General features: G+C 70.7%; 53 protein-coding genes, 1 tRNA gene and 1 pseudogene (2 of these 55 running past the window's edge). 22 read left to right on the plus strand and 33 right to left on the minus strand.

What is annotated here, in order from left to right:
- Positions 1-3,264: the 5' portion of an FxSxx-COOH system tetratricopeptide repeat protein gene (fxsT, locus tag ACFVTC_RS28860; protein ID WP_390131424.1), read on the minus strand. The gene continues 633 nt to the left of window position 1, outside the view; the window shows 3,264 of its 3,897 coding nt (coding positions 1-3,264); its start codon is at positions 3,262-3,264; its stop codon lies beyond the left edge, outside the window.
- Positions 3,265-3,661: 397 nt separating this feature from the next.
- Entirely contained in the window at positions 3,662-5,083 is a 1,422-nt protein-coding gene (locus ACFVTC_RS28865) for a hypothetical protein (RefSeq protein ID WP_390131425.1), read from the minus strand.
- A 216-nt stretch (positions 5,084-5,299) separates the two neighbouring features.
- Between ACFVTC_RS28865 and ACFVTC_RS28870 the strand changes: the two genes are divergently transcribed.
- Positions 5,300-6,136, plus strand: a complete 837-nt coding sequence (locus ACFVTC_RS28870) for a DUF4253 domain-containing protein (protein ID WP_390131426.1) — start codon at positions 5,300-5,302, stop codon at positions 6,134-6,136.
- Positions 6,137-6,245: 109 nt separating this feature from the next.
- Here the strand turns inward: ACFVTC_RS28870 and ACFVTC_RS28875 are convergent.
- A tRNA-Thr gene (locus tag ACFVTC_RS28875) sits at positions 6,246-6,319 on the minus strand.
- 248 nt (positions 6,320-6,567) lie between these two features.
- On the opposite strand from ACFVTC_RS28875, the gene ACFVTC_RS28880 reads away from it, so the two are divergent.
- The 3 genes from ACFVTC_RS28880 (at position 6,568) to ACFVTC_RS28890 (ending at position 9,230) form a co-directional block, all read left to right on the plus strand.
- Positions 6,568-7,704 carry an ABC transporter ATP-binding protein gene (locus tag ACFVTC_RS28880; RefSeq protein ID WP_168528749.1) on the plus strand — a complete coding sequence of 379 codons (1,137 nt, stop codon included), beginning with the start codon at positions 6,568-6,570 and terminating at the stop codon, positions 7,702-7,704.
- A 228-nt stretch (positions 7,705-7,932) separates the two neighbouring features.
- Entirely contained in the window at positions 7,933-8,382 is a 450-nt protein-coding gene (locus tag ACFVTC_RS28885; protein WP_266699987.1) for a hypothetical protein, read from the plus strand.
- A 116-nt stretch (positions 8,383-8,498) separates the two neighbouring features.
- A complete protein-coding gene (locus ACFVTC_RS28890) occupies positions 8,499-9,230 on the plus strand; it encodes an NDP-sugar synthase (RefSeq protein WP_390131427.1) in 732 nt (243 codons plus the stop codon).
- A gap of 76 nt (positions 9,231-9,306) precedes the next feature.
- On the opposite strand, the gene ACFVTC_RS28895 is transcribed toward ACFVTC_RS28890, so the two are convergent.
- The 6 genes from ACFVTC_RS28895 to ACFVTC_RS28920 all read right to left on the minus strand — a co-directional run bounded on the left by ACFVTC_RS28895 (position 9,307) and on the right by ACFVTC_RS28920 (position 16,119).
- A complete protein-coding gene (locus ACFVTC_RS28895) occupies positions 9,307-11,052 on the minus strand; it encodes a DoxX family membrane protein (protein ID WP_390131517.1) in 1,746 nt (581 codons plus the stop codon).
- Positions 11,053-11,175: 123 nt separating this feature from the next.
- On the minus strand, positions 11,176-12,117 hold the full coding sequence (gene rlmB, locus ACFVTC_RS28900; RefSeq protein WP_390131428.1) for a 23S rRNA (guanosine(2251)-2'-O)-methyltransferase RlmB: 942 nt from the start codon (positions 12,115-12,117) through the stop codon (positions 11,176-11,178).
- A gap of 102 nt (positions 12,118-12,219) precedes the next feature.
- Complete coding sequence (cysS, locus tag ACFVTC_RS28905) at positions 12,220-13,620, minus strand: cysteine--tRNA ligase (protein WP_390131429.1); 1,401 nt, start codon at positions 13,618-13,620, stop codon at positions 12,220-12,222.
- 329 nt (positions 13,621-13,949) lie between these two features.
- Positions 13,950-14,489 carry a 2-C-methyl-D-erythritol 2,4-cyclodiphosphate synthase gene (gene ispF / locus ACFVTC_RS28910; RefSeq protein WP_390131430.1) on the minus strand — a complete coding sequence of 180 codons (540 nt, stop codon included), beginning with the start codon at positions 14,487-14,489 and terminating at the stop codon, positions 13,950-13,952.
- Positions 14,479-15,231, minus strand: coding sequence for a 2-C-methyl-D-erythritol 4-phosphate cytidylyltransferase (gene ispD, locus ACFVTC_RS28915; protein ID WP_329288630.1), 753 nt, complete (start codon positions 15,229-15,231; stop codon positions 14,479-14,481). Before ispD ends, ispF begins: the two co-directional genes overlap by 11 nt.
- A gap of 405 nt (positions 15,232-15,636) precedes the next feature.
- Positions 15,637-16,119, minus strand: a complete 483-nt coding sequence (locus tag ACFVTC_RS28920; RefSeq protein ID WP_003953493.1) for a CarD family transcriptional regulator — start codon at positions 16,117-16,119, stop codon at positions 15,637-15,639.
- A gap of 621 nt (positions 16,120-16,740) precedes the next feature.
- On the opposite strand from ACFVTC_RS28920, the gene ACFVTC_RS28925 reads away from it, so the two are divergent.
- Positions 16,741-17,397 (plus strand): DUF461 domain-containing protein, encoded by a 657-nt coding sequence (locus tag ACFVTC_RS28925; RefSeq protein ID WP_390131431.1) that lies wholly within the window; start codon positions 16,741-16,743, stop codon positions 17,395-17,397.
- Between the two features lie 267 nt (positions 17,398-17,664).
- On the opposite strand, the gene ACFVTC_RS28930 is transcribed toward ACFVTC_RS28925, so the two are convergent.
- Entirely contained in the window at positions 17,665-18,345 is a 681-nt protein-coding gene (locus ACFVTC_RS28930) for a response regulator transcription factor (protein ID WP_009340348.1), read from the minus strand.
- The gene (locus ACFVTC_RS28935) at positions 18,342-19,619 is read right to left on the minus strand and encodes a cell wall metabolism sensor histidine kinase WalK (protein ID WP_153289890.1); all 1,278 of its coding nucleotides are present in this window, start codon (positions 19,617-19,619) and stop codon (positions 18,342-18,344) included. The genes ACFVTC_RS28930 and ACFVTC_RS28935 overlap by 4 nt, the downstream gene beginning before the upstream one ends.
- A gap of 236 nt (positions 19,620-19,855) precedes the next feature.
- Between ACFVTC_RS28935 and phoU the strand changes: the two genes are divergently transcribed.
- The 4 genes from phoU (at position 19,856) to ACFVTC_RS28955 (ending at position 22,391) form a co-directional block, all read left to right on the plus strand.
- A complete protein-coding gene (gene phoU, locus ACFVTC_RS28940; protein WP_390131432.1) occupies positions 19,856-20,545 on the plus strand; it encodes a phosphate signaling complex protein PhoU in 690 nt (229 codons plus the stop codon).
- 206 nt (positions 20,546-20,751) lie between these two features.
- A complete protein-coding gene (locus ACFVTC_RS28945) occupies positions 20,752-20,904 on the plus strand; it encodes a hypothetical protein (RefSeq protein WP_168528760.1) in 153 nt (50 codons plus the stop codon).
- 174 nt (positions 20,905-21,078) lie between these two features.
- Positions 21,079-21,624: a hypothetical protein gene (locus tag ACFVTC_RS28950; RefSeq protein ID WP_390131433.1), complete on the plus strand. Its 546-nt coding sequence runs from the start codon at positions 21,079-21,081 to the stop codon at positions 21,622-21,624.
- A 5-nt stretch (positions 21,625-21,629) separates the two neighbouring features.
- Positions 21,630-22,391 carry an SDR family oxidoreductase gene (locus ACFVTC_RS28955; RefSeq protein WP_390131434.1) on the plus strand — a complete coding sequence of 254 codons (762 nt, stop codon included), beginning with the start codon at positions 21,630-21,632 and terminating at the stop codon, positions 22,389-22,391.
- A 259-nt stretch (positions 22,392-22,650) separates the two neighbouring features.
- Here the strand turns inward: ACFVTC_RS28955 and ACFVTC_RS28960 are convergent, their stop codons facing one another.
- Positions 22,651-23,370 carry an SDR family oxidoreductase gene (locus ACFVTC_RS28960; protein WP_390131435.1) on the minus strand — a complete coding sequence of 240 codons (720 nt, stop codon included), beginning with the start codon at positions 23,368-23,370 and terminating at the stop codon, positions 22,651-22,653.
- Between the two features lie 200 nt (positions 23,371-23,570).
- On the opposite strand from ACFVTC_RS28960, the gene ACFVTC_RS28965 reads away from it, so the two are divergent.
- Positions 23,571-24,167, plus strand: a complete 597-nt coding sequence (locus ACFVTC_RS28965) for a hypothetical protein (RefSeq protein ID WP_390131436.1) — start codon at positions 23,571-23,573, stop codon at positions 24,165-24,167.
- 16 nt (positions 24,168-24,183) lie between these two features.
- On the opposite strand, the gene ACFVTC_RS28970 is transcribed toward ACFVTC_RS28965, so the two are convergent.
- The 3 genes from ACFVTC_RS28970 to ACFVTC_RS28980 all read right to left on the minus strand — a co-directional run bounded on the left by ACFVTC_RS28970 (position 24,184) and on the right by ACFVTC_RS28980 (position 26,450).
- On the minus strand, positions 24,184-24,960 hold the full coding sequence (locus ACFVTC_RS28970) for a hypothetical protein (RefSeq protein ID WP_390131437.1): 777 nt from the start codon (positions 24,958-24,960) through the stop codon (positions 24,184-24,186).
- Positions 24,961-25,311: 351 nt separating this feature from the next.
- Positions 25,312-26,079: an SDR family oxidoreductase gene (locus ACFVTC_RS28975; protein WP_390131438.1), complete on the minus strand. Its 768-nt coding sequence runs from the start codon at positions 26,077-26,079 to the stop codon at positions 25,312-25,314.
- Positions 26,080-26,144: 65 nt separating this feature from the next.
- Positions 26,145-26,450, minus strand: a complete 306-nt coding sequence (locus ACFVTC_RS28980; RefSeq protein ID WP_390131439.1) for a putative quinol monooxygenase — start codon at positions 26,448-26,450, stop codon at positions 26,145-26,147.
- A 114-nt stretch (positions 26,451-26,564) separates the two neighbouring features.
- Here ACFVTC_RS28980 and ACFVTC_RS28985 point away from each other — a divergent pair, with 114 nt between their 5' ends.
- The gene (locus tag ACFVTC_RS28985) at positions 26,565-27,101 is read left to right on the plus strand and encodes a winged helix-turn-helix transcriptional regulator (protein WP_390131440.1); all 537 of its coding nucleotides are present in this window, start codon (positions 26,565-26,567) and stop codon (positions 27,099-27,101) included.
- 50 nt (positions 27,102-27,151) lie between these two features.
- On the opposite strand, the gene ACFVTC_RS28990 is transcribed toward ACFVTC_RS28985, so the two are convergent.
- Positions 27,152-27,334, minus strand: a complete 183-nt coding sequence (locus tag ACFVTC_RS28990) for a hypothetical protein (RefSeq protein WP_390131441.1) — start codon at positions 27,332-27,334, stop codon at positions 27,152-27,154.
- Positions 27,335-27,967: 633 nt separating this feature from the next.
- Here ACFVTC_RS28990 and ACFVTC_RS28995 point away from each other — a divergent pair.
- Together ACFVTC_RS28995 and ACFVTC_RS29000 are read left to right on the plus strand one after the other, a co-directional pair.
- Entirely contained in the window at positions 27,968-28,261 is a 294-nt protein-coding gene (locus tag ACFVTC_RS28995; protein ID WP_390131442.1) for a ribosomal protein L7/L12, read from the plus strand.
- 254 nt (positions 28,262-28,515) lie between these two features.
- Positions 28,516-28,704 (plus strand): annotated as a pseudogene (locus tag ACFVTC_RS29000) (site-specific integrase); the annotation flags it as partial.
- A gap of 101 nt (positions 28,705-28,805) precedes the next feature.
- Here ACFVTC_RS29000 and ACFVTC_RS29005 read toward each other — a convergent pair.
- A complete protein-coding gene (locus tag ACFVTC_RS29005) occupies positions 28,806-29,567 on the minus strand; it encodes a phosphoglyceromutase (protein ID WP_390131443.1) in 762 nt (253 codons plus the stop codon).
- A gap of 184 nt (positions 29,568-29,751) precedes the next feature.
- Here ACFVTC_RS29005 and ACFVTC_RS29010 point away from each other — a divergent pair, with 184 nt between their 5' ends.
- Complete coding sequence (locus ACFVTC_RS29010; protein WP_390131444.1) at positions 29,752-31,131, plus strand: MDR family MFS transporter; 1,380 nt, start codon at positions 29,752-29,754, stop codon at positions 31,129-31,131.
- Positions 31,132-31,361: 230 nt separating this feature from the next.
- On the opposite strand, the gene ACFVTC_RS29015 is transcribed toward ACFVTC_RS29010, so the two are convergent.
- Positions 31,362-31,847: a DUF2000 family protein gene (locus ACFVTC_RS29015; RefSeq protein ID WP_390131445.1), complete on the minus strand. Its 486-nt coding sequence runs from the start codon at positions 31,845-31,847 to the stop codon at positions 31,362-31,364.
- On the opposite strand from ACFVTC_RS29015, the gene ACFVTC_RS29020 reads away from it, so the two are divergent.
- The gene (locus ACFVTC_RS29020; protein ID WP_390131446.1) at positions 31,846-32,757 is read left to right on the plus strand and encodes a helix-turn-helix domain-containing protein; all 912 of its coding nucleotides are present in this window, start codon (positions 31,846-31,848) and stop codon (positions 32,755-32,757) included. The genes ACFVTC_RS29015 and ACFVTC_RS29020 overlap by 2 nt on opposite strands.
- A 10-nt stretch (positions 32,758-32,767) precedes the next feature.
- Here the strand turns inward: ACFVTC_RS29020 and ACFVTC_RS29025 are convergent, their stop codons facing one another.
- The 3 genes from ACFVTC_RS29025 to mshA all read right to left on the minus strand — a co-directional run bounded on the left by ACFVTC_RS29025 (position 32,768) and on the right by mshA (position 36,553).
- Entirely contained in the window at positions 32,768-34,561 is a 1,794-nt protein-coding gene (locus ACFVTC_RS29025; protein WP_390131447.1) for a glycosyl hydrolase family 28-related protein, read from the minus strand.
- A 126-nt stretch (positions 34,562-34,687) separates the two neighbouring features.
- A complete protein-coding gene (locus ACFVTC_RS29030; protein WP_168528778.1) occupies positions 34,688-35,179 on the minus strand; it encodes a YbjN domain-containing protein in 492 nt (163 codons plus the stop codon).
- Positions 35,180-35,215: 36 nt separating this feature from the next.
- Positions 35,216-36,553 carry a D-inositol-3-phosphate glycosyltransferase gene (gene mshA, locus ACFVTC_RS29035; RefSeq protein ID WP_390131448.1) on the minus strand — a complete coding sequence of 446 codons (1,338 nt, stop codon included), beginning with the start codon at positions 36,551-36,553 and terminating at the stop codon, positions 35,216-35,218.
- A gap of 233 nt (positions 36,554-36,786) precedes the next feature.
- On the opposite strand from mshA, the gene ACFVTC_RS29040 reads away from it, so the two are divergent.
- The 3 genes from ACFVTC_RS29040 (at position 36,787) to ACFVTC_RS29050 (ending at position 40,723) form a co-directional block, all read left to right on the plus strand.
- Positions 36,787-37,599 carry a class I SAM-dependent methyltransferase gene (locus ACFVTC_RS29040; RefSeq protein ID WP_390131449.1) on the plus strand — a complete coding sequence of 271 codons (813 nt, stop codon included), beginning with the start codon at positions 36,787-36,789 and terminating at the stop codon, positions 37,597-37,599.
- Between the two features lie 285 nt (positions 37,600-37,884).
- Positions 37,885-38,982 (plus strand): NlpC/P60 family protein, encoded by a 1,098-nt coding sequence (locus tag ACFVTC_RS29045; RefSeq protein ID WP_390131450.1) that lies wholly within the window; start codon positions 37,885-37,887, stop codon positions 38,980-38,982.
- Between the two features lie 388 nt (positions 38,983-39,370).
- Positions 39,371-40,723, plus strand: coding sequence for a PP2C family protein-serine/threonine phosphatase (locus ACFVTC_RS29050; RefSeq protein WP_390131451.1), 1,353 nt, complete (start codon positions 39,371-39,373; stop codon positions 40,721-40,723).
- Positions 40,724-40,763: 40 nt separating this feature from the next.
- Here ACFVTC_RS29050 and ACFVTC_RS29055 read toward each other — a convergent pair whose 3' ends face one another.
- The 4 genes from ACFVTC_RS29055 to ACFVTC_RS29070 all read right to left on the minus strand — a co-directional run bounded on the left by ACFVTC_RS29055 (position 40,764) and on the right by ACFVTC_RS29070 (position 43,442).
- On the minus strand, positions 40,764-41,099 hold the full coding sequence (locus ACFVTC_RS29055) for a DUF2516 family protein (protein WP_390131518.1): 336 nt from the start codon (positions 41,097-41,099) through the stop codon (positions 40,764-40,766).
- A gap of 140 nt (positions 41,100-41,239) precedes the next feature.
- On the minus strand, positions 41,240-41,833 hold the full coding sequence (locus tag ACFVTC_RS29060) for a hypothetical protein (protein WP_390131452.1): 594 nt from the start codon (positions 41,831-41,833) through the stop codon (positions 41,240-41,242).
- A gap of 105 nt (positions 41,834-41,938) precedes the next feature.
- The gene (locus ACFVTC_RS29065; protein WP_390131453.1) at positions 41,939-42,466 is read right to left on the minus strand and encodes a helix-turn-helix domain-containing protein; all 528 of its coding nucleotides are present in this window, start codon (positions 42,464-42,466) and stop codon (positions 41,939-41,941) included.
- A 505-nt stretch (positions 42,467-42,971) separates the two neighbouring features.
- A complete protein-coding gene (locus tag ACFVTC_RS29070; RefSeq protein ID WP_390131454.1) occupies positions 42,972-43,442 on the minus strand; it encodes a hypothetical protein in 471 nt (156 codons plus the stop codon).
- 635 nt (positions 43,443-44,077) lie between these two features.
- Between ACFVTC_RS29070 and ACFVTC_RS29075 the strand changes: the two genes are divergently transcribed.
- The gene (locus ACFVTC_RS29075) at positions 44,078-44,926 is read left to right on the plus strand and encodes a nitroreductase/quinone reductase family protein (protein WP_390131455.1); all 849 of its coding nucleotides are present in this window, start codon (positions 44,078-44,080) and stop codon (positions 44,924-44,926) included.
- A gap of 118 nt (positions 44,927-45,044) precedes the next feature.
- On the opposite strand, the gene ACFVTC_RS29080 is transcribed toward ACFVTC_RS29075, so the two are convergent.
- Positions 45,045-47,264, minus strand: coding sequence for a phosphotransferase family protein (locus ACFVTC_RS29080; RefSeq protein ID WP_390131519.1), 2,220 nt, complete (start codon positions 47,262-47,264; stop codon positions 45,045-45,047).
- Positions 47,265-47,451: 187 nt separating this feature from the next.
- Positions 47,452-48,390: a GntR family transcriptional regulator gene (locus tag ACFVTC_RS29085; protein WP_390131456.1), complete on the minus strand. Its 939-nt coding sequence runs from the start codon at positions 48,388-48,390 to the stop codon at positions 47,452-47,454.
- A 169-nt stretch (positions 48,391-48,559) separates the two neighbouring features.
- On the opposite strand from ACFVTC_RS29085, the gene ACFVTC_RS29090 reads away from it, so the two are divergent.
- Positions 48,560-48,748, plus strand: a complete 189-nt coding sequence (locus ACFVTC_RS29090; protein ID WP_329288683.1) for a hypothetical protein — start codon at positions 48,560-48,562, stop codon at positions 48,746-48,748.
- Positions 48,749-48,807: 59 nt separating this feature from the next.
- On the opposite strand, the gene ACFVTC_RS29095 is transcribed toward ACFVTC_RS29090, so the two are convergent.
- Positions 48,808-49,545 (minus strand): HAD family hydrolase, encoded by a 738-nt coding sequence (locus tag ACFVTC_RS29095; RefSeq protein WP_390131457.1) that lies wholly within the window; start codon positions 49,543-49,545, stop codon positions 48,808-48,810.
- Positions 49,545-50,423: a GntR family transcriptional regulator gene (locus tag ACFVTC_RS29100; RefSeq protein ID WP_390131458.1), complete on the minus strand. Its 879-nt coding sequence runs from the start codon at positions 50,421-50,423 to the stop codon at positions 49,545-49,547. The genes ACFVTC_RS29095 and ACFVTC_RS29100 overlap by 1 nt, the downstream gene beginning before the upstream one ends.
- A gap of 215 nt (positions 50,424-50,638) precedes the next feature.
- Here ACFVTC_RS29100 and ACFVTC_RS29105 point away from each other — a divergent pair, with 215 nt between their 5' ends.
- Positions 50,639-50,827 carry a hypothetical protein gene (locus ACFVTC_RS29105; protein WP_168528794.1) on the plus strand — a complete coding sequence of 63 codons (189 nt, stop codon included), beginning with the start codon at positions 50,639-50,641 and terminating at the stop codon, positions 50,825-50,827.
- Between the two features lie 18 nt (positions 50,828-50,845).
- Here ACFVTC_RS29105 and ACFVTC_RS29110 read toward each other — a convergent pair whose 3' ends face one another.
- The gene (locus ACFVTC_RS29110) at positions 50,846-51,748 is read right to left on the minus strand and encodes a winged helix-turn-helix domain-containing protein (RefSeq protein ID WP_390131459.1); all 903 of its coding nucleotides are present in this window, start codon (positions 51,746-51,748) and stop codon (positions 50,846-50,848) included.
- A 222-nt stretch (positions 51,749-51,970) separates the two neighbouring features.
- On the opposite strand from ACFVTC_RS29110, the gene ACFVTC_RS29115 reads away from it, so the two are divergent.
- The gene (locus ACFVTC_RS29115; RefSeq protein ID WP_390131460.1) at positions 51,971-52,156 is read left to right on the plus strand and encodes a hypothetical protein; all 186 of its coding nucleotides are present in this window, start codon (positions 51,971-51,973) and stop codon (positions 52,154-52,156) included.
- A 304-nt stretch (positions 52,157-52,460) separates the two neighbouring features.
- On the opposite strand, the gene ACFVTC_RS29120 is transcribed toward ACFVTC_RS29115, so the two are convergent.
- The 3 genes from ACFVTC_RS29120 to ACFVTC_RS29130 all read right to left on the minus strand — a co-directional run.
- Complete coding sequence (locus tag ACFVTC_RS29120; RefSeq protein WP_390131461.1) at positions 52,461-53,717, minus strand: GNAT family N-acetyltransferase; 1,257 nt, start codon at positions 53,715-53,717, stop codon at positions 52,461-52,463.
- A gap of 346 nt (positions 53,718-54,063) precedes the next feature.
- Positions 54,064-55,149 (minus strand): asparaginase, encoded by a 1,086-nt coding sequence (locus ACFVTC_RS29125; RefSeq protein WP_390131462.1) that lies wholly within the window; start codon positions 55,147-55,149, stop codon positions 54,064-54,066.
- A gap of 166 nt (positions 55,150-55,315) precedes the next feature.
- Positions 55,316-55,584: the end of an AmfC protein gene (locus tag ACFVTC_RS29130; protein ID WP_390131463.1), read on the minus strand. 502 nt of this gene lie beyond the right edge of the window; 269 of the gene's 771 nt are visible here — the last part of the coding sequence; its start codon lies beyond the right edge, outside the window; it ends in the stop codon at positions 55,316-55,318.

Here is a 55,584-nt window from a genome sequence, read left to right on the forward strand (position 1 = left end):
CGTCTCACGCGCCAGTTCCAGCGCGGCGACGTGGTCGCCCTCCTTGCGGCACGCCTCGCTCAGTTGGCGCATGGACCGCAAGGTCGTGGGGTTCCCGGCCCCGAAGGTCGCCCGGTAGCCGTCGACGACCGCCTGCTGGAGCGACCGCGCACCGACGTAGTCACCCGTCTCACGCACGTCGACCGCGACGCTCGCCTCGGTCACCAGTGCCTGCTGGTGATCGCGCCCGAACAGCCGCGTCTTCATGGCGTGCGTGTGCCGGTCCAGCTCCAGGGCACGCCGGTACTCGCCCACCACCCGCAGGCTCACCCCGAGATTGTGGGCGGTGACCAGCGTGGTCGGGTCGTCCTCGCCGAAGGCGCGCCGAGCCCGCTCGTACGCCATCTCGTCGAGTTCCGCACCGGCGAGGAAGTCGCCCTGATGGCGCCGTACCGCGGCTTCGAGGTTCAGTGCCACCAACGCGTCCTCGCGGGTGTCCTCCTGGTCCGCCGGCGCGGTGCGGGCGTAGACCGCCTGGAACGAGGCAACGACCCGGGAGGCGTCCTCGTGCCGTCCGACCATCAGGTAGAGGAAACCGAGCCACCAGCCCATGAGGAGCGCCTGCTGGTCCTCCTCCCCGAACAGCCTCTGCCAGGTCCCCCATGCCTGTTCCGAGAACTCGAGGGCGACCCGGTGATCGCCCCAGTACCACAGGTACTTGGCGACGTTCATCACCAGTTCACGCACCCACGGCTGGTCGGACTCGACGGCGTCGGACGCGATGACATGGCCGTACAGCTCGGCGTAGCGAGGCCAGTTGGCCGCCTGATTGGGACCCTTCGGGTCGGCGGCGGCAAGCAGTGTGTGGGCCCCGTTGCGCATGCGTTTCTGTTCCTCTGGGGTCATACGGTGGATCAGCACGGCCTGGACGAGGCGATGCATCTCGATCGAGTTGGTCCGGTGGTCGACACGGGCGAGCGAGTAACGGTTGATCTCCCGTATGGCGCGGGCCAGGCGCATCGGGTCGTTGAGGGCCCGGTCCAGCTCGGGATCGATCGTGGAACCGCCGAGGCCGGAGAAGATCGAGCGCGAGATGGGGTCGGGCGCGAAGTAGGAGCACAGCTGGAGCAGGCGCAGCGCCGCGGGGCTGCGGGTCTCCAGGTGGTCGAGGGAGACGTTCCACGCGGCCGCGACCGGAAGCTGGTAGTCCGGCGGCGGGGACACCTCCAGGAGCTCACTGCGCTTGTGCTCGAACAGCCGCAGATACTCCGAGACGGGCATCCCGGTCTCCGCCCGCCACGCGGCGGCCTGTTCCAGCGCGAGCGGGAGGTCACCGAGGGCGTCGGCGAGCCGGTCCGCCTCCGCGTCGGCGAGATCCTCCCCGTAGGCGCTGGAACGGCGCAACAGTTCCTTGCTCTCCTCCCGGGTGAAGACGTCGACCTCCAGGGAGGGGCCGACGACGCTCCAGCGCCGGTTGCGGGAGGTGACGAGGATGGTGCCGCTGCCGCCCGTGGGGAAGTAGTCGCGGACGCGTTCCGGACTGTCGGCGTTGTCGAAGATCAGCAGCCAGCGGGAGTACGGCCGGCCCTCGCGCAGCGCCTCGCGCACGGCGGGGCCCGCGATGTTGGCCTCGGCGCTGGTGCCCAGACCGAGCCGCTGGGCGAGTTCCACCAGGGCCTGGCCGATCTGGCCGGGGCGCTCGGCGGGGATCCACCAGACGATGTCGTACTCGGACTGATGCCTGTACGCGTATTCGATCGCCATCTGTGTCTTGCCGACACCACCCATGCCGTGGATGGCCTCGGGGAGCACGGTGGTCGTGCCCTCACGAAGACGCTCGCTCAGTCGTTCCAGAAGGTCCACACGGCCGGTGAAGTTGGGATTGCGCGGAGGGATGTTCCCCCAGATGCGCGGCTGCGCCGAACGCGCGTTCTCCACCGCGGGCGGCTGCTGTGTGGTCGCCATGGTCGTGGCTCCTTCTGATGTTGCCTCGGGCCCCCTCGGGGCGTGTGCGGCATCCCGGTGGGCCCGGGCGGCGGGGCCCTGGTGCCGCGTGCGGGTACGTGCGTCCTTGCCCAGATCGACGGTGTTGCGCCGGTCGTACTCGCGCAGCACCCGCGCGAGACGCTCGGCCCGGGGCAGGAATCGTCCGGACAGGGCGCGCAGCGCCGTCAGTTCGACGCGCAGGAACGCCACGTTGCGTGCGGTCACGGGTGGCACACCGGTCGCCTCGACGGGTTCGTCCGGGGCGGGCAGGACCGGCTCGGAGTCCTCCGGGGCGGCCGCCATCAGCACCCGTACGTCGTGCAGTACCCGCACGGTGTCCCGGCGGCGGGCCAACGCCAATAACTCCTGGCGGATGTTCGGACCGAAGGCGAAGACCATCTCGGCCGCGCGCTCGGCCTCCGCACCCGCGGGCCGCACCAGGCCGCTCATCAGCAGCTCGGTGAGGTGGGCCGGTCCCGCGCCGGGCACCGAGGCCGTCAGGGCGCTCATCACGGACAGCGTCAGCGGAGCAGCGGCGAGGCGGGTGGCCAGGGCGAACGCGGTGGGCGACGCGGCCGCCCGGAACTCCGAGACCCGCTCCCACGGCGGCACCGCGCTGGCGGGGTCGGGAACGTCGTCGACCCACGGGACGGCTCGGGCGGCGTCCGGCCGCCGCTTCCAGTCCCGGGCCCGGACGCCCGACATCTCCACCCAGTCCCCGGCGCGGGCCGCCACCAGGTCGGCCCAGTCGGAGAGCGAGTGATCGGTGCGCTCCAGGACGGGGACCGGCACCACGCCGGAGCGCGCCGCCGGATCGTCGTCCACGGGTTCGAGGGGGGAGGTGCGCAGCTCCCACCGCAGGGAGTCGTTCGGCGCCCAGGGGCGCCCGGACTTCAGCCGCATGCGGTGCACGTCGAGGCCGGTGCGGAACCAGAGCCGTTGCGGCAGCAGGTGGAGCACCGCGAGGGGGTCGGAACGGCCGAGTTCCCTCAGCAGCGGCAGCACCGCGTCGGACCGCCAGCCCGCCGCCAGACCATCGGTCAGGACCAGCACCACCCGGTGTTCACCCATGGGCGGGGGAAGGTGCTCGAGCCGGATCCGGCCCGGCTCGGTGTCGTCGGAGCCCAGCAGCCGTAAGCGCGTGACGGGGCCGGACGGCTCCTGGGCGGCGAGCTCCTCCGCCAGGCGGTCGACCGTCTCGGCCCAGATCCGCATGCTCACATAGTCGTCGACGACGAGCAGGACGGACGGACGGTCCGCGGACCCGGCCCGCTCCAGGCCCCGCAGAGCATGCGCCACCGCGCACGGTGACACGTCGCCAGAAGCCCTCGCCGATGGTGGTCGTGGGCCGTCGTCACGCTGCATAAGCGCCCTCAGAGCGTCCGGTCATGCCCGACGACGGAGGGAGCACCGAGGAGGAGTCCCGCAGTCCGCGGGCATGCGTGACATCCACGTGCCAAGCCTGGCAGTGGTCTGCGTGCGGTGCAAGACGGCAGGCCACAGGGGGCGGCAGGACTGATGAAAACTCAAAAACCGGGCGGTACGCACCCGTTCGGCGGTACCCGCCCCCTGTGGACAGCCGGTGAGTCTGTCTCGGCACCAGCGTGGCACCCGGCGATGGTCCGTGCAAGACCACGGGGTGACCGCCTCCGCGTGCCGGCCGCGGGCCCCTTCCGGGCGGCGGGGACATGACGCCCTACACCGGTCCGGGCGGGCTCGGCTTGCGCTCGGGATCGTCGAGCAGAATGGCCAGATGGCGACCGACGTGCCCGTCCCAGGCCGCGGGGCCGAGGGCCAGCGCCTCCCTGCGCCACTCCCCGACCCGTTCCGCCAGACTGCCCAGCCCCCGGTCCTGCAGGATCTCGCCGATGGCGTCCTTGAACTTGGGGTCCGCGCAGTCGCTGCGGTGCCAGATCATCGCGGGCACCCCGGCCCGCAGCCCCGCCAGGACCTCGCGGCGGCCGGTGCCCGACTCGTCGCCCGGCGGCTGGCTGAGCACCAGGCACACCGCGTGCTGGTCCTCCTTCAGCTCGCGCTCCAGGTGGAAGAAGTACGCCCCGTCCCGCTCCGGACTGCTCCAGTACGGATGGCTGTCCGCCGGGCGCTCGCGCAGCTGCCGCCACTTGTTGTGCCAGGGCCGGTGCCAGGCGGCACGCTGTAACCGCTCGATGCTGCGCACCACCACCGGATAGTCCAGGACCAGCGGGGTCGGGGACCCGGAACCGGACTCCTTCGACCACCACTCCACCGGCTCGTTGAGCAGCTCCCACGGGAGTATGAACTCGAGGATCACCGGCTGCCGCAGATCGGCCCACTTCTCCTCGGCCTCCTCGATCAGCCGCTCCACCGCGCCCGGGAGCTCCTCCCGGCTCAGATGGGCGGTCTCGCCGCGCACGGGGTGCCAGCCCTCGGAGTCGGACTGGCGCCAGTGCGACAGGTAGTAGTGGTCCGCCTCGATCCGGTCGGGTTCGAACTGGATCATGAGATAGGCGGGGACGAGGGACGGCGCGGGATGCGGGAAGTCCGCCTGCTGCCGTTCCGCCAGCACGCTCTCCACGCCCAGGGCCGCGGCCTGGCCGCGGTTGAAACGGCGCAGCACCTCGGCGCCCTCCGCCTGGCCGTCCTCCATCAGCCGGTCGGCCGACAGCGCGAGGAAGGCCATGCTGGGCGGGAGTTCACCGGCCGGGGAGTTCTCACCCGCCAGCCGCAGGAAGACCTGCCATCCCGTCCGGCACCACGCGGGCAGCTCCTGCACCCGGGACCGGCTGGAGCGGCGTGCCATGACGGCCAGGTCCGAGGACCCCATCGCCAGCAGTACGGGCCGCAGATGGCCGAGATCCGCGTTGTTGAAGAAGTCGACGGCCTCCCACTCGTCCACGAGCGGCCACAGCTCCACGACCGTCGCCGACTGCTGCTCCACGTACTCCAGCGACCGCACCAGGCAGGCCAGGCCGTCACCGACATCGGTGCACGCCCTCACCACCTGCAGCAGCCAGGGCCGCAGCCGGTCACCGCCGAAGGGTTCCACGGGCGAGGCCAGCTCACCGGCCAGCATCTCCCGCCAGATCTCACGGCTGCCGGCCTGGCTCACCGTGGCGGAGTTCTGCAGTGCGTCCACGATGGAGACGATGAGCTCGTTGCGGACCCGATCCGGACTGCGCCCTTTCACCCCGTATACCTCCACACAGCTGGCGCGGCTCCCTGATGGTGCCCAACAGGGTAAGGCCGCACCACGGGGCGTGGCAGCGAAAAGCACGGGCAACGGCGCCGGATGCCCCTTCCCGGGGCCGGTATCGTCAACTCGCTGTCACACCCGGGCAATAGCCTCCGCTTCGTGACTGCCGCGGACGTTCCCGAAGCCTTGCGCCGACTGCCCGCGGGACTGCCCGCCGGACGGCTCCTCTCGCCGCGCCGGGACGGACTTCCGCGCGTCGGCCCTGCGCGGTCCCCGGTGCTGTGGATCAGTGACGAACCGTTGGACGACGCGGACGTGTGGTGGGAGAGCCTCTACCGGGACCGGCTGACGACGGGCCTGCATCCCGTCCTGTTCGAGTACCCCGACGACGCACTGCGCCCGGGGGACGCCCGGGACGGATCCGGGACGGAGGCCGGACACCACCTCCTGGAGGAGTGGCGCGCCTACCGTCGGCGCACAGCGGCACGGGAGGCCCTGCCGCCCGTGCCCTCGTCCCCCGAGGAGGACGACGAGGAGTGCGACTGGCCCGACGGCAGCCCGACCTTCGACGCCTGGCCCGGCCTGGCGTCGGCACCCGCCGGAGAAGCCGGACCCGACGGCAGTGCCGCCGCGGCGGCGGCACATCTCGTACGCAAGGAGTCGCTTCGCCATCTCGCCCTGGTACCGGTGGCGCGCAGTGCCGACATACCGGCCGCGATCGGCTGGACCGGCATGGCCGACCGCCTGTCCGCCGGCGACCTGTCCGCGGTACTGCGCTCCTGGGAGGACCGGTTCGGAGCCCGGCTCGTCGGCCTCGGCCACGCGACCGCCTTCGTCTCGGTCGCGGCCAGGCCGGCCGGCCTCGATCAGGCGCACGTGCTCGCCCTGGAGCACTACCTCACCTGCCCCGACAACGTCGAGCAGGGAATGTGCACGTTCCCCGAATACGCCGGCGATCTGCTGGAGCGGTCGGTCTGGCGCTTCTGGTGGGACTGACGGCGGCGCCGTCGACCGAGACCGCCGCCGACCGAGACCGCCGTCACATCCAGCCGTCGACGCCCCCACGGTCCAAGATCGCGGGGGCGTCGGCGCCGGTGAGCGGCGGAGCCCCCTGTCGGATTCGAACCGACGACCTTCGCTTTACAAGAGCGGCGCTCTGACCAGCTGAGCTAAGGAGGCCTGCACGCGCGCCTGCGGCGTACCTGCCGCGTGCGTGCCCGTGCAGTGTACCCACGCCGCCGTGGGCCCCTGTCGAAAATTTCCGCGAAGTTCACAGGGCTGCGGGTACTGACAGAGCACGTGAACGGGAGGTACCGTCCAGACTCAGTTCACTCTTGTGGACTACACCACCGTGAAGCTTCACGGTGGACACCACCTTTACAACGGATCGTCCGGCACGTTCCTGCCGGTGAAGGGGGCCCCTCACCATGGCCACTGTCTCGTTCAACAAGGCGACCCGCATCTACCCGGGTGGCGACAAGCCCGCCGTCGACCAGCTCGAGCTCGATGTCGCGGACGGCGAGTTCCTCGTCCTCGTCGGCCCCTCCGGCTGCGGCAAGTCCACCTCGCTCCGCATGCTCGCGGGGCTCGAGGACGTGAACGCCGGCTCCATCCACATCGGTGACCGCGACGTCACGCACCTGCCGCCCAAGGACCGGGACATCGCCATGGTGTTCCAGAACTACGCGCTGTACCCGCACATGACCGTCGCCGACAACATGGGCTTCGCGCTCAAGATCGCCGGCGTCAACAAGGCCGAGATCCGCCAGAAGGTCGAGGACGCGGCGAAGATCCTCGACCTCACCGAGTACCTCGGCCGCAAGCCGAAGGCCCTCTCCGGCGGTCAGCGCCAGCGTGTCGCGATGGGCCGTGCCATCGTGCGCGAGCCCCAGGTCTTCCTCATGGACGAGCCTCTGTCGAACCTCGACGCCAAGCTCCGCGTCTCCACCCGTACGCAGATCGCCTCGCTGCAGCGCCGCCTCGGCATCACCACGGTGTACGTCACCCACGACCAGGTCGAGGCCATGACCATGGGTGACCGGGTCGCCGTGCTCAAGGACGGTCTGCTCCAGCAGGTCGACTCGCCGCGCAACATGTACGACCGCCCCGCGAACCTCTTCGTCGCCGGGTTCATCGGCTCCCCGGCCATGAACCTCGTCGAGGTCCCGATCACCGACGGCGGCGTGAAGTTCGGCAACTCCGTCGTGCCGGTCAACCGCGAGGCCCTGAAGGCCGCCACGGACAAGGGCGACCGCACCGTCACGGTCGGTGTCCGCCCCGAGCACTTCGACATCGTCGAGCACAACGGCGAAGCCGCCAAGTCGCTGACGAAGGACACCGAGGACGCCCCGGCGGGCCTCGCCGTCTCGGTGAACGTCGTCGAGGAGCTCGGCGCCGACGGTTACGTCTACGGCAGCGCCAAGGTCGACGACACCGTCACCGACCTGGTCGTCCGTGTCAACGGCCGCGCCGTCCCGGACAAGGGCGCCACGCTGCACGTCGTGCCGCGTCCGGGCGAGACCCACGTGTTCTCGACCTCCACGGGCGAGCGCCTCTCCGACTGAGGCAACGCGCACGGCTCCGACACCCCCGGAGCGGGTGAATTCACCCAAGTTGACGAGGAGGGCCCCGCAGCCTGCTGCGGGGCCCTCCTCGTTGTCGACAAATACCCCGGCAAGCCGGTCATTTCGATACGTGTACGTCAACGCGCCACCAGGAAACCATCACTTCCCCGTCCCCCGAACCGGTGACTAAATGTCGCCAAATCATCACCCCGCGCTACCCTCACTCGCGTGAAGCACTCCACCACTAACCAACGGACCCGGCGTGGCCGTGGCCCCGCCCGCCGGATCGGCCGCACCCTCGCCCTCGTTCTGCCTGTCGTCCTGGTGCTCTCCGGGACCCTCGCGGTCACCCGAGTCAACTGGTCGGGGAACTCCTCGGAGTCGGTGCTCACCGCCTCCTCCTCGGACGTCTCCTCGCGTGCCGTCTCCCGCGCCCCGCAGGACGTCCTGCGCGACCGGCTCCTGCTCGAACTCCAGGAGAAGGACCCGGGCACCGCCCTCACCCACCTCCAGGAGGCGGTGAACGGCCGCCCGTCGCTCGCGAAGCACTGCGTGTCCATCGCCCGCGCCCTCGGCCGCGCCGCCGTCCGCGCGTACGGCCCGACACGCGCCCAGGCGTTCGCGCGCCCGGTCTGCGACACGTCCTTCGCATCGGGGGTCGCGGCCACGCACCTCTGAACCCACGGGCCTCGTCCGAGGCACGGAACGGCCCCTTCCCGCCCGCCGGATAACAGCTGCTCGAGGGAACGGTTGCCGACAGAAACCACCAGCGGGGCGCCACGTACAGTTCGGGCATGACCGATCCGAACGCCGCGTCGCGCCCCGTTCAAGCCGTTGTCCTGGCCGGTGGTCAGGGCTCCCGACTGCGTCCCTACACCGACGACCGGCCCAAGCCGATGGTCGAGATCCCCGGCACGGGGACACCGATCATCGGCCACCAGCTGACCTGGCTCGCCGAAGAGGGCGTGACCGACGTCGTCGTCTCCTGCGGCCACCTCGCCGAAGTCCTCCAGGACTGGCTGGACTCGGCGCACCTTCCGGTCAACGTCATAACGGTCGTGGAGAAGGAGCCCCTGGGCCGGGGCGGCGGCCTCAAGTACGCCGCCGCGCACCTCCCGCACCCCGGCCGGCCCTGGTACGCGACCAACGGCGACATCTGGACCCGCTTCTCGCTGCGCGACATGGCGGACTTCCACACCGAGCGCGACGCCGTCGCCACCCTCGCCCTCGCCCGCCCCCGCATCCCGTGGGGCGCCGTCGAGACGGACGACTTCGGCCGTGTGACGGACTTCATCGAGTCACCGCCGACCACCTACGAGATCAACGCGGGCGTCTACGTCTTCTCCGCCGAGTTCGCCGGTCTGCTCCCCGAGCGCGGCGACCACGAGCGCACCACGTTCCCGCACCTGGCCCGTGAACGCCGTCTGGCCGGATTCTCCCTCCCCCAGGGCGCCTACTGGCGCGCGATCGACACGGCGAAGGACCTCACGGAGGCCGCCAAGGAACTCGCCGCACTCGGGCGCTGAGCGACTTCACGGCACGCATGACGACGGGGCCCCGCACATCGGATGCGCGGGGCCCCGTCGTCGTACCGCCGCGGCCCTAGCCGAGCAGGCCGCCGACCAGCTTGTCCGAGCCGCCGGTCGTCCCGCCGCCGGAGCTCGAACCGCCGGACGTGCCGCCCGTACCGGCGCCCGTGGAGCCACCGCTGCCGGTGCCACCGCCGCCGCCACCACCGGTGGACGTCGGCCCCGCGCTCGTACTGGGTGCCTGGTGGACCGGCGCGGAGTGCTGCGGGGGCGCCTGACCGCCGCCCTGCGTCCGGCTGGGTCCGCTGCTGACCGCGCCACCCGTCTCGTGGGTCGCGCCCGGGGTCGCGGCCGGGCCCGACGGCGACGAGGAACCGTCGTGGGTGGGCTCCTTCACGGAGGCCGACGGGGTGCTGGTCTTCCGCTGGGGCGTGCCGGGCTCCTGGGGAAGCGGGGAGCCGGGCAGTTCGTTGCGCGGAGCCTCGCCCGGTCCCGGCACGACCACCCGGTCGGCGTCACGGACGGCGCCGCCCAGCAGCGAGCCGACCAGCAGCGTGAGCCCGATGACGACGGCCGAGACCACCGCGCCGCGGCGCAGCACCCGCCCGCGCAGCTCCCAGATCTCGGCGCGCGGACCGAGAGTGCGCCAGGCCTCGCCCGCCAGACGTGCGTCCACCGAGTAGACGGGGGCGCCCGCGATGATCAACGGGGACCATGCGGCGAGGTAGATGATGTCCGGCGCGTCGTACGCGGGGACGGTCTTCCAGCTGACGGTCACGATGAGCGCGGCGGACAGCATCGCGCCGACCACCGCGGCGACCCGCTGCCACAGGCCGAGCACCGTGAGCACGCCCACGATGACCTGGAGGAAGGCGATGACGAGTCCGGAGCCGACCGGGTGCTGGAGCGCGAACTGCCGCAGCGGCTCGGCGACTTCCCACGGGTGCAGCGTGTTCAGCCACTTCACCATGGAGCCGCGCTTGCCGCCGTCGAAGTAGACGGGATCGCACAGCTTGCCCATGCCGGCGTAGATGGAGATGAACCCGAGGAAGACGCGGAGCGGAAGCAGCACCACGCCGAGGTTCATACGGCGGCCCGGGTAGTACCCCTGCCGCAGCGAGTCCGTGGACTGCCGTCTGACCGGCAGTTCGGCCGCCTCGTCCTCGTAGCCGTAGGCGTAGGCGTCGTCACCCTCGTCGGCGGCGAACTCCCCGCCACCGTAGCGCGGTTCGTCGTACGCGCTGTCGACGCTGCGCATGTTCGGCAGCAGCCGGCCCTCACCGCCGAGGGAGGGCCCCCCGGTCCGGCCGGAGTCGAGGCCGGACGAGCCGGTCCGCTGGCTGCCGACGAGCGGCGTCTCGACCGTCTCGACGGTCATGTCGCCCTCGTAGCCGTGGTGTTCGTCGTAACGCGGGATGACCTGGGTCGCGCCGGCGTCGCCCACCGGGGCCGACCCGCCGTGACCGACGCTCGTGCTCCGCACGGCCTGCAGCAGACGGTGCGCGCCGGTGTCGTCGGGCGCGGACTTCCCGCTCCAGACGACGGGCGCGCGCCGACGGGTACCGGCGGCGCCCTGGCCGCCCGCTCTGCCCGCCGTACCGCCGACGGGCATCCGCGCGGGGGCGCCACCGGCGCTCAAGTGCCGTGCGACGCGCGAGGATTGGGGTCGCGACGCAGCGCCCAGCTGCACGCGGAAGCTCGCATGATTGACGATGACCTGCGCCGGATCGCTCGGCACCTTCACCATGCTCAGCGCGGGAGCGTCGTCGAATCCCGACGAGCGGTCCCCCGTGGGTGTGCGGGGTGTTCTGGTGTCCACACTCATCTAACCGAGTGACGTGTGTTTAGGACACTGCTTTGACCCCGCCGATCTGTCCGGACCGCGTCAAGGCCGTCCGGACCGACCCGATCACCCCACGGGGGTGACGGCACGCACGCCTGTTCAGGCGCGTCGCCGCGCCGCCTCGTACAGCACGACGCCCGCCGCGACACCGGCGTTCAGCGACTCCGCGCCGCCCGGCATCGGGATCCGCACCCGGTAGTCGCAGGTCTCCCCGACGAGCCGGGACAGCCCCTTGCCCTCGCTGCCGACGACGATGACGACGGGGCCGCCGAGGGCCTCCAGGTCACCGACCTCCACCTCGCCGTCCGCGGCGAGCCCGACGACGACCAGCCCGGCCTTCTTGTACGACTCCAGGGCCCGCGTCAGGTTGGCGGCACGCGCGACGGGCGTACGGGCGGCGGCACCGGCCGAGGTCTTCCAGGCACCGGCGGTCATCCCGGCCGCGCGCCGCTCGGGCACGACGACACCGTGGCCGCCGAACGCGGAGGCGGACCGGACGATCGCGCCGAGGTTGCGCGGGTCGGTCACCCCGTCGAGGGCGACGATCAGCGGGTCCTGGCCCTCGTCGTAGGCGGCCGCGGCAAGGTCCTCGGGGTGCGCGTACTCGTACGGCGGGACCTGGAGGACGAGACCCTGGTGGTTGAGCCCGTTGGTCATACGGTCGAGCTCGGGGCGCGGGGCCTCCATCAGGTGGATGCCGCCGCGCTCGGCGACGAGCTGGAGCGCCTCGCGGACACGCTCGTCGTTGTCGATGAACTGCTGCACGTACAGCGTCGTGGCGGGTACGCCCTCGCGCAGCGCCTCGACCACGGGGTTGCGCCCGACGACCATCTCGGACGTGCCCTTGCCGCCACGCCCGCGGGGCACGGGACGGCGGGCGGTCTGCTTCGCCTTGACGTTGGCGATGCGGTTCTTCTTGTGTCCCTTGCGCATCTCGGCGGGCGGGGTCGGGCCCTTGCCCTCCAGGCCCCGGCGTCGCTGGCCGCCACTGCCGACCTGCGCGCCCTTCTTGCCGGACATGCGGCGGTTGTTAGCGGCCATGACCTACCTGTTCTCTGTGGGGTGTGCAGACGCTTCGCGTGCACGTTCGTCTATGCAGTGTGCCGCCCGGAGAGCCGGGCGGCACACTCGATCAAGGAACACTCAGCGCGGGCCGAGTGTCCACCGGGGTCCCTGCGGCCCGTCCTCGATGGCGAGACCCGACTGGTTGAGCTGGTCGCGGATGGCGTCCGCGGTGGCCCAGTCCTTCCGGCCCCGCGCCGCCTCGCGCTGCTGGAGCACCAGGCGTACGAGGGTGTCGACGACTCCGTGCAGGTCCTCGCCGCGGTCGCCCTCGCCGGCCCACGCCGGGTCGAGCGGATCGAGACCGAGGACGCCGAGCATGGCCCGGACCTCGGCGAGCCGTGCCACGGCGGCTTCCTTGTCGTCGGCGGCCAGGGCGGAGTTGCCCTGCCGCACGGTGGTGTGCACGACGGCGAGCGCCTGCGGCACGCCCAGATCGTCGTCCATGGCCTCCGCGAACGCGGGCGGCACCTCGGCGACGGGCTCGACGACGCCCCCCGCCATCTCCGTCACCCGCTGGACGAAGCCCTCGATCCGCGCGAACGCCGACTCGGCCTCGCGCAGGGCCTCTTCGCTGTACTCGATCATCGAGCGGTAGTGCGGGGTGCCGAGGTAGTAGCGCAGCACGATGGGGCGCCACTGCTTGACCATCTCGCTCACCAGCACGGAGTTGCCCAGGGACTTGGACATCTTCTCGCCGCTCATGGTGACCCACGCGTTGTGCACCCAGTACTTGGCGAACTCGTCCCCGAAGGCCTTGGCCTGCGCGATCTCGTTCTCGTGGTGCGGGAAGATCAGGTCGAGCCCGCCGCCGTGGATGTCGAACGCGCTGCCGAGGTACTTGTGCGCCATGGCACTGCACTCCAGGTGCCAGCCGGGCCGGCCGCGCCCCCACGGGGTCTCCCAGGTGGGCTCACCGGGCTTGGCGGCCTTCCACATGGCGAAGTCGCGCGGGTCCCGCTTGCCGGTCTCGCCGACACCGGACGGCTGCTGGAGGTTGTCCAGCTCCTGGTTGGACAGCTGCAGGTAGCCCGGGAAGGACCGCACGTCGAAGTAGACGTTGCCGTCGGACTCGTAGGCGTGACCCCGCTCGATGAGCCCGCGCATCATCTCGACCATCTCGGTCACGTGTCCGGTCGCCCGCGGCTCGTAGCTCGGCGGGAGGCAGCCCAGCACGTCGTAGCCGTCGTTGAAGGCGCGCTCGTTCTCGTACCCGATCTCCCACCAAGGCCGGTCCTGCTCCGCCGACTTGGTGATGATCTTGTCGTCGATGTCGGTCACGTTCCGGATGAACGTGACGTCGTATCCGCGGTACTCGAACCAGCGGCGCATGATGTCGAAGTTGAGGCCCGAGCGGATGTGCCCGATGTGCGGGGCGGCCTGCACGGTGGCGCCACACAGGTAGATCGAGACACAACCCGGCTTGAGCGGGGAGAAGTCACGGATCTGCCGGGCGCTGGTGTCGTACAGGCGAATGGTCACGCCTCCAGGGTAGTGGCCAGTGGGTAGTGCCCCGCGACCCTTCCCGCGCAAGGGGCACGTATTCGTGACATACGCCCCTCACGGGCGGCTCCTGCGTCCCGGGCTCCTCATCGGTCCCGGCCCGTTCCTGGGGGCTGCCCGCGTCGGCCTGGACGGCCTCGCGTCTCCGGGCCCGTCCGGAACCATCCGGCACACGCCCGCGTCTCCGGCCCGCCCGGAACCATCCGGCACAGGCCCGCGTCTCCGGCCCGTCCGGCGATCGAGGACGAGGTCCTTGACGCCGGAGCGGGGGTCCAGGGGGCGGCGGCCCCCTGGTCGGGGCACGCGCCTCAGACCGCGCGGGCCACCAGCGCCGTCGCCACCGCCATCAAGCCCTCGTCCCGGCCCGGGAACCCCAGCCCGTCCGTGGTGGCCCCGGACACCGACACCGGCGCCCCCACCGCCTCGGACAGGACCTTCTGCGCCTCGTCCCGCCGCTTCCCGATCTTCGGCCGGGGTCCGACGACCTGGACGGCGACGTTGCCGATGACGAAACCGGCCGCCCGCACGATCCGCGCGGCCTCGGTCAGCAGGGTCACCCCGGACGCACCGGACCACTCGGGCCGCCCGGTGCCGAAGTGCGCGCCGAGGTCGCCGAGCCCGGCCGCGGAGAAGAGGGCGTTGCAGGCGGCGTGCGCGACGACGTCCGCGTCGGAGTGCCCGGCCAGCCCGGTCCCCTCCCCCTCCCACAGCAGCCCGGCACACCACAGCTCCCGGCCGTCCTCGAAGGCGTGGATGTCCGTACCGACACCGACCTGCGGCAACAAGGGCGCACCGGCGGCCGGCGGCCCCCCGGCAGCGGTACCGGTACCGGAAACCTCAGAACCCATCGTTCGCCCTCCTGCGCGCGAGGACCGCCTCCGCGAGGACGAGGTCCAGGGGACGCGTCACCTTGAACGCCTCCTCGTGCCCCGGCACCACCACGACCCGCTCCCCGAGCCGCTCGACCATGCTCGCGTCGTCGGTCACGTCGTCGGTGACGGTGTCGTGGGCCCGCACGAGGGTGGCCCGGTCGAAGCCCTGCGGGGTCTGCACCGCGCGCAGCCGCGCCCGCTCGGGTGTGCCGACGACGGGCTCCGGCGTCCCCGGCACGCTCGCCGGCTCGACCTGCTTGACGGTGTCAGCGAGCGGCAGGGCCGGCACGACGGCCGGCGCGCCGTCCCGTACCGCCTCGATGACCGCGTCCACCGTGTCCACCGGCACCAGCGGCCGGGCCGCGTCGTGCACGAGGACGATGTCGATCCCGGGCGGCAGCGCGTCGAGGCCGTACTTCACGGACTCCTGGCGGCTGTCCCCGCCGGCGACGACGAGGAAGTCGGTGCGCTCGGGCAGCGCGTGCGCGTCGAGCAGGGTCTTGACCTCGGCCGTCCCGTCGGGCGGCGCCACGACGACGACCAGTGAGACGGCACGGGAGGCGGCCATGGCCCGCACCGCGTGGATGAGCATGGGCGTGCCGTTCAGCGCCCGGAGCGCCTTGGGGGCGCCCGGACCGAGGCGCACGCCCCGGCCGGCGGCCGGAATCACGGCCGCGACGGGGTTCCCGGACGGCGAAGGGCGCGAATCGTCAGACATCGGTTCCTGTCAGGTTTGTGTACTCGGCCTGCTTGGGTATGGCCCTGGCGTGCCTCCCGCTCGCCGTGCGTGGGGGAGTGCCCGGCGCGACGTCCTGACCGGACCCTTCCGTGACATCCGGTCGAGTCGGCCGCCCCGGGTGGCACATCAAGTATCCCGGCGCATTCACTGTGCCGGGGCTGAGGTTTCGGGGCGGAGACTTCGGGGAGACCCGGGTTTCCGAGGAGATGCGGGTACGAACATGCCGCAGCGCCCGGCGACAGCAATTCCCATTGCGTCATCGGGCACCGCGGCATTTCATTGCACAGTCGCGCGGCCTTGTGCTTTACGTCAGAACGACTATCGTCCGAACGACAGATGAACCAATCCACCGTCCGAACGACCATCGTCCAGGCGCGGCATGCGTCAGGACGCGAGAACCTCGTCGAGCAGAGCCTCGGCCTTGTCCTCGTTCGTGTTCTCCGCGAGGGCGAGTTCGCTCACCAGGATCTGCCGGGCCTTGGCAAGCATCCGCTTCTCACCGGCGGAGAGTCCGCGCTCGCGCTCACGACGCCACAGGTCACGCACGACTTCCGCGACCTTGATGACATCGCCGGAGGCGAGCTTCTCCAGATTTGCCTTGTAACGACGCGACCAGTTCGTGGGCTCCTCGGCGTACGGCGCGCGCAGCACCTCGAAGACCCGGTCCAGCCCGTCCTGACCGACCACATCACGCACGCCGACGAACTCCGCATTGTCCGCTGGCACACGTACCGTCAGGTCGCCCTGGGCGACCTTCAGCACCAAGTAGGTCTTGTCCACGCCTTTGATCTGGCGAGTTTCGATGGCCTCGATCAGCGCGGCCCCGTGATGGGGATAGACCACGGTGTCGCCAACCTTGAACGTCATGTGACAGGTACCCCTTCCGTGGCTATCCAGGGTAACACGGAAACTGCGTCTTCTGAATGGCGTTTTCGCAGGTCAGGGCATATCTCGGGGCTTGACAACCGCGACAGGAACGTGCTGCGAGGGGCGAGCGGAAGAGGGTATTCGCAGGTGGGAGCGGCTGTCCAGGGCAAGTGAAACGCGTACGGTACACACACCTGTAGACCCTGACCAGGGTCCGAACATCCCGTTTTGTCCTGCTCCAGGAGCTCGACTTCCGCTACTCCGTTCGGTTGCCGGAGTCGGGTACGAGACGAATCCGGAATTGATCACGCCTCTCACCGAACTGTCGATGATCAATTTTCTGGTCCGCCACGGATTCCCTACCGGAAAACCCCAAGCGGATCTCATGGCTACTTATGTGAATGGCAGACGAGCTGTGCCCGAGGAGTCGTCGAGGCGCGCTCCCGACGGCGCACGGACCGGCGTGCGCGGACGGCGCGACGGGGCTCGAGGGGGCGAAGGGGCGGGTCGGGTGCGGTGGTGCGGGAACGGCTCGGTAACCTAAGGCCGCTGACAGACCCTTAGGGCGGCTTTACACAGGAGTCGCCCTGCTTCGCCCACGTTCAAGGAGTTGCCGCCGCCGTGAGCAGCAGCCTTCGACGCGGCGCCCTCGCCGCCGCCGCCATTGCGTTCTCGATCGCCTCGCTCGCCGCGTGCGCTGCCGGCAACGACGCACAGACGCTGGAGGTCAAGCCGGACAACGCGGCGACCAGCGTCGGCGACATCAAGATCCAGAACGCCCTCGTCATCACCCAGCCCGACACCACCTCCACGGGCCCGGCGGTGATCTCCGCGACCCTGTTCAACAACGGCCGCACCGCGCAGACCCTGGACTCGGTCAGCGTCGCCGGCGACGGCAACGCCCAGCTCACGCCCGCCACGGGCAAGGGCAAGCTGACCATCCCGCCCGGCGGTTCCGTGATCCTCGGCGGCAAGGGCAACGCCTCCGCGGCCCTGTCCTCCCCCGGGTCGACCGTCAAGGACGGCAACGCGCAGAAGATCACCTTCACCTTCAGCAAGACCGGAGACGTGAACCTGCGCGCGTTCGTCGTCCCGGCCTCGAGCTACTTCACGAAGTGGGGTCCGAGCGACATCCCGGCGGCGCCCGGCGCGACGGCGACCGGCTCCGCGTCCGCCTCGCCGGACGCGTCCACCTCGCCGTCCGACTCGGTCTCGGGCGAACCGTCCGACTCGACGTCGTCCGGCGCTTCGGCCACGGAGTCCGCTTCCGGCCAGTGACCCCGGACTCCCGGCGTACATCTGCGACGCCGGGAGGCCACCGTACGAAGCCGTACGAAGCCGTACGAAGCCCGCACGAGGCCCGTACCACGCCCGTACCACGCCCGTACCACGTCCGTACCACGCCGAAGGGCGGTACCCCTGGCAGGGGTACCGCCCTTCGGCGTCGTCGTGCCGCCACGCGTGCGGTGGCAGGCCGTTTCCGGGCGCCGGATTCCCGGGCGCCCGTCCTAAGTCGGGCCGGTTTACGGCCTAAGTCGGGCCGGTTTACGGCTCGAACTTGTAGCCGAGCCCGCGCACCGTCACCAGGTATCGCGGCGCACCCGGGTCCGGCTCGATCTTCGCGCGCAGGCGCTTGACGTGGACGTCGAGGGTCTTGGTGTCGCCCACGTAGTCGGCGCCCCACACCCGGTCGATGAGCTGCATACGGGTCAGCACGCGGCCCGCGTTGCGCAGCAGCATCTCCAGCAGGTCGAACTCCTTCAGCGGGAGGTCGACCTTGGAGCCGGAGACGGTGACCACGTGGCGGTCGACGTCCATCCGGACCGGACCGGCCTCCAGGGCGGCCGGAGTGACCTCCTCGGGCTCGCCCCGGCGGCGCAGGACGGCCCGGATACGGGCGACCAGCTCGCGGGACGAGAAGGGCTTGGTGACGTAGTCGTCGGCTCCTATTTCCAGCCCGACGACCTTGTCGATCTCGCTGTCCTTGGCGGTGACCATGATCACCGGAACGTTGGAGCGGCCGCGCAGCTGACGGCACACCTCCGTGCCGGGCAGCCCCGGCAGCATCAGGTCGAGGAGGACGAGGTCGGCGCCGTTGCGCTCGAACTCGTCGAGTCCGTCGGGCCCGGTGGTCGCGATGGCGACCTCGAAGCCCTCCTTGCGGAGCATGTACGACAGGGCGTCGGAGAAGGACTCCTCGTCCTCGACGACGAGCACTCGGGTCACGGAAGGACCTCCGGGGCAGGAAGCGGTTCATACGGGGATGAGACGGTGGTCGTCCCGTCGGGCTGCTCGGTCTCGTCGTCTTCGTCGAGTCCGGGCATGTGGTGATCGGTCACGCGGTCGCGGGCCGCACCCGCCTCCGGCAGCCGCAGGGTGAACGTGGAGCCCTGACCCTCGGAGCTCCACACCGTGACCTCCCCGCCGTGCGAGGCGGCCACGTGCTTGACGATCGCGAGCCCCAGGCCCGTACCGCCGGTCTGGCGGGAACGAGCCGGGTCGACGCGGTAGAAGCGCTCGAAGACGCGCTCCCGGTCCTTCTCGGAGATCCCGATGCCCTGATCGGTCACGGCGATCTCGATGAGGTCTCCGCCGGGCGCGGTCACCCGGCGCGCGGCTATGCCCACCCGGGTGCGGGCGGGCGAGTAGTTGACGGCGTTCTCGACGAGGTTGCCGAGGGCCGCGGCCAGCTGGCCGCGGTTCCCCCAGATGCTCAGCTCGGCGGTGCCGCCGGCGGCCATGGTGATCTGCTTGGTGCCGGCCTGGTGGCGGCACCGGTCGACGGCCTCGGCGACGAGTTCGCCGACCCGCACGGGCTCGGCGTCCTCCAGAGGGTCGTCGTTCTGCACCCTCGACAGGTCGATGAGTTCCTGTACGAGATTGGTGAGCCGGGTGGCCTCGATCTGCATGCGCCCGGCGAAGCGCTCCACGGCCTCCGGGTCGTCCGAGGCGTCCATCACGGCCTCGGAGAGCAGGGAGAGCGCGCCGACGGGCGTCTTCAGCTCATGGCTCACGTTGGCGACGAAGTCACGCCGTACGGCCTCGATGCGCCGCGCCTCGGTGAGGTCCTCGACCAGCAGCAGTACCAGCCGGGAGCCGAGCGGCGCGACGCGCGCGGAGACGGCCAGGGCCTCACCGCGTCCCGTTCCCCTTCTCGGCAGATCCAGTTCGACCTGGCGTATCTCGCCGTCCCGGCGGGTGTCACGCGCCATCTGCAGCATGGGTTCGACGGCGAGCTTGCCGCCGCGGACCAGCCCGAGGGCGTACGCGGCGGAGCTGGCCTTGACGACGGCATCGGCCTCGTCGAGTACGACAGCGGAGGAGCGGAGCACGGAGAGCACCGTGTCGACACCTGGTGGAAGCACCGGGTCCGTGTGGAGCGAGGTGCGGGTGGGGCGTTTCTGGTCGCGCTCGCTCCAGCGGAACGCCAGCATGGCGATGACACCGGTGAGTACTCCGGCGATCGCTGCCGCTGCGGCGACCGCCGCGTTCACGTCCATGCCCCCAGGTTAGGCATGTCGACACGCAAGCCCACAGCCATCCGAGTGCGACCTCGAACACTCGTCGCCCAGAGTTCACCCAGGAGCCAGGGGTGGTTCATTTGGGGTGCCGGAAACGGACGCGTACGAGCCGGAACGTGGGAGCGTGGGGTTCACGGGGCCCGTCCGGCGGTCAGTAGACGCCTTGGGGGTCCGGCCCCCAGCCCCCAAAGGTGACGTAAGAGAGGGACAACACGATGCGTGACGCGTACCACGAGGAACTTGACTCGATCGGCGAGGGCCTGGTCGAGATGGCCCGGCTCGTCGGGTCGGCGATCGGACGCGCCACGACGGCCATCCTCGACGCCGACCTGAAGCTCGCCGAGAGCGTGATCGCGGCCGACCAGAAGGTCGACGATCTCCAGCACGAGCTGGAGGCCCGCGCGATAGCCCTGCTGGCCCGCCAGCAGCCGGTGGCGACGGACCTGCGCATCGTGGTCACGTCGCTGCGGATGTCGGCGGACCTGGAGCGGGCCGGCGACCTGGCCCAGCACGTCGCGAAGCTGGCCCGGCTGCGCTTCCCCGAGCGCGGGGTCCCGCACGACCTGCACGCCACGATCCTGGAGATGGGCCAGCTCGCCCAGCGCCTGATGGCCAAGGCGGCCGAGGTCGTCATCACCAAGGACGTCGACCTCGCGCTCCAGCTGGAGCAGGACGACGACGACATGGACCTCCTGCACCGCACCCTCTTCCAGCACCTTCTCGACGACCGCTGGAAGCACGGCATCGAGACGGCCGTCGACGTCACCCTGCTCGGCCGCTACTACGAGCGCTTCGCCGACCACGCGGTGTCGGTGGCCAAGCGCGTGGTGTACCTGGTGACGGGCGAGCACGCCGACGAGCTCCAGGCCGACATCCACCCCGCCACGGGGGCGGAAGGCGTCTGATACCGGGGCGGGGGGCTGAAATCGGGGGCGGGGGGCTGAAATCGGGGCCGCGGAGACCGCGGGCGGGCGGAAAATGCCTGTTCCCGGGCTCCGGGGGCGCTCGCGAGCCTCAGTGCGCCGTTGATGCGCCCAGCGGAGCGGGCATGGAATAGGCGTAGGCACCCATGCCTCGATGCCTCACTGAGGCCTCATTGAGGGAGAACCCCATGGCCGAATCCCCCGCCACGCCCGACCCGACCCTGGACCGGGACACCGAACAGCCCGCCGACATCAAGAGCCTGCCCCTGTTCGGCGCCTGCGGCTGCGGCTCCGGCTGCGGGTGCGGCTGCCAGTCCGGCAACCCCTGCCAGTGCGGCTGACCGGACACCCCGGCGCACAAGGGCACGCGGATCCAGAGGGGCCCCGTCACCACGGCGGGGCCCCTCCTCCACGTACGGACCCCCGAGCGGGGAACGCGCGCCGGGCACCGAGCCGTACCCAACGGTAAAATAAGCCGCGAAAGGCACATCTCCGCAGCAAGTGGGAGACGTTCCATGCGCAGGATTCGCCCACGCAGTCCCGGGGCGGCCGCGGGTCTGGCCGCCGCCCTCCTCATCGCCGTCCCCACGGCGTCGGCCGCCTGGTCGGCCACCCCGTCCGCCTCCGACACCGGCCGACAGATCCATCAGCACACGGAAATCATCCAGCTGGTCGCCAGGCAGACCCATTCCGAGACCCTCGACGTGGGCAGGAAGGGGCTCGGTCCCGGGGACGAGATCATCATCGCCGAGGACCTCTACCGCGACGGCGAGAAGATCGGCGACCACAGTGTCGTCTGCACGTACGTCCGGACCGGGCCCGACGAGCTCCAGTGCCTCGGCACCTTCGACCTGCCCCGGGGACAGATCACCTCGCAGGCCCTGCTGCACCTGCCGGCCGCCGCCACGGTCGACATCGCCATCACCGGCGGTACGGGGGACTACCGCTCGGCCCGGGGCTTCGTGCACACCGTCCCGGCGGGCACGCACACGGTCCCGGCGGCCGTGACGGAACGGCGGCTCACGTTCCACATCACAGTGGACGACCAGCAGGAGGGCTGACGGCCATGACCGGCGCGCCCGCCGTCCCGGACCCAGACCGCCCGTACGACCTCGCCGGCCGGACGGTCGTGGTGATCGGCGGCAGCGCGGGCATCGGGCTGGAGACCGCCCGCCGGGTCCGCGCGGAGGGCGGCCGGCTGATCCTGGTGGGCCGGGACCCAGAGCGGCTGCGGCAGGCGGCGAGCGCCCTCGAACCGCTCGACACGGCGGCGTTCGACGCCGGCGACACCGAGCGGCTGAGGCGGTTCTTCGAGGATCTTCCCGGCCCGGTCGACCATGTGATGGTCACCGCCGGCGGCCCCTTCTACATGCCCTTGGGCGACATGGACCCCACCGCCGCGGGTGACCACATAGGCGAGCGGCTCGCGATGACACTCGGGGTCGGCCTCTACAGCCGCGACAAGGTCCGGGCCGGAGGCACCCTGTTGTTCGTCGGCGGCACCGGAGGACGGCGCCCCGGCATCGGCATGTCCGTCGCCTCCGCCCTCACCGCGGCGCTGCCCGCCCTCATCGCCAACCTGGCACTCGAACTGGCGCCGGTCCGGGTGAACCTCATCGCCGCCGGATTCGTCGACACGCCCCTGTCGGCCACGCTCCTTGACGATCAACTGGAGTCCCGGCGCGAGGAGTTGCGTGCGACGCTGCCCATCCGACGGGTCGTAGGGCCGGCCGACGTGGCCGCCCTGGCCGTACACATCATGGTCAATGACGCGCTGACCGGCGGCACGTACGACATCGACGGCGGCCAGCAGCTCGTGGCGCGCTGACGATGTCCCACCGCGCTCGGATCGGCCCCGGCCGACCGCACGGTATCGGCCCCGGCCGACCGCACGGTTCCCGCGTGCTCGGTCGCCGCGTGCTCCGTTCCCGACCGCACGGTTCCCGCGTGCCCGGTCGCCGCGTGCTCCGTTCCCGACCGCACGGTTCCCGCGTGCCCGGTCGCCGCAGGCTCCGTTCCCCGTGCGGGCAGTTCCCGCGTGCTCGGTCGCCGCGTGCTCCGTTCCCTTGCGGGCGGTTCCCGCGTGCTCAGATCAGCCCCGGCCGCCCGGACAGTTGGGGATACAGCGACCCCGGCCCTTCGGCCAGCGCCGCCTGGGCCTGCCTGCTGGCGTCGTCGGCGAGCACCTCGTGCAGTCCGGCCTCGACACCGTCGAGCGCCGCACGGGCCACCTCGACCGGATCGGCCTTCGGACCCGCCACGCCCGCGGCCATGTCCGTCGCCATGTAACTGACGTGCAGGGCGGTGACCTGCGTGCCCTGTTCCGCGAGAGCCAGCCGCAAGGAGTTCGTCACCGACCACTCGGCGGACTTGGCCGCGGCGTAACCGGCGCTGGCCGTGACCGACAGCCAGGACAGCACGGACAGCACGTTGACGATCGCGCCGCCCCCGTTGCGTCCGAGGGCGGGGGCGAAGGCCCTGCACATGGCGAGAGTGCCGAGCACGTGTGTCTCGAACTCGGTGCGGAACGCGTCCAGACCGGCCGTGAGCACGTCGGCCCTGGTCGTCGAACCGGCGTTGTTGACGAGCAGCGTCACGTCCTGCGCCAGGTCCGCCGCCGCGCGCACGGATTCCGGGTCGGTGATGTCCACGGCGACCGGCACCACCCCGGGCACCGTGACCTTCCCGGGGTCGCGGGCTCCGGCGTAGACCTTGGCCGCTCCGGCGGCGACCAGCTCCCGCGCGAACTGTTCACCGAGTCCGCGGTTCGCTCCGGTGACGAGGGCGATCGAGTCCTGGATCTTCATGGGGGCACCTCACGGCATGGGTTACGGGCCGAGACCGGCACCGCGACCAGGCACGACAGCGCGACGCCGCCCCTTCTTCGAACGTATACCGCCCCCCGCGCGGTCACCACCCGAGCCCCGCGGTCACCACCGGACGCGCGGGGCTCGGGTGAGTAGGCGTACTCATGACGCGCGCCGCGACACGGGGGACGATCGGGGGCATGACGGTGATCAGGACGACGGGGGTCCGGCTCGGGACGGTGCCGATGGTGGTACTGGCCCTGCTGGCCGTGCTGGCCGTGCTGGCCGTGGGATGCGGAACGCACCGGCCCGGGGACGAGGCCGGTGCGGAGGGACCGTCAGGGGCGGCGGCGGCGACCCCGAGCGCTCCGGTGGACTTCCGGTGCCCCGGCGAGAGCTCCGCGCCGACGCCGACGCGGACCCCGGACGCCTCGGGGCCGGCCACGCCGCCCACCGACCACTACGCCGAGAACCACGGCTTCATGGTGCCCTTCCCGCTGCACGGCCGGGAGCGGTGCGAGGGGCTGGCGGCCGTCGCGCGGGTCGAGGGCGCACTCGAACCCTTGCGTGAGCGGGGCGACTTCGCGCCGGACAGCACCCGCGACGCGCTCACCGGCCTCGGCTACCCCGCCTCGAAGGTGCGGTCGTACCAGAACGGCCCCACGGGGGTCGGCTTCCTCATCGACACCTTCCCGCTGTGTGTGGAGGGCATGATGGACCGCGCCTCCACCCAGGCGGACGCCTTCGGCGGTTACCCCGACCACTCCGCCTGCGACCGGCCCAGCGGCGGCCATTGATCCCGGCGCCGGGGCGCTAGACCAACGGCGGTGGTGAGCAGCGGGCGGGAAGCGTGACCGTACCGGGCTTGTGCGCGAACGTGTCCATCACGGCCCACTCGTCCAGCTCGGGATCGTAGAGGTTCTGGACGCCGAACTGCAGCACCTGCCAGAACGTACCCCGGTCCTTCTGATCGACGTAGATGTCGCCCAGCGCGAGGGGGAACCGAAGGAATTTCCCCGGCGGCCGCTTCGGCAGGACGACACCGACCCGCCAGTGGTTCACGTACCGGTTCGGGCTCCGCTGGAGGATCTCCCGCCCGACGAACCGTGCTCCCCGCAACGCCTCGTTCAACTGGTCGAGGTCGAAGCCCGGGATCTGTGAGCACGGATGTTCGGTCAGGCCGGGCCACTTGTAGGTCAAGGTGTAGAGGCTGCCGTGGTGGATCAGGTTGGTGAACCAGATCGGGTACTGCGGGCCGCCCGCGATCATCTGGCTGTCGCCGTTCCTCCCCTCCCAGGTGAACGGGACCGTGATGCCCAGGTCCCGGACGATCCACTTGCCCTTCCCACGGAAGTCCCGCGGGAGGCGCGGGGGGCGCGGCACGGGCGTGCCGGACCGCTTCTCCGTCACGGCCGTCGTCACGTCCTCCGTCACGGCCGTCGTCACGTCCTCCGTCACGGCCTTCGTCACGTCTTCCGTCACGGCCGTCGTCACGTCCTCCGTCACGGCCTTCGGAACGGCCTTCGTCACGGTCGCGAACGACGGCGCGGCCCCGGTCCGCGTTCCGGCGTGGGCCGGCGGCAGCGTCATTGAGACGAGGGCGACCGCTCCGGCGAGAGCCGCCGTCGCTGCCGACCGACGTGTGCGTGTCCAGCCCATGGTCTCCCTCTACTGTCGCGTCAGGTGCCGTCGTGGCGCGGGGTTCGAACACAGAGATGCCGCCCGGTCGCCCTTCCTGGGGACAAGACCGCACCAAGTGGAACATTCCCTATCAGATGACAACAGGATTGACGCGCAGGCGGGCCGCGCGCCCCGATCCGCCCCCTGCTCATTCCTCTGTACGGCGGGGCGTGACGACGGCGGGGCGCTACGACGGCGGGGCGGGACGACGACGGGGCGGGACGACGACGGCGGCGACGCTCGACGCCGACCGCTCGACACCTACCAATCGATCTCGGCCGCCAGGAAGGGCTCGGTCTCGGGAGCCTCCTTGCGGGCCCGCAGGACGCGCTCGGCGGGTGCGCCGGACGGCACGCGCAACGGAGGTTCGGGCAGTTCGATCGTGTCGGCCACCGTGGCGGCCACCTCCTCCGGGGTGATGAGTTCGCCACGGAGCGCGGGCAGTGCCTCGTAGAGCGGGGTGTAGGGATCGTTCTCCCTCAGGAACACCCTGGCCCGCTCGCCGCCGCCCGAGGACACCGCGCCGGGCTGCACGACGCTCACCTTGATCCCGAAGTGACCCGTCTCGATGGCGAGCGTCTCGGCGAGCGCCTCCAGTGCCCATTTGGTGGCGCCGTAGGGGCCGATCATGGGGAGCACCAGACGTCCCTGGATGCTGGAGACGAAGACGAGATGACCCGTCCCCCTTTCACGCATGGCGGGAAGCACGGCCTGCGCCACCCGCAGCGCACCCAGGGTGTTGAGCTGGAAGAGCCGTTCGACCTCCGCGAGCGGGACGCTCTCCAGGGGCGCGCGCACGGTTTCGCCGGCGTTGCTGACCAGTACGTCGATGTCGCCGGCGTCCCGGACGGCCTGGTCGACGCTCTCCTGGTCGGTGACGTCGAGGCGCAGGCGCTGGTCGACGGGGAGGTCGGCCAGCGTTTCCGGCCGGCGTGCGGTGGCGATCACTCGATGGCCCCGGCCCGCCAGCGCGACGGCGATGGCGCGGCCGATGCCTTTGGATGCGCCGGTGATGAGCACGGACGACATGATGGACCTCGTCTTTCATGGGTGTCGGCGGCGGCCGCGCCGATCGCGTCGCGGCCGGTCACGGCTCAGGCGGCGGCTTCGTCGCCGACGAGGTTGCCCCTCATGAGCCATGTCGGGCCTTCGGCGTAGGCGCCGACTTCGGCGAAGAACGCGGCGAAGTACGGGCCGGTGGCGTGCGCCTCGAACGCGTCGACGTCCGCGTAGACCTCGTTCAGGTAGAGGACATCCGGGTTCTCCTCGTCCGCGACGACTTCGAACCGATGGGAGCCGGGCTCGTTCGCGAGGGAGTCACGGGCGGTTCTACGTGCCGCCCGGACGAAGTCGTCGCGATGATCCGGCTGGACGGTGAAGGAAACAAGGAACTGGTACATGCGGCACTCTCCTCAGGACCTGCACGACGGTCAGTTCAATGACTGAACCGCCCCACAGGAACACCGTAGCACCGTCAGTTCAGTGAGTGAACTGCTCCTGGTAGAATGAACGGCATGACCCTTCCCAAGACCTACGCGGACGGGAACTGCCCCCTCGCGCGCACGCTGGAGGTCGTAGGAGAGCGATGGACGCTCCTGATCGTCCGCGACGCCTTCTACGGGGTACGCAGGTTCGGCGACTTCGCCACCCAGCTCGGCATCCCGCGCGCCGTCCTGACCAACCGGCTGAAGTCGCTGGTGCAGGAGGGCGTACTCACCCGCGAGGAGGGCGGAGCCGGCGGTATCGAGTACGGGCTGACGGACAAGGGCGTCGCACTGTGGCCGGCCGTGCACGCTCTGATGAACTGGGGGGAGTCCTTCTACTCCCCGAACGGAGTGAAGCGCGTCCTCCGTCATGACCTGGACGGCGGCCTCCTCGACCGCGACGGGCGCTGCCGGGACTGCGGTTCAGCCGTCCCGGTCCCGGAGATCCGGGTCGAACCCGGCCCCGGCTTCCAGCCGACCGGCATCGAGATCGACCCGGTCTCGGGCGCGATCAACACACCACGTCGACTTCTCGAGCCGATCACGACAGCCCACCACCCCGGCTGAGGCGACGGACGGGGCGCCGTGGCCCTTGCCGGTTCCCCGTGGGGTCCTACCTACCCGGCGGCCGGAGGGGCGGTGGCCGTCTCCCCGGACCCGGTGCCGTGGAGTGCGACGAGTTCGCTCAGGTCGTTCGAGACCATGACTTCCGCGACTTCCGCGAGACGGCCGGCCACCACCCTGATCATCCGGCCGGCATGGACCGAGCTCGGTACGGTCAGCATCTGCGATGCCACCACGCCAACTCCGGATCCGCCGTGGGGTCGTGGTGCGTTCGCCTGAGCAGCACCGCGTCCAAGCGCTCGATTTGTACCTGGAGTTCGGTGGCGGCTCTCGGCGGCAGCATGAACAGAGCCTCTTGCAGCTTGTCCCGGGCCCACCCCTCGCCGCAGCACGGGCAGGTGAACTCGCCCTCCCACGGCCTCCATCGGCGCTCGGTGCCGTGAACCCGCACGGACCACACGCTCAGCGCCACCGACACGATGCCCGGAGACAACCGCTCCCGTTCGAGCACGCGGACGGCGGCATTCGCCGCTCCCGAAAGACCCGGGACATCGCGATACCGCACCCACGGTCTTCCCCAGCGGCGTTCCCGCGGTCGCAGTGAAGCTGCTGCTCTACGAGGCACGGCCCCTTCGGACGCAAGTCATGAGAAGTACCTTCCCACAGCCCGGGGTTGGCCGGGCAGGAGGCAGGCGCGGCTGCCCTCTTTTCTGCGGCGACATGACGGCCGGCTACTCGTAGGCTCCGGGACGGAGAAGGACGGAGAAGGACGGAGAAGGACGGAGAAGGACGGAGAAGGAGGAGAAGGACGGAGAAGGAGGAGAGGGACGGAGAGGGACGGGGAGGGACGGGGAGGGACGGGGAGAGCGATGACGGAGTACTTCTTGTTGGTGTGCGACGACGTGCCTCATGACGTGGTGCTCACCGATCCTGGAACCCGTGTGCTGGACGTCGCCCAAGTCGTACGTCGCCTGACGGGACTGAGCCTCTGGCACAGCAAGGTTCTGGCGACGCGCGTTCCCGCGATGATTCTCGACGGCGTGCCGCAGGAGGACGCGGAGGCTGCGGTCGCGGCTTTCCGCGAGGTGGGAGCACAGGCAGAGGTGAGGGTCTCGCCGCCGGATCGGGCACGCGGCGGGCACACTCGATCGTCGGTCCGCTGATCTTCCTGGCTTCGGGGCAGGGTCCGCGAGATGGACCACACACCAGCGAACATGGCGAACCCGTAGGACAGGCCGTCCCCTGGCTGTGGCAACGAGGTTCGCAACCATGAGGTCGCCACGCCGATGAGCACGAGTACCAGGAGCAACGAAGGGCGCCGGCCGACGCGCCCGACCATCGCGATGAGCGATCCGCAGAACCGCAGAACCGCGTCAGTCTCCTGGCTTCATCGCCGGGACCGAAACGCCGCTTGCCGAGCCGCAGCAAGGCCGTGTGCGCACCGCCGAAGGGCGGCAAGCTTCGGGACGTTCCGCTCCCCGGGCCGGTCGCTGACGCTCTCCGGGCACACATGACGGAGTTCCCGCCGGTCGAGGTCACGTTGCCGTGGAAGGTCGCGGACGGTCCCCCGGTGACCAAACGGCTGATCCTCACCGGACCGCGCGGGACGACCCGCCGAAGCGCCTGACGCCCCAGAGACGGCCCAGCCCCACCAAAAAGCCCCCTACCCGCGGAGAACCCGCAGGTAGGGGGCTTACTGACGTCTCGTTACTTCTTCTTGCCCTGGTTCTTGACCGCCTCGATCGCCGCCGCGGCAGCATCCGCGTCGAGGTAGGTGCCGCCGGGGTTGAGGGGCTTGAAGTCGGCGTCCAGCTCGTAGGTGAGGGGGATGCCGGTGGGGATGTTCAGGCCCGCGATGTCGGCGTCGGAGATGCCGTCGAGGTGCTTGACGAGGGCGCGCAGCGAGTTGCCGTGGGCCGCGACCAGGACCGTGCGGCCGGTCATCAGGTCGGGGACGATGCCGTCGAACCAGTACGGCAGCATGCGCACGACGACGTCCTTGAGGCACTCCGTCTGCGGGCGCAGCTCCGGCGGGAGCGTCGCGTAGCGCGGGTCGTCGAACTGGGAGTACTCGGCGTCGCGGGCGAGCGGCGGCGGCGGGGTGTCGTAGGAACGGCGCCACAGCATGAACTGCTCCTCGCCGAACTCGGCGAGGGTCTGGGCCTTGTCCTTGCCCTGGAGCGCGCCGTAGTGCCGCTCGTTCAGGCGCCAGGAGCGGTGGACCGGGATCCAGTGGCGGTCCGCGGCCTCCAGCGCGAGCTGGGCGGTGCGGATGGCCCGCTTCTGGAGCGAGGTGTGGACCACGTCGGGCAGCAGGCCGGCGTCCTTGAGCAGCTCACCGCCGCGGACTGCCTCCTTCTCGCCCTTCTCGTTGAGATTGACGTCCACCCAACCGGTGAACAGGTTCTTCGCGTTCCATTCGCTCTCGCCGTGGCGGAGGAGGATCAGCTTGTACGGTGCGTCGGCCATGCGGTCGAGCGTAATGGAACGCGCCGACACGCCGCTCCCCCGGTCGACAGACGGACATCGACGCTCAGGCGAACGTCCGCCGGTTGACGGCATCTGTTAATCGAGTGGCTCACCCGGACCGGACTCTCGTAAGTTGTGCCTACCGCCCGAGCCGCTTACGCACCTTCCTGACCTGGGGTCCGCCATGCCACTAGTCGTGATGAGACGTGCCGTCCGAGAGACCGTCTCAGGACTCCCCCGTGAGTTCTGGTGGCTGTGGACCAGCACCCTGGTCAACCGGCTGGGGGCCTTCGTGGCCACCTTCATGGCGCTGTACCTGACGCTCGACCGCGGCTACTCCGCCTCGTACGCGGGCCTGGTGGCGTCCCTGCACGGTCTCGGTGGGGTCGTCTCCTCACTCGGCGCGGGGGTGATGACCGACCGGCTCGGTCGGCGGCCCACCCTGCTCATCGCGCAGACGTCGACGGCGGCCTCCGTCGCGCTGCTCGGCTTCATGCACGACCCGGTGGGCATCGCCGTCGTCGCCTTCCTCGTCGGTATGGCCAGCAACGCCTCCCGGCCCGCCGTGCAGGCGATGATGGCCGACATCGTGCGGCCCGAGGACCGGGTCCGGGCGTTCTCCCTCAACTACTGGGCGATCAACCTCGGGTTCGCGGTGTCCTCGATGGCCGCCGGGTTCATCGCCGAGTTCAGCTACCTCGCGGGCTTCCTCATCGAGGCCGGCATGACGCTGGTCTGCGCGCTGGTCGTGTTCGCGAAACTGCCGGAGTCCCGGCCGGTCCTGACCGCCAAGGAGACCGCGGCCGAGGCCGGCCTCGGGACGGTGCTGCGCGACCGGCGCTTCATGAGCGTCATCGGGCTGTCCTTCCTGGTCAGCCTCGTCTTCCAGCAGGGATTCGTGGGGCTCCCGGTCGCGATGGGCCAGGCCGGGTTCACCCCGGCCGACTACGGCCTGGCGATCGGCGTGAACGGTCTCCTCATCGTCGCCCTGCAGATCCCGGTCACCCGGTTCATCCAGCACCGTGATCCCCGACGGCTGCTCGTGATCTCGTCGCTCATCGCCGGGTACGGCTTCGGGCTCACCGCCTTCGCCGGCTCGGTCGGCGTCTTCGCCCTCACCGTGTGCGTGTGGACCGTGGCGGAGATCGTCAACGCGCCGACACAGACCGGGCTGGTCATCCTGCTCTCCCCCACGCACGGCCGCGGCCGTTACCAGGGCATGTACACCCTCTCCTGGTCGCTCGCCGCGCTCATCGCGCCCCTGATGTCCGGCGTCGTCATCGACCGGCTCGGCGCGGAGTGGCTGTGGGGGCTGTGCGCGGCGGTGGGCACGGCCTCGGCGCTCGGGTACGGGATGCTGATGAGCCGTCTCCCGGCGGAGGAATCCGCGGGGAAGGCGCCCACGGAGACCGCGAAGACCCCGGTGCAGGTACCCACGGAGATCGCGGAGATCACGGAGATCACGGAGACCGCGCTGCGGGTGCCCGCGGTGGGGGCACCCGGGGTGAAGGTTTCCGCGGTGAAGGCGGGACCGGCGGCCGAGCAGACCGCGGCGGAGGCGTGACCGGCGGCAGGACCGCCGACGCGGGCAGGACCGGTGACACGGGCAGGACCGCTGACACGGGCAGGACCGGTGACGCGGGCCGGTACGGCGGCCGCCCTGGGTCCCTCGGCGGTGGCGGGTTCCGGGGCTGACACGGGTGCCCCCGGTGGTGGCGGGGTCCCGGGCCGGCACGGGTGACCCGGCGCGCACCGGCCGGGCGGGGGCGCCCCCGCCCCGTCGGCCGCCCGGTCTCAGGGATGCATCCGCGCCCCCTTGAACACCTTGTCCACCCCGTTCCGCGGCCCGTACACCGCGAGCCCGACCAGATCCAGGGCCACGGTCGGCACGGCCCGTACGGCGGCCCGGTTGTCCCGGTCGTTGCCCGTGGCGAACAGGTCGGACGTGAAGACCGCTCGCGGGAGCGCCCGGACCAGCGCGCGGCCGTGCGCCGCGGTCAGCGTCTCCTTGCCGCCCTCGAAGATCATGACCGGCTGGCGGAACATGGGCAGGTACGGGACGCCGTCCGCGTCGGCATACGGCTCACCGACCACCTCCGGGACGGTCGCCCCGAGGCCGCTGACCAGGAAGGCGGTCACGTTGAGCCGCTGCCAGGGTTCGAGGTCGTCCCTCAGCAGTACGGCGATCTTGGTGTCGAAACGGATGGGCTCGTCGTCCGGTGTGCTCATGCCTCGAGACTGCCGACCGCCGTACGACGTCGTCTTGTACGTTGTTTGCATGGCGGCCCAGCGGGAGATCTCCGCGTGGCGCCCGCGGATCCCGGGCGTCGTGGAGGTCTTCCACGCCCACTACACCGAGTACGCGTACCCGATGCACGTCCACGAGGCGTGGACGCTGCTGATCGTCGACGACGGCGCCGTGCGCTACGACCTCGACCGGCACGAGCACGGCACCCCGCACGACACGGTCTCGCTGCTGCCGCCGCACGTCCCCCACAACGGTTCGCCGGTCACCGAGGACGGATTCCGCAAACGCGTCCTCTATCTCGACCTGAGCCGGCTCGACGCGAGTCTCATCGGCCCCGCGGTGGACGGTCCCGACCTGCGCGACCCGCTGCTGCGCCGACGCGTCGGGCAGTTGCACACCGCTCTCGCGCACCCCGGCGACGAGTTGGAGGCCGAGAGCAGGCTGACGCTGGTGGCCGAGCGGTTGCGCGGCCATCTGCGGCCGCGTTCCGCCGAGGAGACCCGTACCGACCCGACGCTCGCGGACCGGTTGCGCGAGCTGCTGGACGCACGGCTCGTCGACGGGGTCTCCCTCGACGAGGCCGCCCGGCTCCTGCACGCCCATCCCGCCCATCTCGTACGGGCGTTCAGCGGTGCCTTCGGGATCGCGCCGCACCAGTACCTGATGTCGCGGCGTGTCGACCGTGCCCGCCGGCTGCTCCTGGACGGCGGCAGACCGGCCGAGGTGGCCACCACGACCGGTTTCTACGACCAGTCCCACCTCACCCGCCAGTTCAAGCGGCTGGTCGGAGTCGCCCCGGGGCGTTACCGCGGCGGGGCGACGCGGGTCCCTCAGACCCGCATGAACCCCAGGGGCACGCCGGATCCGACGGTCAGGACGGGCACGACGGATCCGACGGGCACGACGGCCAGGACGGGCACGACGGGCACGGGTCCGACGTGACCCACGCGTCTCAGAGGTCGCGCTGTGCCTCGTACAGGTTCCGCGGCCGTACGACGTCCGTCGTCCCGTACAGCTCCAGGCGGGAGTGCAGGTCGCCGGTGAAGTCGGGTACGTCGATCTGGTCGAACTCCGTACAGGTGTTGACGCCGACCGTGGCGCTGTAGGGCGCGAGACCGTCGATCTTGACGAGGCCCGCGCGGTTGTTGGTGTCGCGGATGTTCCAGTGGGTGAAGCGGGCGCCGAAGAGGGGCCCGGCGGAGGCGTCGCCGCCGTGGCGGCCGTTGTTCTCGACGGTGATGTCGGTGCGGACGTTGGCGAAGGGCATCCCACGGTGGGAGTCGAAGGTGCCCATCCGCATGTCGCCGCGCGACCAGACGTTGTGGGAGGAGAGCCCCTCCACGTTGATGCCGTGGAGCTGGGTGTCCGCCGGGGCCGGGACCGTGCGCTGCTCGATGGTGAAGTCCTCGACTAGGTTGTCGTGCGAGCCCTCACGGCAGAAGTACGGGTGGTGCGAGCCGCGGCCGGCCACGCGGGTGCGGCGCAGGGTGCACGCCGAGGCGGCCACGAGTCCGAAGCCGTTGTCCACATGGCGTACGACGACGTCGTCCGCCCAGCAGTCGTACGCGCACTGGAACACCACCCCGTTGTAGCCCTTGTCCAGGAGGTGCGGGGACTGCGGCGTCTCGACGGCCTCCAGGGTGAGGTCCTCGACGCCCGAGCCCGTCAGTGGCTCCACGTGGGTGGTCAGGCGCGGGTCCCACTCGGGGCGTATGTCGAGCGGGAGCGGGCGTTCCAGGGTGACCTTCGTTCCCCGCACCCGGCTGACGCGCACGGGCCACTCGTAGGGGACGTAGCTGGTCAGCTTGGTCTTGTCGTCCCAGAAGTACGCCTCGGGGCCGGGGCCGCCGCCCGCCATGTGTTCGAGCAGGGTGTGGTCGGCGTCGTCGGCGAGGCGGAGCAGGACGAGCCGGCCCGCCTTCAGCCGGCGCGGGTCGGTGACCGTCACCGTGCACGAACCCCGGGTGGCGGGTGCCACCGTCGTCAGCGTCTCCCACTCGTCGCGACGGTTGCCGGTCCAGCCCTCGAAGGGCCACGCCTTCGCCCGGACGGCGGCGATCAGGGAGTCCAGGCGGGCCGTGGGGGCGAGCCAGATGAGGCCGCCCGCCCAGGACCAGGAGGATTTGTCGCCGCCGTAGCGGGAGCCGTAGACGCCGATCAGCTCGGTGAGGTTCCTGGTCGCGTGCAGCTTCGTGCGGTCGCTGCCGGCGCCGCGCAGGACGACGTTCGAGTGGCCGACGCGGATCAGGCCGTCGAGACGGAAGGTGCCGGGCGGGATGAGAACCGTGCCACCGCCGGCCCTGCCGGCAGCGGCGATGGCACGGTTGATCGCGGGCGCGCAGTCCGTCACGCCGTCGTCCGCCACGGCGCCGAAGTCGCGTACGTCGGCCACGACGGGGCGGCGGGGGAAGCGCGCGGTCCCGCCGCGGAAGCCGGACCGGCCCACGTACGGGATCTGCGGGTGGGTGAAGGGGGAGCGGGTGAACTCCCGCCAGAGGCCGGGCACCTGGCCGTGCGTCCCGTGCCGCGCGGCGCCCGCCGAACCGGCCGCCGTGCCCGTCGCACCGGTCGAACTAGCTGTCGTACCGGTCGAACCGGCCGTCGTACCGGTCGAACCGGCCGCCGCCGAGGCCGCGTCCGGTCGTGCCGCGGCCGCCGCCGGTCCGCCGGTCACGACGGCCGCCGCCACGGCCACGGCGCTGCCGAGCAGGCCCCGCCTGCCGATCCCCACGTGCTCCTCGCCCATGCCCGCCCGCCTCTCATCGCATCCATGGATGTGAATGACGTTCAGATCTGCGTCAGTCGGGAGCATGCCACTGCGAGGGTCCGCGCGGAAAGGGGCGTGCAATGGCTAGTTGGACTGGACCACGAGTCAGTCAGTCGGACGCTGAGTCAGATGCGTGAACGCATCCAGATTGCGGGTCGACTCCCCGCGGGAGACCCGCCAGGCGTATTCCTTGCGGATCGCGGAGGCGAAACCGAGCTCAAGGAGGGTGTTGAAAGACCCGTCGGCGGCTTCGAGGACCGAACCGAGCAGCCGGTCGATCTCGTCCGGCGTGACCGCGGCCAGCGGCAGCTTGCCGACCAGGTACACGTCTCCCAGGGGGTCGACCGCGTAACTCACGCCGTAGAGCTTGAGGTTGCGCTCCAGGAGCCAGCGGTGGACGCCTTCCTCGTTCTCGTCGGGATGGCGGACCACGAAGGCGTTCAGCGACAGGGAGTGCTTGCCGACGATCAGCGACACGGTCGTGGAGAGCTTGCGGGTGCCGGGCAGTTTCACGACGTACGAACCCGTCGCGGGGCTCTCCCACTCCAGCTCGGCCTCGGTGAGGGCCTGCTCGACGATCGACGCTGCGTCAGCCATGGGGCGAGCGTACGTCAGCCGTCCGACAGCGGGGTGTCAGCCCTGGTGGCCGCGGACCTCGCGGCGGTGGGTCTGCGTCGCCGCCGCGTACACGTCCGCCGTGGCCGCCGCCGCGGTGTCCCAGCCGAAGCGCTGCGCGTGTCGGGCGGCGGCCTCGCCCATCCGGGCCGGGAGTGTCCGGTCGTCGGCGAAATCGCGCAGCACGCGCGCGTAGGCGGCGGGATCGTGCCCGGGGACGAGGAAACCGGTCTCCCGGTCGCACACGGCGACGGGCAGCCCGCCGACCGCGGCCGCCAGCACCGGCGTGCCGGCCGCCTGCGCCTCGATGGCCACCAGTCCGAAGGACTCGCTGTACGAGGGCATGACCAGCACCGACGCGGCCCGGAACCAGTCCGCGAGCTGCTCCTGGTCGACAGGCGGCCTGAAGCACACGACATCGGCGATACCGAGCCGGGCGGCGAGCTTCTGCAGGCCCTCGGGCTTGGCGAGACCGCTGCCGCTGGGACCGCCCACCACGGGGACGACGATGTTGCCGCGCAGCTCGGGACGCTCGTCGAGCAGGACGGCGACCGCGCGCAGCAGCACGTCGGGGGCCTTCAGAGGCTGTATGCGGCCCGCGAAGAGCGGGATCAGGGCGTCCTGCGGGAGCCCGAGCCGGGCGCGGGCCGCGGCGCGGCCGTCGGCCGGGCGGAAGCGGTCGAGGTTCACGCCGGGGTGGACGACGGCGACCTTGCCGGACTCGGCCTCGTAGTGGCGCACGAGTTCGCCGGCCTCCTCCGCGGTGTTGGCGATGAGGCGGTCGGCGGCGCGCACGATCTGGGTCTCGCCGATGACACGGGCGGCGGGCTCGGGAGTGTCGCCCTCGGCGAGCGCGGCGTTCTTGACCTTGGCCATGGTGTGCATCGCGTGCACCAGGGGCGCGCCCCAGCGCTCGGCGGCGAGCCACCCGACGTGGCCGGAGAGCCAGTAGTGGGAGTGCACCAGGTCGTAGTAGCCGGGGCGGTGCCCGGCCCATGCCTGCATCACGCCGTGGGTGAAGGCGCACAGCTGGGCGGGCAGGTCCTCTTTGGCGAGGCCCTCGTAGGGGCCCGCGTCGACGTGCCGGACGAGGACTCCGGGGGCCAGCTCGACGGTGGGCGGGAGGGCGGCCGTCGTGGACCGCGTGAAGATCTCGACCTCGATGTTGATCGCGGCGAGGCGCTGGGCCAGCTCCACGATGTAGACGTTCATGCCGCCCGCGTCGCCCGTGCCGGGCTGGTGCAGCGGTGAGGTGTGCACGGAGAGCATCGCGACGCGACGGGGCCTTCGGTTCAGCCTGAGCCGTGACGGCGTCGCCTGGGAGCGCCGCCCGAGCCTGCTGACGTACTGGCTCACGTGGCGTTCCTCCTCGCTGCGGGCATGCCGGTCGGAGGGCGCGGCGCACCCTCCAATCCTGGGGAACGCCGGAGCAGGCCGCTCCATTTCCCTTTTGCCGAATCATTACCAGATGTCGCTCAACCGTTCGATAGCGAGTTGCGTGCGCGGGCTTTGTCCACAGGACTGGGGCCGGGGCGGGGGTTGTCCACAGGCGGGCACGGCGTCGCGTACGGCCGCCTACTCTCATACGCATGACAGCCCGCGCCGCGTCCCGCCCCGTGGGAACGGTGACGCGCGGGACCACGAACCCCAACCGCCTGCGCCGGATGGACCGCTGGATCGCGGCCACCCACGGCGCCGAACTGCGCGGGAGCGCCGATCCGGTGGCGGTCGACCTCGGTTACGGGGCGGCCCCCTGGACCGCGGTCGAACTGCTGGCGCGCCTGCGCGCGGTCGCCCCGCGCACCCGGGTGGTGGGCGTGGAGATCGACCCGGCCAGGGTCGAGGCAGCGCGGCCGTACGAGCGGGAGGGGCTCTCCTTCCGGCATGGCGGCTTCGAGGTCCCGGTCGAGGGCGGACCGACCCTCATCAGGGCGGCGAACGTGCTGCGCCAGTACGACGAGGAGCAGGTCGCCGCCGTCTGGCAGCGCCTGTGCGCCCGTCTGGCGCCGGCGGGGCCCGGTTCCTCGGGCGGCCTGCTCGTCGAGGGCACCTGCGACGAGATCGGCCGCCGCCACGTCTGGGTCGCGCTCGGTCCCGAGGGCCCCCGCACGGTCACCTTCGCCACCCGGCTCGGCTCCCTGGACCGCCCCTCCGACCTCGCCGAACGCCTGCCGAAGGCATTGATCCACCGCAATGTCCCGGGCGAACCCGTCCACGCGTTCCTGCGCGACTTCGACCGCGCCTGGGCGGCCGCCGCGCCCTACGCCTCGTACGGCGCGCGGCAGCGCTGGATCCGCACGGTCCGCGATCTGGCGGCCGACTGGCCGGTGACCGACGCGATATCGCGCTGGCGGCAGGGCGAAGTCACGGTGAGATGGCGGGCCTTGGCGCCAGGGGTGTGACGGCCCGTGGCGTGACCCGGGTCCGGTGCGCGGGCGCGCTTCGGTGAACGGTCGCGGACTTCACCCGCCCGCACTACTGGCGGAACGAACTCCGTGAGTGGTTCGTCACACAGGCGGGGAGATCGTCTTGCGGAAGCGGGACGGAGGGAAGGGAGTTCTTGCCCGCCTCTGTCGCGTTGCGCGCCGACATGGCACGATCCCCCAGGCGTCCATAAGTTACTGACGGTAAATCAGTTTGGGGGCGGAGCAATGGGATCCGGTAAGCGGAGCCTGACCACGGCGGCCATGGTTTTGGCGTGTGCCTGCGCGGTGCTGTCGGCACCGGCTGTGGCGTACGCGAGTCCGACACCGGGATCCACGCCGGCACCCGCGCCGACACCCACCCCGCCGGGCGGTGCGGCGGGCGCGGGCGGTGCGGGCGTCCAGGATCCACAGGCGGTCCGCAAGAAGAAGGACCTCCAGGCGATCCGTCTGAAGCTGGACGATCTCTACCACGACGCGGCGGTCGCCACGGACGCGTACAACGCCGCCGAGGAGAAGGCCCGTCAACAGTCCGCCCAGATCGTCGACCTGGCCCAGGAGATCGTCAAGGGCCAGGAGAAGCTGGACCGGCTGAAGGACCTCGCGGGCGCCGCGGCCCGCGCGCAGTACCGGGGCGGCGGCCTGCCCCCCGAGGCGCAGCTCTGGCTGAGCAGGAACCCCCAGGAGTATCTGGACGGCGCGGACAGGGTCCGTCAGGGCGAGCACGCGACCAAGGGCCTGCTCGCCGAGATGGCCCGCACACAGCAGGACTTGGAGCAGTACGCGAAGGACGCCTCCGCCCAGTGGCAGAAGCTGGAGGCCAACCGCGAGGCCAAGGCCGAGGCCCAGAAGAAGATCAAGAAGCAGATCGCCGCCGCCGAGAAGCTGGAGTCCCAGCTGCAGAAGGAGGAGAAGGAGCGGCTGGCGAAGCTGGAGGAGGAGGCCGCCTACAAGGCGCAGACGGCCTGGCTCAGCTCGGGTGTCCTCGCCGAGATCAACGGCGAGGCGTCGGCGCAGGGCAAGAAGGCCGTGAAGTACGCCACCGACCAGATCGGCAAGCCGTACGTGTGGGGCGCCGAGGGCCCGAAGTCGTACGACTGCTCGGGGCTGACCTCCCAGGCCTGGATCTCCGCGGGCCACGGCATCCCGCGCACCTCGCAGGAGCAGTGGAAGCAGCTCCCCCACGTCGCCGTCAAGGACATGCGCCCCGGCGACCTGATCATCTACTTCGACGACGCCAGCCATGTCGCGATGTACATCGGGGACGGCGCCATCGTGCACGCGCCCCGGCCGGGCCGGACGGTGACCATCGCGGGCGCGGGATCGATGCCGATACTGGGGGTCGTACGGCCGGACGCGTGAGGCGTCGCGCGCGGGCCCGAGGCACCGGGCGTGGGCGGCCCCGAGGCACCTGGCGCGGGCGGGCCCGCACTGGGCCGGGGCCCTGGACGTGGGGCGTAACAGCCTGGTGACCGAGCCCCGCACACCGCGCGCCCTGCCGTGACGCACCGCACGTGACCTGCCCCACGGGGGCGCCAGGCTCCCCCGCCCGGGGACGTGACGTTCGTCATCCCCGGCCACCCGGCATCCTGTCCAAGTGCGGTACAGGATGCGGCATATGACGGTGGCCGATTGCCGGAAGCCCCGCCGCACACCATTCCCCCGCGGCCTCCGCTACCGCTATGGTCCCCGTCGGTGGGTCGAGGACCTTCGCCCCACCACGCCCTCGGGGGGAGGGAAGGAACAGACGATGCCCGTACCCATACCGCGGCAGAGAGCGATCCCGGCCGCGGAGAGTGGTCAGGCTTCAGCCGCGTTCTCACCCGGCGGCCCATCCGGAGAGTCAACCGGCGGCCCCGCCGGACACGCGACTGGCGGCCCGGCCGAAGCCTTGCCGGCGCCTCGCGCCGCGACCCCGGTCGCCAGCACCACCACCCTGACCCTGCTGGTCATCGAGGACGACCCGGCCGGTTCGCTGAGCGTGCCCGAAATGCTCGACGCGGCCGGCAAGCCGATCCGTGTCCGTACCGCCCGCAACCTCACCGAGGCGGAGCGGCTGCTCACCGACGACGTCCACTGCATCCTGCTCGACCTCGCGCTGCCGGCGCCGGGCCGGGCGGCCGAGTCGGACGACGAGCTGGCCTCGCTCAAGCACGTACTGCGGCTCGCGCCCCGGCACGCCGTCCTCGCGCTCACCGCGTCGGGGGACGCCGAGCGGGGCGCCGAAGCGGTACGCGTCGGCGCCCAGGACTACCTGTTCCGCGACGAGCTGGACGGCCGGCTGCTGAGCCGCGCGATCCGGTACGCGGTGGAGCGGAAACGTTCCGACAAGGCCGAGCGGCGGCTCACCGAGTCCAGGCTGCGCGCCCAGGAGAACGCGCGCCTGGAACGCGGACTGCTGCCGACCCCGCTCCTGGAGGGCTCCTCGCTGCGGTTCGCCGCGCGCTACCGCCCCGGTCGCTCCCGGGCCCTGCTCGGCGGCGACTTCTACGACACGGTCCGTACGGCCGACGGCACGGTGCACGCCATGATCGGCGACGTCTGCGGGCACGGACCCGACGAGGCGGCGCTCGGCGTGGAGCTGCGCATCGCCTGGCGGGCGCTGACGTTCGCGGGGATGTGCGGCGACGAGCTGCTCTCGACGCTCCAGCAGGTCCTGGAGCACGAACGCGAGAGCGACGAGATCTTCGCGACGCTGTGCACGGTGGACATCGCGCCGGACGGCCGCCGCGCCGGGCTCTGCCTGGCCGGTCACCCGTCCCCGCTGATAGCGCGCCCCGGCCGCCCGGCCGAACTGCTGCCGTACGAGAACGGCGGCCCGGCGCTCGGTCTGCTGCCCGGCGCCCGCTGGCCGCGCCAGCAGGTGGAGCTGGGCGGCGAGTGGAGTCTGATGCTCTATACGGACGGTCTGATCGAGGGCCGTATCGGCGAGGGCAACCAGCGGCTCGGCCAGGACGGCATGGTGGACATGGTCCGCCGCCAGCTCGCCGAGGGGCTGGAGGGCGAACAGCTGCTGCGGGCCGCCGTGAGCGAGGTGCGCGAACTCAACGGCGGAGAGCTGACGGACGACGTCGCGGTGCTGTTGCTGGACCGCATGCCCTAGCTCCGTACGCCCACCGGAGCGCCCAATACGTGCGTGGTGGTCAACGGCCGCCGTTGTACGGGCCGTAGGGGCCGTCGCTGCTGCTTCCGCCGCGGCGGCCTCCGCCTCCGGAGACCTGGCGGAGCGCGGGGCGTACGTCCACGAAGAAGACGATCGTGGCGACCAGCCCGGCGATCTGCAGGAAGATCATCGGGACCAGCAGGTTCACGGCCACCGTGATGCCCAGGATGATCAGCCAGAACATCTTGTTCTGCTTGTCCGCCGCGCGGTACGCGTCCTCGCGGGCGATCGCGGCCATCCCCAGTGCCACCACGGCGAGCACCAGCATGGCCAGGAAGATCAGCGACATGAAGCCGCCGAATGCCGTCAACAGCACTATGCCCACCGCCCGAGTCGAATCATCTCTACCGTCACCGTACCCGGAGAACGGGCCGGGAACTCTGAGAGTGCCCGGCCCGTCCCCGCATCGCTAGGCCGTTCGCCCGCCATGTCCGTCGGCGGGCTCGCGGCGGCCGCTCACTTCGCGGGCGGGGTCGTCTTCTTGGCGACGGGCTTGCGCAGCGGGGCCTTCTTCGGCGCGGTCTTCTTGACCCCGACCGGCTCGGCGGCGGCCGTGGCCGGCTTCGGCTCTTCCTTGACCTGGACGGGCTGCGGCGCGTCCGGCTCGACGGCCACGGCCAGTTCCTCGATGCCGTCGGCCGCCTCGCCGCGCCAGGTCCGCACGGTCTGCTCGCCGTGCTCGGCGACCTTCTCGTACGTCTCCCGGGCCTTCACGGCGTACTCGGCGGCGACGCCGACACCGCGCAGGGCGAGGTCCTGGGCGGACTCACCGAGCTTCTTGAGGTCGGTGTCGAGGGTGCTGATGAAGTCCGTCACCCGGGTCTGGATCGTCTCCTGCGCCTCCTTGGCACGGGAGGCGGCCTTCTCCTGGACGGTGTTCGCGTCCATGTTCTTCACGGTCTCGATGCGCGCCGGAGCCTCGGCGCGGATCTGCTCCACGATGCCGGGGACCTTCCTGGCCTGCTGGACGGCCAGGTCGGCGGTGCCGGCCAGGAAGTACAGCGGGGTCGGGTCCGTGGCGGCCTTGCGGATGTCGTCGGTGATGGCCATGGCGATGATCCTCCCGGAGTCGCTTTCAGCTGAGGGTTTGGGTGGTCCGCGGCGAACCCTGCCGGTCTGCACCGGTAGCGGCGGCACTGCCGCCGCCGGTACGGGTCAACCGGCGGTCTGCTGCGGATCGGCATCGCTTCCGTCGGCCGTGCGGGGGCCGCGGACAGCGGTGTCCGGCGATGGCCGGGTGTCCGATATGTTCTGCGCCGGGTCCTGCACCGTCTCCTGGACCACGCCCGGGGCCATGTCCCGTGTCCCGCCCTGGACCATGTCCGGCGTGATCTCGAATCCGTTCTCCTTGCGGAAGGACTCGTAGATCTGGAGCAGTACCTGCTTCTGCCGCTCGTTCAGCGTGGGATCGGCGAGGATGACGGCACGTGTCTCCACCTCGTCCCGGTCCCGCTCGGCGTCGAGGATGCCGGCCCGCACGTACAGCGTCTCGGCGGAGATCCGCAGCGCCTTGGCGACCTGCTGCAGCACCTCCGCGCTCGGCTTGCGCAGCCCGCGCTCGATCTGGCTCAGATACGGATTGGACACCCCGGCGGCGTCGGCGAGCTGCCGCAGTGACAGCTGCGCGGTGCGCCGCTGTTCACGCAGATACTCACCGAGATTGCCGACGTTGAGCGATGCCATGACTCCACCTTGCCGCACTCCCGCTAACAATTGCAAGCACCCGCTTGCAAAAGTGCGCTACGCCACGCCGAAAGCCCCCGGTCGGACGCAGGCGCCGCGCGAGGACCCGCTCCGCGCCCTCCGCTCCGCGCCCTCCGCGCCGACGCGCTTCGGCGGAACCCGTCGGTCGGTTCCGGGCCCCGCTGGACCGGACGGGCCCCGGCACGCACACCTTCCCGCTCGTTCCCGTTCCCACTCCCGCGCTCGTCTTCCGCTCCGGGACGGGACGAGACCCGGGGCTCCGGTGTCGACGTGATCGCCGCGCGGGAGCGGCCACGCCGTCGAGAGGGATGCTCTTTCGAGGTGGTCCGGCGTGGCCGCACTCGACGGGCGACCGCGTCCCCTCGGAGGAATACACGGAAAGGCGGTGGGAAACACCGGCCGAACCGCATGCTCAGAACCGTGGATTCCACCGCCAGGAAAACGGTCCGGGTGGCCGGATTATCCCGCCACCCGGACCGCGGAATCAGTTGTTGTTGTTGTTGGTGCCACCGCCATTGTTGTTGTTATTGTTGTTGTTGACGATGACCGTAATCTTGAACCCGTCGTCGTCGAAGTCCCAGTCCTTCAGGTCGTAACCGGCGTCGACGTCCTCATCGTCCTTGAAGTCCGCCCAGTCGTCGGCGTCGGAGTGCGCATCGGCCTTTGAGTCCGCCCGGTCGTAACCACCGTCGACGTCCGCATTGTGCTCGAAGTCCGCCCAGTTGTGGCCACCCTCGGCCTCCCCGTCGTCCTCGGGTGCGGCGAAGGCGACGGTTGAGCGGAAGGTCTTGAACGAGTCATGACCTGCGGCTTGCGCCATGGGCGCCGACCAGAGACCCACCATCCCGCCGCCGAGCACGATCAGCACCGCCGCCCTCGCACCCCGGCGGGGGTGACGCGAGGGAGTGCCCTCGACCTGACGCCCGTTGCGCATCACCTTGAGCTTCGGAAACATCTTGCGTCCTCTCTCCTCGCATGGGCGAGGGAACTGTCCGATTGGTTCGAGGATGCAAACGTCGAGCCGCATCCAGCCTCATCACGCTTTCCGTGCGAACTGCATGCGATAACGGTTCGACCTGCGATGTTAGGCCAGATGCTGGCATGTCTGCGACATGCGGCTCAGCACCGATGGCGCTTCTGGAGACCAGGCGATAAAGTAACCGGCCTGAAATTCTCATGACGTTCCGCCGGATCGTCTGACGGGGCTTTTCGGCTTGCCGGACAGGCCACGGACAGACCGGCGGCCCGGCCGCGTGAGCGGCGCGAGCCACCTTCGAGGAGACAGGGAAATTTCGGAACGGCGGCCCGGGGACTGTTCCGTGAAGCCCTCTGCGCACAGTAGCGTTGCGGCCATGACTGCCGGGTCGGCCTCGTGCCGTGAGCGAATGGGTTGCCCGGCCTCCGAGTGAGGCCGGGGCGGTGCAGGGCACCACCCACTCCTTTTCTTCGCGCACTCCGGGACACGGAGTACCGCGCGCCTCCCCCACCCCTTGATTTCCGCAACGCGGGCTTCGCGTGCCCTCGCACGCGCATGGCGCCGCGGCGATCCCCCCTGCCCGAAAACCGCCCGAAGACAGCAGAAAGCAGAGCATGCCCAACGCCTTCAACCAGCAGGTCATCGATGAATTCCGCGCCCGTGCCGGGAAGGTCGGCGGACCTTTCGAGGGAGCCCGACTGCTCCTGCTGACCACCACCGGGGTGCGCACCGGAACCCCGCACACCACCCCCCTCGGCTACTACCCCGACGGCGGCGGCCGGGTCCTCGTCATCGCCTCGGCCGGGGGAGCTCCCAGGCACCCGGACTGGTTCCGCAACCTCGTCGCCGAGCCGCGCGTCCGCGTCGAGAGCGGTGTCTTCACGTACGACGCGCGGGCCGTCGTCCTGGAGGGCGCCGAGCGCGACCGGCTCTTCACCCGGGCGGTGGAGGCCGACCCGGGATGGGCGCGGTACCAGGCGAAGACGGACCGCGTGATCCCCGTCGTCGCACTCCAGGAGATCGCCCAGGACGGTCCGCCGCGCGTGAACGCCGGCTCCGTGAGCGAGGCCCTGAAGGTCGTCCACGACGCCTTCCGACGCGAACTCACCCTCATACGGGCCGAGTTCGCGACCTCCGGCACTCACCTGGGTGCCCAGCTCCGCGTCAACTGCCTCGCCCTCTGCCAGGGCCTGCACCAGCACCACACCGGCGAGGACATCGGTCTCTTCCGTGTCCTCGCCGACCGCCACCCCGAACACGCGCCGCTGCTCGACCGGTTGCGCGGCGAGCACGGGCGGATCGCCGCGCTGGCCGGGGAACTGCGCCGGGTCGTCGGCGAGAAGCACGCCGACCCGGCTCTCGTACTCCCCGAGGTGGTACGCCTCACGGAAGCGCTCGAAGCCCATCTCACCCACGAGGAGGACCAGCTGATCCCGATCCTGGACGCGGCGACCGCCCCCTGAACCGTGGACGCGGCGACCTCGTCGAGCGGGACGAGGTCGCCGGCCGGCACCGGGCCGGCCCCTACGAGCGGGGCGGGCGCCGGCCAGGCGCCGGATGTCCTCCGCGTTCGCGGAACGGTCAGGCTTCCGCGGAGACCCCGGCCGGCCGCCGGCTCCCGCGTTCTTCGCGCGGCAGCGCGCGGGCGAGGTAGGGGTTCGTCGTTCTGCTCGGAAGTCCCAGCGCAGCGATGGCGTCGGCGAGGGTCATCGCGTAGGAGCCGACGGCCCGGCGGACGTTCGGGGCGTCCAGGCTGTCGCCGGTCACCAGTCGGTCGAGGTCCACGTACGCCGAGCGGACCACTTCCATCCAACGGTAGATACGCCAGTCCTCGCGCCAGCCCTTGGTGCAGTCCTCCGGCAGGACACGCTCCCAGCGGGCGAACAGGCGCTCACGGATCTCGGGCCGCGTGGGCGTGAGATGCATGTGCCGCACCAGGTCGTACAGCGGGTCGCCGACGACCGCCATCTCCCAGTCGATGAGCACCAGTCCACCCCGCTCGGCGCGGACCAGGTTCCACGGGTTGAGATCACCGTGCAGGAGCACGGGCCGACGCGGGACCAGTGTGTGGCGGTCGAGGATCTCGCCGAGCCGGTACTCGTCGGGGAGCCCGAGTTCCCGCATCAGGTCCCGGGTCGGCTTGGTCAGTCCATTCACCATGTGGACCAGTTCGTCGCGGAATCCGGGGTAGAGACTCAACCCCTCCCCGTATGGATCCAGCTGGTCGCAGTCGACCGAGGCCAGGGCCCCGAGCTGGTCCACGAGGTCGTCCGCCTCGTAGGGGCGCAGTCCGTCCACGGGGTGATCCGGTGGCCTGAACCCGTCCACCGGCCCTTCGTACGAGTGGATGGTGAACTGTTCCCTCAGGCCGCTGGTGCCCAGGGCGAGCACGCGCGGGGCATGCACGGAGACGTTCGACCGCTCGATGGCTCCGAGGACGGCGTGCTCCTTGAGGAACCTGCGCTCGCGGGCGTTCGCCGCGCCGACCCTCCGACGGACCATGACGGGAAAGTACACGCCCGGCACCCGTACCGCCGTGTTGAGGTGCGCCGTTCCCTTGAACACCCGATCCGCGGACGCGGCCCCCTCCTCGAACAGGGCTTCGCTCACGGCCGCCTTGGAGAGGGACGGGTGCAGAGGGAATCTCTCATCGGCCGTCCAGACGATCCGCTGGCGGGACCAGTGATGTCTGTGCCGGTCTTCGTGGGACTCGTTCCACCGGAAGAGAATGCGCTCGATCGCGGTCTCGTCCGGCACGCTCGCGAGCCGCAGTGGTGCCTCGGCCGCCAGCAGGGCCCGGTGCACCGCGCTGGTCGCGGCATCCAGTTCCTGCTGTCTGACGGAGTCGCCCAGCGACATGGCGGCCCGGATCACATCCGGGTAGACGGACTGGGCACGCTCGAAGGCGACGTAGTTCCTGAGGTCGCGATCGAGACCGTGCACGGCCGCGGGGCGCCGGCGGCCCATCGCCTCACGCCACGCCTCGATCACCTCGGGCCACTGGTAGTCCGGGTACTGCATCCGCACCAGATGCGTGGCGAGGTCGTGCAGCGGGTCGCCGTAACTAGCCAGTTCCCAGTCGACGCAGATCAGGGGCGGGTCGCCGTCGTAGGAGACGATCACGTTGTCCCGGTGCAGGTCGGTGTGGAGCAGGCTGAAGGGGCGACTGACCTGCGCCGGCACCTTCTCGGCGAATCGCACCATCGCGTCCTCGGGAATGCCCAGCATCGCGAAGAGGCCGCCGAATTCGTCCCGGTTGCGCTGTCTGATCTGCTTCTCCGCCGCGAACGCCAAGGCCCGCAGAAAGGCTCTGCCGTCGCGGCTGGAGCGGGGCCAGGACGGGGGCAGCGCCGGTAGATGCCGTCTGCGCACCTGCGTCATGTCCGCGAGGAGATCCGCGAGTACGCGGACCAGACCGGAGTCCAGCGGATTGCCGTTCGGGCAGATGCGCGACAGCGGCATGCCCTCCACATAACTGAGAATCGTCAGATCACGGTGCTTGACCAGGCAACGCGGAACGTGCGGAAGTACGCCGCAGATCGCGTTGAGGATCTCCGCCTCGTCCTGCCAGGTCCTGATGACCACGGGCAGCGCAGAGGGGATACGTTCCCGCACCGTCACCGGCGCACCGTCTTCGCAGGCCACCAGACGGGAGTCGTGTTCCGTGAGCGGCCTCACCATGTAATTCAGATTGTGGTGTCCCCGGCCGAACGATCCGAATGTCTTGGCGTAGCGGACGAAGTGGCGGTACTCCGTGTCCCACGCCTCTTCCAGGGCCGGCGGACCGGGCGGGCCGGACATCAGCGGAACGCCCACGGTCACTCCTGAATGGCTGTGCGTTGTCGCCGATGTTCATGCACCGCGACGAGGGTGAGGACACCCTAGTGGTCGCCCGGGAGCGTGACCGCGCAATCGCTGCGTACTTGAGAGAGAGTTCTACATTCAAGGAGTGCCGCGCTGCTGGAGGCCGCGTGGAATCGGCTTCGGCTCAGGACGGCTGCGCGAGGAGATTCCAGCAGGAATCGAACCAGGCGTGCATGCTCTCCACGAACACCGACCCGGAGGAGTCGGGATCACCCTCGTCGTTGACATGGCGGGTGAGTGTCGATCCCAGGCCCAACACGTCGATGGCGTCGACCTCTGTCTCGGTGTCGGTCTCGTCGTCCATGAGGATCGAGCGTTCCACCACCTCGTACGGCCCGAACAACGCTTCCGCGCCCGGACGCAGATACAGCTTGAACGTCGGGGTGAGCGGCACATACCGGACCTCCACCTGCACGGACGGCACGAGGCCCTCCGTCTGCAGGTCCCGCAGCGCCGAGCGCAACGAGACAGCGTGCCGCCGGGTGATGGTGTGCAGCCGCTCCTGGAGCCGTTCGTTCAACTGGTCCAGTTGCCCGGTCTCTCCCTGTCGCGCCTCCCCTCCCCCGCTCACGGGGCGCTGCGCACGGGGATAGGGGAGTTCGAGTGACTGGGAGGGCAGCAGCATGCGCAGTTCGAGCCGCTCGGGCTGGACCTCACCCAGGCGGACGCGCTCGGCCTGCAGCCGGATGTGGGCGTCCAGGGATTCGGACGTGAGGGTGAACACGTCCAATTGGACGACCGGTTGAGCGAAGGCCCGCGCGATGAAGGTACCCAGGGTCGCGCGCACCCGGGGCGCTTCCCGGTCGGGTACACCGAGGTGTATGGGGCTCTTCACGACGCGTGAGCCGCTGCCCTGCCGGGACTCGATCCAGCCCTCGCCCGACAGTGCTCTCAGGGCCCGCTGGACGGTGTCCCGGGAGACCGTCAACTCCTCGGCCAGGGCCCGCTGGGCCGGGAGTGTGCTGCCCAGGGGATAGACGCCGTTGGCCAGCCGGCCGCGCAGCTCCTCCAGGACACGCCAGAACTCCCTGCCGCCCCCTTCGGTGGTCTGCTCCTCGTCCACACGGCGACCGTACCTCTTTCGGCTGACAAGCAAACCAGTTTCAGTCAAGCAGCGGTTGCCGCTGACCGCCGGTTAAGGGATCAGCCTGGCCGGGAAAACCAATCTCAAGCCAACCAGTCCAATTGGACGGGTAGTTGATCGATTCGCGGAAGTGGACGGGGTGGGACGCATGGTCTTCTTTCAACTGGTCGTCGCCGTGCTGGAATTCGGCACGGCGCAGCTGGTCCGGTCGAGGCTCGGACTGGCCGGACTGCTCGTGCTGACCTGCCTGGTGGTGGGCATACGCGCGGGAAGCGCCCGGCTGGTCTGGTGGTCGGCGGCCCTCTTCTTCCTGCTGACTCTTCAGATGCAGGCCTGAGGTCTCCGGACGAACGCGACCCGGCGCCCTCGCCCTCGTCCGAACCGCACCCGCACCCGTCAGTCCCGCCCTCGAAGCACCCTCAGCACCGGCTCCAGCGATCCCACCACGTCCTCGGCTCCCGCGTCGCGCAGCAGCTTCTCCTTGTACGCGTTGCGCGCGTAGCCGAGGAACGGGACACCGGCCAGCCGCGCGGCCTCGTGGTCGGAGGGGGCGTCGCCGATCATCAGGGCGGCGGAGGGGGCGGCGCCCATCGCGTTCAGCGCGCGGTTGAGGCAGTGCGGGTCCGGCTTGAGCTGGTTCAGGTCCTGCGTGCGGCCGTAGAGGTTGCGGGCGAAGCAGTCGGTGAGGCCGCGGTCCTCGAGATAGCCCGAGACGGTGCGGGCCGAGTTGTTGCTCGCGATGGCCAGCCGCGCGCCCACCGCGCTCCAGGTCCGGATCACCGGATCCGCGTACGGGGTCGGCCATGCGGAGGGCACCGCCATCAGCTCCTGCTGCGTGAGGCGTTCCTCCAGCTCGACCACCAGGTCGCTGTGCGGGTGGCGCCGGTGGACGGCGTACAGGACGACCATCGGATCCGGGTGGGCCCGCTCCTCCTCCGATAGCAGTCCCCGCATTCCCTGGCGTTCGAGCCACTCCACCAGGTCCTTCGCCACGTCCTCCGCCCGGTGCCCCGCGAACAGCCGGCAGATCGGCCCGTCGAAGTCGAAGAGCACGAAACGGGCACGTTCGATCACTTCTCGCAGGTTCTCGGTCTCTGCTGCCACCAGTTCGGTCTGCCTCGTATCAGAAGTCACTAGGAGAGTGTCAGGTCCGTGGTGATGGTTTCCCAGAGGGCATCGAACCACTTCTGGGATTGCTCCACGAACGCGGCGTCCCGCGTACCGGACCGCCTCTCGAAGGAGAAGAGGAGGGAGTTCGAACCCAGGGCGTCGTACATGTCCAGCGTCACGTCGGCCATCTCCTCCTCCCGCCGGGTGACCATGTAGTACGCGAGCAGGGCCTCGACCTCGTTGAGAAGGTACAGCTTCACGGGCGGGGTGAAGGGCAGGGCCCGGAACGTCACCCGCACGTCGATACCGTGCGAGGAGCGCAGGGCGCGGAGGTTGTGCTGGAGGACGTGGACCTGGGCGTTGCGCTGGGCCAGCCAGCGCCCGTGGACCGGGTCGTCGTCGACCCGGCCGTCGACGGAGACCGGGAAGGCCAGGTTGATGTCCCGGGACGGAAGCAGGATGCGGACGTCGATCGACTCGGGGCGCAGGCGGCCCTCGTGGATCAGGCGGACCGGTTCGCCGAGCGCCAGCATGAGGGTCTCCGCGGTCAGACAGGCCGCGTCGATCCGGACGTGCGGCGCCGAGAACGCCTGCGCCAGACGGGGCGCCAGACCGACCATCGTCGTCTGGGGCTCGTCCTGTGCCGGGGCCGGCTCCGCGATCCGGGGCGGGCTCCCCTTGCTGACATTGCTGAGCAGGCCGTCGTCCTGAAGGGCGCGCAGGGCCTGCCGGACGGTCCCCCGCTCGACACCGAACTCCTCCGCCAGCTCGGCCTGCGTGGGCAGACGGTCTCCCGCCTTGAGGTCTCCGGCCCGGATCCGTTCCCTCAGGACGTCGGCGATCTCCTGCGGTGAGAGCCTTCTGCTGCCGTTCACTGCAACGTTCTCCTGGGTCACGACCAAACGTTACAACTCCCACCCATCTACGGGGAGTTGTTTAAAAGTTGTTTATGACTGGCGGCCAAGTGGGGACAACCTAAGCATAGTTGGCAGCCAACTTGGTCAAGTTGGCGGAAGTTTTGCCTCCCTCGTCGAGCCGGCTGCCGCAGCTCCCCGGACTCACCCCCCGCACACCCCAGAGGAACCACCACGCCACAGTAGAAGCAGGAGAACCGCCCATGCCCGCCATCGCCCTTCTCTCCGCCCTCTTCGTCGTCGGCTTCGACCAGTTCGTCCAGTGGCAGTACGGCACGACCGGCGTCGTCGGTCTGCTGCTGCTCACCGTCGGGGTCAAGGCGAAGAGCCCCACCTGCAGCTCCATCGGGGCGGTCGTCCTCGCCCTGCTGGTGGCCGGCCCCGCCCTGTGAGCCCCCGCCGGGAGACGCTCAGCCCGAAAGCAGCAGCTCGGAGCTGATGGTCTCCCACAGCGCGTCGAACCACCGACGGGACTGTTCCACGAACGTGGTGTCCCTCAGCCCGGCTCCTTGCGCGAACGGGAAGAGCATCGACTGCGTGCCCTGGACGTCGTACATCTCCAGGTACTCGTGGTCGACCTCCTCCTCGCGCCTGGCCAGGGTGTAGTACGCGAAGAGCGCTTCGGTGCCGTTGAGCAGGTACAGCTTCACGGGCGGCGTGAAGGGCAGCGCGCGGAAGGCGACGTTGACGTCGATGCCGTGCGTGGCGCGCAGGGCGAGCAGGTTGTGGCGCAGCACCTGACCCTGGGCGTTGCGGTTGGTGAGCCAGTTGCGCTGGAGCCGTCCCGAGGCCGAGGCGTCCACCGGGGCCGGGAAGGCCAGGTCGATGTCGCTGCTGGGGAGCAGGACGCGCACGTCCACCCTGGCTGGTTTTATACGGCCCGCGTGAATTTGCCGGAGGGGCTCGCCCATGGCAAGGGTGAGCGAAATCGAGGTCAGACAGAGCGCGTCGATCTCCACGTGCCCGGCCCCGAAGGCGGCCGTGATCCGGCCGCCCAGTGCCACCGTGGTGGGCTGCGGTGAGGCTTCCGGGCCGGTCGGAGCCCGTTCCAGGGTGTCGGCGACGGTGGCCGGGCTCCCCTTGGACATGTTGACGAGCAGATGCTCCGACTGCAGGATGCGCAGCGCCTGACGGACGGCCCCGCGCTCGACGCCGAACTCGTCGGCCAGCTTGGCCTGCGTGGGCATGCGCTGGCCCGGCCGCAGCTTGCCGGACCTGATCCGGCTCCGCAGTTCGTCGGCCACCTCACGGTGTGACCTCTGTGGCCGTGGTGACCTGTTCCGCCCATGGGCGGGGGCGTGTTCCGGCTCCACGACCGAACACTACAACTTCACGCCATCTTTGGGCAGTTGAAGGATAGGTGGTTATGAGTCGACCCAACGCGGAGATAACTATGAGTGAGTTGGTTGCCAACTTAAGCAACATGGTCAAACTTCCCGAGGGGTTGGCTGCCAGAGTCGCCCAAGCACACGTTCGATCGACCAGGTGGACGGTCCCAGCGGGGTCCGCCTCGCCGTCCCGAAGGAGGGACCGTCATGCCGCTCATCGCCCTCGCCGTCGCCGCCCTCGCCATCGGATTCGAACAGATCATCCAGTGGAGGTACGGGCCGATGGGCCTCATCGCCTTCGCCGTACTGACCGTCGGCCTCAAGGCCAGGAACACCACCATCAGCGGCATCGGGGCCGTGATCCTCGTCCTGCTGCTCTCCCAGTCCGGCTGACCGGGCCACCGTCCGGCAGTCCGGCTGACCGGGTTCTCCTCCGGAGGGGAGCCGGGAGCTCGGTCAGTCCGCACGACGCACCACCGCACGACGAAAAACAACCACAACCGCAGTGCTACGGATCACCATCACGCACGAAGCACGATCACGCACGAAGAACCGGAACCCGGAAACCCAGAACCCGGAACACGAGCGCGAGCACGAGCACGAGCAGCACGAGCGAGTACGAGCGCGAGCACGGAACCCGGTACGGGACGCCGCGGCCACAGGGAGGAGCAGGAGTCGGGCCAGTAGAACGCGGGACTCAGAAGATGTCCGGGCACCACGGTCGCCTGGACGTGCGGAGCAGGGCGTCGGCCACGGAGGCGGCGCCCTCTCGTTCTTCCCGCACCCGCCCGAGCGCGGCGAGCCGCACCGCCGACGCCTCGCCGAGCCACAGGGCCGACAGCTCACGCACGTCCAGAGTGAGGTCGGCGCCCTGTCCGGTCGGAGCGCACACCGCCCCGTCCGGGCCCACGTCCAGCCGGTAGCGCCCGGCGGACAGTCCGTCCCCGTCGGTGACGTCCAGGACGAGGGTCCCCGAGCCCGCGTACGTACGCGCCTCCATCGCCCGTACGACGTCCAGGATGCGCACCCACAGCCAGTCCGCCTGGGTGGTGATACGGGCGGCGCGCGGATCAGGCAGGAAGTCCGGCAGCAGGTCGTCGGGGGCCCGCCACCCGGACTTGACCTGGGTGATCCAGTCGATCGAGCAGAGGTAGTGCCACAGGGCACGCTCGGCGGCGGGGGTCACCCCGATCAGCCATTTCACGGTCGCCGTGTTCAGCGGCTGCTTCGCGTCGCCCCAGTTGTCGTCCGACCTGTAGGCGACCAGGCCCTCCGCCTCGCCGTCCGCCGAGCGGTACACGGCGTGGAACGGCTCGGTCCACGTGGCGCCGTCCAGCTTCAGCGCGCCGGTGTTCACCTGCCACCAGCGCTCCACACGGCTCACCACCCCCGGCTGGACGCGGCTGAGCCGGGCGTGCAGTTCCGGACCGGTCTTCCGTACCTCCTCACCGTCCACCAGGTCGATGCGGCCACCGTCGGCCGGGCCCGACCAGCGGCGGTCGAGGCCGGTCCTGGGGACGTCGACGGTCCACTGGGTGGCGGAGGTGGCGGGGCCGAAGCCGTACCGCCCGTAGATCGGGTACTCCGCGGCGATCAGCGTGGCGACCACGTCGCCCCGCTCCTTCGCGGCCGTGAGGGCGGTGCCCATCATCCGGGTGAGGAGGCCGCGGCGGCGGTGGGTGGCGGTGACGGAGACGTTCGTGATCGCTTCGGCGGGGACGTGCGCGCCGCCCACGGTGGTGAGCCGCTGCGGGAACGAGCGGAAGGTCGCGACGCATCGGCCGGCGTCGAAGGCGCCGAGCGTGCGGGGCAGGAGCATGTACGAGCCGCGGTCGGCCGTCTCCTGCTCCGAGACGGCCGGGGAACGCAGGAACCCCGTGTTCAGCGCGCGGATCCAGTCGGGGATCTCGGTCTCGGTGATCGGTCGTACGTCTATTCCATCGCGGCGGCTCATGGGGGCACGCTAGGTGTTCACGACCGGGGCTGTCGCGGGTTTTTCTCGCCCCCGCCGCCCCTTCCCGACCCGTCCCGTACCTGGAGGGGCTCGGCCCCCGGACCCCCGCCAAGGGGCTGCGCCCCCTTGACCCCCGCCTTCGCCCGAAGGACTCGTCCTCGAACGCCGGACGGGCTGAGAATCCGCGGCCCAGGCCCGCGCCATCAGCCCGCCCGGCGGTCCGGGGGCGGAGCCCCGGGAACGGGGGCGGAGCCCCGGGAACGGGATGATGGGGGTCCCCCTGCTCGAGCGAAGCCGGGAGCTTGGGGGAGGGTACGGGCGGCGGGGGCCGAGAAACCCCCGTCGGTCAGAACGTGGCGCGGATCTCGCCGACCTCCGCGCTCCCGCCCATGAGCGGAGCGCGTCCGATCCTCGGCAGGACCGGCGCGTCCAGGCCCAACCGGGCCAGCGTGCGCGCCAGCACGGGACCCAGCGCCCGGCCACCACCGTCGTCGATCTTGAAGGCGAAGGCGCGGCCGTCGGGCAGGGCCACCGCCTGGACGGCCTCCGCACCCATCTTGGACAGCACCCCGGGCATCTCCCGCATCAGCCACGTGTCGGGCCGCCGCGTACCGGCGACGTACTCGGGATGGGCCCGCATCGCATCGGCCACCCGCCGCTCCGCGGAACCCGGCGCGGCGGCGACGAAGGAGCGGAACGCCCGCGCCAGCCCGGTGAGGGTGAGAGCCATCAGCGGCGCCCCGCACCCGTCCGTACCGACCGCCGCCACCCGCTCCCCCGCCGCCTCCTCGACCACGGTGTGGATGAGTCGCTGGAGGGGGTGAGCGGGGTCGAGGTAGGACTCCATCGGCCAGCCCCGCTGCAAGCACACGGCGAGCATCGCCGTGTGCTTGCCGGAACAGTTCATGGTGACCCGGTCGCGCACACCGCCGGCGGCGAGATAGGTCTCCGCCTCCACCGGGTCCAGCGGCAGGTCCGGCGGGCACTGCAACAGCTCGGCGCTCAGCCCGTGCTCGTCCAGCATCTTCCGCACGAGATCGAGGTGGAAGGTCTCCCCGGAGTGGCTGGCGGCGGCGAGGGCCAGCCGTTCACCGGTCAGGTCCAGACCGGCCCGCAGCACCCCGGCCGCCTGCATCGGTTTGTTCGAGGAACGCGGAAAGACCGGTGTGTCCACGTCGCCGAGCGCCCATTCCACCGACCCGTCCGCGGCCAGCACCACCAGGCTGCCCCGATGGTGCCCCTCGACGAATCCCGAACGGACGACCTCGGCCAGAACGGGAAGGTCCGGAGGGGTCCGGAGCGGCTGTGGGGCCCGGAGCCCTTGGCCGGCCTCACCGGCCGTGCCCTCCGGGTGGACCCGCGGGACCGAGGAGACCGAAGCGATCGAGGGGGACGACGGGGGTATGGAGGGGTCTGCGGGGGCGGCGGACATCGGCGGTGGCCTTCCGGGACGGGACCCGCGCGTGATCGGACCGGGACGCCGCACCGGGGGATGTCCCGGATGCCGCCGGCCGAGCGCCGCGACCGCGTCCCCGGGCCGTTCCCGGTGCGGCCGCAGCGACCACCGCACACCCCCGGGATCGCCGGGGGCCACCGCGTCACATGAGCAGGTCGTCTACTTGTGCTTCCCCATCACGGTACCTGCGGGCGATCTCGGCGCTGCAATCGTCGGCCGTCCGCTGGAGCCGCTGGCGGCGCCGGGAGACCTGCTGCTCGTAGCGCACCAGCCGCCCCATTCCCTCGATCAGCTCCTCGTCCGTACGGGCCTCCAGGTCCGACAGCTCCACCTCGGAGAGCATGTCGGAGGCGAGCCGGCGGTACTCCTCGCCGTGCGGTGTGCCCACCGTCACATGGCGGGCCGAGGACC

Origin of the sequence: Streptomyces sp. NPDC057950 (assembly GCF_042887295.1) — a bacterium.
GTDB lineage: Bacteria > Actinomycetota > Actinomycetes > Streptomycetales > Streptomycetaceae > Streptomyces > Streptomyces kaempferi.

Bases quoted from the DNA above. Each gene is read 5' to 3' on its own strand.
- ispD (WP_329288630.1), bottom strand. From the start codon at position 15,231: ATGTCTGACGATTCGCGCCCTTCGCCGTCCGGGAACCCCGTCGCGGCC.
- ACFVTC_RS29120 (WP_390131461.1), bottom strand. From the start codon at position 53,717: ATGAGCCGCCGCGATGGAATAGACGTACGACCGATCACCGAGACCGAG.
- phoU (WP_390131432.1), top strand. From the start codon at position 19,856: ATGCGTGACGCGTACCACGAGGAACTTGACTCGATCGGCGAGGGCCTG.
- ACFVTC_RS28890 (WP_390131427.1), top strand. From the start codon at position 8,499: ATGACCGATCCGAACGCCGCGTCGCGCCCCGTTCAAGCCGTTGTCCTG.
- ACFVTC_RS29010 (WP_390131444.1), top strand. From the start codon at position 29,752: ATGCCACTAGTCGTGATGAGACGTGCCGTCCGAGAGACCGTCTCAGGA.
- ACFVTC_RS29030 (WP_168528778.1), bottom strand. From the start codon at position 35,179: ATGGCTGACGCAGCGTCGATCGTCGAGCAGGCCCTCACCGAGGCCGAG.
- ACFVTC_RS29025 (WP_390131447.1), bottom strand. From the start codon at position 34,561: ATGGGCGAGGAGCACGTGGGGATCGGCAGGCGGGGCCTGCTCGGCAGC.
- ACFVTC_RS29070 (WP_390131454.1), bottom strand. From the start codon at position 43,442: ATGTTTCCGAAGCTCAAGGTGATGCGCAACGGGCGTCAGGTCGAGGGC.
- rlmB (WP_390131428.1), bottom strand. From the start codon at position 12,117: ATGGCCGCTAACAACCGCCGCATGTCCGGCAAGAAGGGCGCGCAGGTC.
- ACFVTC_RS28965 (WP_390131436.1), top strand. From the start codon at position 23,571: ATGACGGTGATCAGGACGACGGGGGTCCGGCTCGGGACGGTGCCGATG.
- ACFVTC_RS29050 (WP_390131451.1), top strand. From the start codon at position 39,371: ATGCCCGTACCCATACCGCGGCAGAGAGCGATCCCGGCCGCGGAGAGT.
- ACFVTC_RS29045 (WP_390131450.1), top strand. From the start codon at position 37,885: ATGGTTTTGGCGTGTGCCTGCGCGGTGCTGTCGGCACCGGCTGTGGCG.
- ACFVTC_RS29115 (WP_390131460.1), top strand. From the start codon at position 51,971: ATGCCGCTCATCGCCCTCGCCGTCGCCGCCCTCGCCATCGGATTCGAA.
- ACFVTC_RS29065 (WP_390131453.1), bottom strand. From the start codon at position 42,466: ATGGCATCGCTCAACGTCGGCAATCTCGGTGAGTATCTGCGTGAACAG.
- ACFVTC_RS29090 (WP_329288683.1), top strand. From the start codon at position 48,560: ATGGTCTTCTTTCAACTGGTCGTCGCCGTGCTGGAATTCGGCACGGCG.
- ACFVTC_RS29060 (WP_390131452.1), bottom strand. From the start codon at position 41,833: ATGGCCATCACCGACGACATCCGCAAGGCCGCCACGGACCCGACCCCG.
- ACFVTC_RS29105 (WP_168528794.1), top strand. From the start codon at position 50,639: ATGCCCGCCATCGCCCTTCTCTCCGCCCTCTTCGTCGTCGGCTTCGAC.
- ACFVTC_RS28920 (WP_003953493.1), bottom strand. From the start codon at position 16,119: ATGACGTTCAAGGTTGGCGACACCGTGGTCTATCCCCATCACGGGGCC.
- ACFVTC_RS28995 (WP_390131442.1), top strand. From the start codon at position 27,968: ATGACGGAGTACTTCTTGTTGGTGTGCGACGACGTGCCTCATGACGTG.
- ACFVTC_RS29040 (WP_390131449.1), top strand. From the start codon at position 36,787: ATGACAGCCCGCGCCGCGTCCCGCCCCGTGGGAACGGTGACGCGCGGG.
- ACFVTC_RS29080 (WP_390131519.1), bottom strand. From the start codon at position 47,264: ATGTCCGGCCCGCCCGGTCCGCCGGCCCTGGAAGAGGCGTGGGACACG.
- ACFVTC_RS29075 (WP_390131455.1), top strand. From the start codon at position 44,078: ATGCCCAACGCCTTCAACCAGCAGGTCATCGATGAATTCCGCGCCCGT.
- ACFVTC_RS29020 (WP_390131446.1), top strand. From the start codon at position 31,846: ATGGCGGCCCAGCGGGAGATCTCCGCGTGGCGCCCGCGGATCCCGGGC.
- ACFVTC_RS28985 (WP_390131440.1), top strand. From the start codon at position 26,565: ATGACCCTTCCCAAGACCTACGCGGACGGGAACTGCCCCCTCGCGCGC.
- ispF (WP_390131430.1), bottom strand. From the start codon at position 14,489: ATGGGTTCTGAGGTTTCCGGTACCGGTACCGCTGCCGGGGGGCCGCCG.
- ACFVTC_RS29015 (WP_390131445.1), bottom strand. From the start codon at position 31,847: ATGCAAACAACGTACAAGACGACGTCGTACGGCGGTCGGCAGTCTCGA.
- ACFVTC_RS28935 (WP_153289890.1), bottom strand. From the start codon at position 19,619: ATGGACGTGAACGCGGCGGTCGCCGCAGCGGCAGCGATCGCCGGAGTA.
- ACFVTC_RS28955 (WP_390131434.1), top strand. From the start codon at position 21,630: ATGACCGGCGCGCCCGCCGTCCCGGACCCAGACCGCCCGTACGACCTC.
- ACFVTC_RS29125 (WP_390131462.1), bottom strand. From the start codon at position 55,149: ATGTCCGCCGCCCCCGCAGACCCCTCCATACCCCCGTCGTCCCCCTCG.
- ACFVTC_RS28980 (WP_390131439.1), bottom strand. From the start codon at position 26,450: ATGTACCAGTTCCTTGTTTCCTTCACCGTCCAGCCGGATCATCGCGAC.
- ACFVTC_RS28960 (WP_390131435.1), bottom strand. From the start codon at position 23,370: ATGAAGATCCAGGACTCGATCGCCCTCGTCACCGGAGCGAACCGCGGA.
- ACFVTC_RS28970 (WP_390131437.1), bottom strand. From the start codon at position 24,960: ATGACGCTGCCGCCGGCCCACGCCGGAACGCGGACCGGGGCCGCGCCG.
- ACFVTC_RS28975 (WP_390131438.1), bottom strand. From the start codon at position 26,079: ATGTCGTCCGTGCTCATCACCGGCGCATCCAAAGGCATCGGCCGCGCC.
- ACFVTC_RS28950 (WP_390131433.1), top strand. From the start codon at position 21,079: ATGCGCAGGATTCGCCCACGCAGTCCCGGGGCGGCCGCGGGTCTGGCC.
- ACFVTC_RS29005 (WP_390131443.1), bottom strand. From the start codon at position 29,567: ATGGCCGACGCACCGTACAAGCTGATCCTCCTCCGCCACGGCGAGAGC.
- ACFVTC_RS28880 (WP_168528749.1), top strand. From the start codon at position 6,568: ATGGCCACTGTCTCGTTCAACAAGGCGACCCGCATCTACCCGGGTGGC.
- ACFVTC_RS28945 (WP_168528760.1), top strand. From the start codon at position 20,752: ATGGCCGAATCCCCCGCCACGCCCGACCCGACCCTGGACCGGGACACC.